The 57,671-nt window shown below is 63.0% G+C and carries 46 protein-coding genes and 1 pseudogene (1 of these 47 running past the window's edge); 32 read left to right on the top strand and 15 right to left on the bottom strand.

What is annotated here, in order from left to right; genetic code table 11:
- Positions 1-430 carry the 3' end of a sensor histidine kinase gene (locus tag G365_RS21820; protein WP_019646377.1) on the top strand. 1,076 nt of this gene lie to the left of the window's left edge, so 430 of the gene's 1,506 nt are visible here — the last part of the coding sequence; its start codon lies beyond the left edge, outside the window; the stop codon is at positions 428-430.
- Positions 427-858, top strand: coding sequence for a hypothetical protein (locus G365_RS23110; protein ID WP_019646376.1), 432 nt, complete (start codon positions 427-429; stop codon positions 856-858). The genes G365_RS21820 and G365_RS23110 overlap by 4 nt, the downstream gene beginning before the upstream one ends.
- 71 nt (positions 859-929) lie before the next feature.
- Here G365_RS23110 and G365_RS0115130 read toward each other — a convergent pair whose 3' ends face one another.
- Complete coding sequence (locus G365_RS0115130) at positions 930-2,468, bottom strand: class I SAM-dependent methyltransferase (RefSeq protein ID WP_019646375.1); 1,539 nt, start codon at positions 2,466-2,468, stop codon at positions 930-932.
- A 372-nt stretch (positions 2,469-2,840) separates the two neighbouring features.
- On the opposite strand from G365_RS0115130, the gene G365_RS0115125 reads away from it, so the two are divergent.
- Entirely contained in the window at positions 2,841-10,643 is a 7,803-nt protein-coding gene (locus G365_RS0115125) for a FecR domain-containing protein (RefSeq protein WP_019646374.1), read from the top strand.
- A gap of 140 nt (positions 10,644-10,783) precedes the next feature.
- Here G365_RS0115125 and G365_RS21810 read toward each other — a convergent pair whose 3' ends face one another.
- From G365_RS21810 to G365_RS0115110, 3 genes are all read right to left on the bottom strand, one after another.
- The gene (locus G365_RS21810) at positions 10,784-11,716 is read right to left on the bottom strand and encodes a ParB/RepB/Spo0J family partition protein (RefSeq protein WP_019646373.1); all 933 of its coding nucleotides are present in this window, start codon (positions 11,714-11,716) and stop codon (positions 10,784-10,786) included.
- A gap of 67 nt (positions 11,717-11,783) precedes the next feature.
- Positions 11,784-12,593 carry a ParA family protein gene (locus G365_RS21805; protein ID WP_019646372.1) on the bottom strand — a complete coding sequence of 270 codons (810 nt, stop codon included), beginning with the start codon at positions 12,591-12,593 and terminating at the stop codon, positions 11,784-11,786.
- 238 nt (positions 12,594-12,831) lie between these two features.
- Complete coding sequence (locus G365_RS0115110; RefSeq protein WP_019646371.1) at positions 12,832-13,578, bottom strand: SDR family oxidoreductase; 747 nt, start codon at positions 13,576-13,578, stop codon at positions 12,832-12,834.
- A gap of 150 nt (positions 13,579-13,728) precedes the next feature.
- Between G365_RS0115110 and tcuA the strand changes: the two genes are divergently transcribed.
- The 6 genes from tcuA to G365_RS0115080 all read left to right on the top strand — a co-directional run bounded on the left by tcuA (position 13,729) and on the right by G365_RS0115080 (position 19,278).
- Positions 13,729-15,024, top strand: a complete 1,296-nt coding sequence (tcuA, locus tag G365_RS0115105; RefSeq protein ID WP_245554765.1) for an FAD-dependent tricarballylate dehydrogenase TcuA — start codon at positions 13,729-13,731, stop codon at positions 15,022-15,024.
- Positions 15,014-16,147, top strand: coding sequence for a tricarballylate utilization 4Fe-4S protein TcuB (tcuB, locus tag G365_RS21800; protein WP_019646369.1), 1,134 nt, complete (start codon positions 15,014-15,016; stop codon positions 16,145-16,147). Before tcuA ends, tcuB begins: the two co-directional genes overlap by 11 nt.
- 241 nt (positions 16,148-16,388) lie before the next feature.
- Positions 16,389-16,943, top strand: a complete 555-nt coding sequence (locus G365_RS0115095) for a sigma-70 family RNA polymerase sigma factor (RefSeq protein ID WP_155976312.1) — start codon at positions 16,389-16,391, stop codon at positions 16,941-16,943.
- Complete coding sequence (locus G365_RS0115090; RefSeq protein WP_019646367.1) at positions 16,940-17,608, top strand: ChrR family anti-sigma-E factor; 669 nt, start codon at positions 16,940-16,942, stop codon at positions 17,606-17,608. The genes G365_RS0115095 and G365_RS0115090 overlap by 4 nt, the downstream gene beginning before the upstream one ends.
- 128 nt (positions 17,609-17,736) lie before the next feature.
- The gene (locus tag G365_RS0115085; RefSeq protein ID WP_019646366.1) at positions 17,737-18,489 is read left to right on the top strand and encodes an SDR family NAD(P)-dependent oxidoreductase; all 753 of its coding nucleotides are present in this window, start codon (positions 17,737-17,739) and stop codon (positions 18,487-18,489) included.
- A 3-nt stretch (positions 18,490-18,492) separates the two neighbouring features.
- A complete protein-coding gene (locus G365_RS0115080; protein ID WP_019646365.1) occupies positions 18,493-19,278 on the top strand; it encodes an SDR family NAD(P)-dependent oxidoreductase in 786 nt (261 codons plus the stop codon).
- Positions 19,279-19,302: 24 nt separating this feature from the next.
- Here G365_RS0115080 and G365_RS0115075 read toward each other — a convergent pair whose 3' ends face one another.
- Positions 19,303-20,652, bottom strand: a complete 1,350-nt coding sequence (locus G365_RS0115075; protein WP_019646364.1) for an NAD(P)/FAD-dependent oxidoreductase — start codon at positions 20,650-20,652, stop codon at positions 19,303-19,305.
- Positions 20,653-20,835: 183 nt separating this feature from the next.
- On the opposite strand from G365_RS0115075, the gene G365_RS0115070 reads away from it, so the two are divergent.
- Both G365_RS0115070 and G365_RS21795 read left to right on the top strand, forming a co-directional pair.
- A complete protein-coding gene (locus G365_RS0115070) occupies positions 20,836-22,545 on the top strand; it encodes a monovalent cation:proton antiporter-2 (CPA2) family protein (protein ID WP_019646363.1) in 1,710 nt (569 codons plus the stop codon).
- Complete coding sequence (locus tag G365_RS21795; protein ID WP_081628578.1) at positions 22,542-23,111, top strand: DUF3124 domain-containing protein; 570 nt, start codon at positions 22,542-22,544, stop codon at positions 23,109-23,111. Before G365_RS0115070 ends, G365_RS21795 begins: the two co-directional genes overlap by 4 nt.
- 5 nt (positions 23,112-23,116) lie before the next feature.
- Here the strand turns inward: G365_RS21795 and G365_RS0115060 are convergent, their stop codons facing one another.
- A complete protein-coding gene (locus G365_RS0115060; RefSeq protein WP_019646361.1) occupies positions 23,117-23,524 on the bottom strand; it encodes a hypothetical protein in 408 nt (135 codons plus the stop codon).
- A gap of 280 nt (positions 23,525-23,804) precedes the next feature.
- On the opposite strand from G365_RS0115060, the gene G365_RS0115055 reads away from it, so the two are divergent.
- Entirely contained in the window at positions 23,805-24,464 is a 660-nt protein-coding gene (locus G365_RS0115055) for a GntR family transcriptional regulator (protein ID WP_019646360.1), read from the top strand.
- Between the two features lie 10 nt (positions 24,465-24,474).
- Here the strand turns inward: G365_RS0115055 and soxR are convergent, their stop codons facing one another.
- Entirely contained in the window at positions 24,475-24,945 is a 471-nt protein-coding gene (gene soxR / locus G365_RS0115050; protein WP_019646359.1) for a redox-sensitive transcriptional activator SoxR, read from the bottom strand.
- Positions 24,946-25,114: 169 nt separating this feature from the next.
- Between soxR and G365_RS21790 the strand changes: the two genes are divergently transcribed.
- Positions 25,115-25,759 (top strand): SDR family oxidoreductase, encoded by a 645-nt coding sequence (locus G365_RS21790; RefSeq protein WP_019646358.1) that lies wholly within the window; start codon positions 25,115-25,117, stop codon positions 25,757-25,759.
- Between the two features lie 93 nt (positions 25,760-25,852).
- Here G365_RS21790 and G365_RS0115040 read toward each other — a convergent pair whose 3' ends face one another.
- Together G365_RS0115040 and G365_RS0115035 are read right to left on the bottom strand one after the other, a co-directional pair.
- The gene (locus G365_RS0115040; protein ID WP_019646357.1) at positions 25,853-26,236 is read right to left on the bottom strand and encodes a VOC family protein; all 384 of its coding nucleotides are present in this window, start codon (positions 26,234-26,236) and stop codon (positions 25,853-25,855) included.
- A 68-nt stretch (positions 26,237-26,304) separates the two neighbouring features.
- A complete protein-coding gene (locus G365_RS0115035; RefSeq protein WP_019646356.1) occupies positions 26,305-27,042 on the bottom strand; it encodes a helix-turn-helix transcriptional regulator in 738 nt (245 codons plus the stop codon).
- A 137-nt stretch (positions 27,043-27,179) separates the two neighbouring features.
- Between G365_RS0115035 and G365_RS0115030 the strand changes: the two genes are divergently transcribed.
- Positions 27,180-27,599, top strand: coding sequence for a hypothetical protein (locus tag G365_RS0115030; RefSeq protein WP_155976311.1), 420 nt, complete (start codon positions 27,180-27,182; stop codon positions 27,597-27,599).
- A 70-nt stretch (positions 27,600-27,669) separates the two neighbouring features.
- The gene (locus G365_RS21785) at positions 27,670-28,164 is read left to right on the top strand and encodes a copper chaperone PCu(A)C (protein WP_019646354.1); all 495 of its coding nucleotides are present in this window, start codon (positions 27,670-27,672) and stop codon (positions 28,162-28,164) included.
- Positions 28,165-28,295: 131 nt separating this feature from the next.
- On the opposite strand, the gene G365_RS0115020 is transcribed toward G365_RS21785, so the two are convergent.
- Positions 28,296-28,943: a 2-hydroxychromene-2-carboxylate isomerase gene (locus tag G365_RS0115020; protein ID WP_019646353.1), complete on the bottom strand. Its 648-nt coding sequence runs from the start codon at positions 28,941-28,943 to the stop codon at positions 28,296-28,298.
- A gap of 301 nt (positions 28,944-29,244) precedes the next feature.
- On the opposite strand from G365_RS0115020, the gene G365_RS21780 reads away from it, so the two are divergent.
- The 4 genes from G365_RS21780 to G365_RS0115000 all read left to right on the top strand — a co-directional run bounded on the left by G365_RS21780 (position 29,245) and on the right by G365_RS0115000 (position 33,278).
- Positions 29,245-30,291 carry an aspartate-semialdehyde dehydrogenase gene (locus G365_RS21780; protein WP_051089907.1) on the top strand — a complete coding sequence of 349 codons (1,047 nt, stop codon included), beginning with the start codon at positions 29,245-29,247 and terminating at the stop codon, positions 30,289-30,291.
- Positions 30,292-30,481: 190 nt separating this feature from the next.
- Positions 30,482-30,727 (top strand): FeoA family protein, encoded by a 246-nt coding sequence (locus G365_RS0115010; RefSeq protein WP_019646351.1) that lies wholly within the window; start codon positions 30,482-30,484, stop codon positions 30,725-30,727.
- Positions 30,724-33,045: a Fe(2+) transporter permease subunit FeoB gene (feoB, locus tag G365_RS0115005; protein WP_019646350.1), complete on the top strand. Its 2,322-nt coding sequence runs from the start codon at positions 30,724-30,726 to the stop codon at positions 33,043-33,045. The genes G365_RS0115010 and feoB overlap by 4 nt, the downstream gene beginning before the upstream one ends.
- Entirely contained in the window at positions 33,042-33,278 is a 237-nt protein-coding gene (locus G365_RS0115000) for a FeoC-like transcriptional regulator (protein WP_019646349.1), read from the top strand. Before feoB ends, G365_RS0115000 begins: the two co-directional genes overlap by 4 nt.
- A gap of 369 nt (positions 33,279-33,647) precedes the next feature.
- Here the strand turns inward: G365_RS0115000 and G365_RS0114995 are convergent, their stop codons facing one another.
- Positions 33,648-35,219, bottom strand: a complete 1,572-nt coding sequence (locus G365_RS0114995) for a sigma 54-interacting transcriptional regulator (protein ID WP_019646348.1) — start codon at positions 35,217-35,219, stop codon at positions 33,648-33,650.
- 232 nt (positions 35,220-35,451) lie between these two features.
- On the opposite strand from G365_RS0114995, the gene G365_RS0114990 reads away from it, so the two are divergent.
- Entirely contained in the window at positions 35,452-36,699 is a 1,248-nt protein-coding gene (locus G365_RS0114990) for a methionine gamma-lyase (protein ID WP_019646347.1), read from the top strand.
- A 63-nt stretch (positions 36,700-36,762) separates the two neighbouring features.
- Here G365_RS0114990 and G365_RS23105 read toward each other — a convergent pair whose 3' ends face one another.
- Positions 36,763-37,257: a hypothetical protein gene (locus G365_RS23105; RefSeq protein WP_019646346.1), complete on the bottom strand. Its 495-nt coding sequence runs from the start codon at positions 37,255-37,257 to the stop codon at positions 36,763-36,765.
- Positions 37,258-37,751: 494 nt separating this feature from the next.
- Between G365_RS23105 and G365_RS0114980 the strand changes: the two genes are divergently transcribed.
- The 9 genes from G365_RS0114980 to G365_RS23915 all read left to right on the top strand — a co-directional run bounded on the left by G365_RS0114980 (position 37,752) and on the right by G365_RS23915 (position 51,997).
- Entirely contained in the window at positions 37,752-39,005 is a 1,254-nt protein-coding gene (locus tag G365_RS0114980; RefSeq protein ID WP_019646345.1) for a D-amino acid dehydrogenase, read from the top strand.
- Positions 39,006-39,229: 224 nt separating this feature from the next.
- Complete coding sequence (gene kynU / locus G365_RS0114975) at positions 39,230-40,435, top strand: kynureninase (protein ID WP_019646344.1); 1,206 nt, start codon at positions 39,230-39,232, stop codon at positions 40,433-40,435.
- Positions 40,432-41,268: a tryptophan 2,3-dioxygenase gene (kynA, locus tag G365_RS0114970; RefSeq protein ID WP_019646343.1), complete on the top strand. Its 837-nt coding sequence runs from the start codon at positions 40,432-40,434 to the stop codon at positions 41,266-41,268. Before kynU ends, kynA begins: the two co-directional genes overlap by 4 nt.
- Positions 41,269-41,296: 28 nt before the next feature.
- Entirely contained in the window at positions 41,297-42,130 is an 834-nt protein-coding gene (locus G365_RS0114965) for an alpha/beta hydrolase (RefSeq protein ID WP_019646342.1), read from the top strand.
- Positions 42,131-42,441: 311 nt separating this feature from the next.
- On the top strand, positions 42,442-44,247 hold the full coding sequence (locus G365_RS21770; protein ID WP_019646341.1) for a ShlB/FhaC/HecB family hemolysin secretion/activation protein: 1,806 nt from the start codon (positions 42,442-42,444) through the stop codon (positions 44,245-44,247).
- Positions 44,248-44,297: 50 nt separating this feature from the next.
- Complete coding sequence (locus G365_RS0114955; protein ID WP_019646340.1) at positions 44,298-50,390, top strand: two-partner secretion domain-containing protein; 6,093 nt, start codon at positions 44,298-44,300, stop codon at positions 50,388-50,390.
- The gene (locus G365_RS23920) at positions 50,371-51,012 is read left to right on the top strand and encodes a hypothetical protein (protein WP_155976310.1); all 642 of its coding nucleotides are present in this window, start codon (positions 50,371-50,373) and stop codon (positions 51,010-51,012) included. Before G365_RS0114955 ends, G365_RS23920 begins: the two co-directional genes overlap by 20 nt.
- A gap of 428 nt (positions 51,013-51,440) precedes the next feature.
- On the top strand, positions 51,441-51,545 hold the full coding sequence (locus G365_RS24640; RefSeq protein ID WP_456091307.1) for a hypothetical protein: 105 nt from the start codon (positions 51,441-51,443) through the stop codon (positions 51,543-51,545).
- A complete protein-coding gene (locus G365_RS23915; RefSeq protein ID WP_155976309.1) occupies positions 51,515-51,997 on the top strand; it encodes a DUF6911 family protein in 483 nt (160 codons plus the stop codon). Before G365_RS24640 ends, G365_RS23915 begins: the two co-directional genes overlap by 31 nt.
- An 87-nt stretch (positions 51,998-52,084) precedes the next feature.
- Here the strand turns inward: G365_RS23915 and G365_RS23910 are convergent.
- Positions 52,085-52,228, bottom strand: a pseudogene (locus tag G365_RS23910) (IS630 family transposase); the annotation flags it as partial.
- Between the two features lie 722 nt (positions 52,229-52,950).
- On the opposite strand from G365_RS23910, the gene G365_RS24575 reads away from it, so the two are divergent.
- The 3 genes from G365_RS24575 to G365_RS23595 all read left to right on the top strand — a co-directional run bounded on the left by G365_RS24575 (position 52,951) and on the right by G365_RS23595 (position 55,236).
- Positions 52,951-53,067 (top strand): colicin E5-related ribonuclease, encoded by a 117-nt coding sequence (locus G365_RS24575; RefSeq protein WP_155976316.1) that lies wholly within the window; start codon positions 52,951-52,953, stop codon positions 53,065-53,067.
- Between the two features lie 1,092 nt (positions 53,068-54,159).
- Complete coding sequence (locus G365_RS23600; protein ID WP_081628576.1) at positions 54,160-54,711, top strand: hypothetical protein; 552 nt, start codon at positions 54,160-54,162, stop codon at positions 54,709-54,711.
- Between the two features lie 57 nt (positions 54,712-54,768).
- Positions 54,769-55,236, top strand: a complete 468-nt coding sequence (locus G365_RS23595) for an Imm42 family immunity protein (protein ID WP_081628575.1) — start codon at positions 54,769-54,771, stop codon at positions 55,234-55,236.
- A 389-nt stretch (positions 55,237-55,625) separates the two neighbouring features.
- On the opposite strand, the gene G365_RS0114950 is transcribed toward G365_RS23595, so the two are convergent.
- Positions 55,626-56,531, bottom strand: coding sequence for a flagellin (locus G365_RS0114950; protein ID WP_019646339.1), 906 nt, complete (start codon positions 56,529-56,531; stop codon positions 55,626-55,628).
- 61 nt (positions 56,532-56,592) lie between these two features.
- Positions 56,593-57,671, bottom strand: a 1,079-nt coding sequence (locus G365_RS0114945) for a FlgK family flagellar hook-associated protein (protein WP_026345388.1), incomplete at its 5' end; no start/stop codon positions are given.

Genomic DNA, 57,671 nt, shown 5'->3' with positions numbered 1-57,671 from the left:
GACCGAAGAAACCGGCGGCGACATCCACATCGACACCCCCCTGCCGGGGGTGATTGCCGCCCCCGGCCCGATCGAACGGCTGTTCCTCAATCTGCTGACCAACGCCCTGAAGTATCACCGCCCGGATACCAGACCTGACGTCCATATCGGCTTCGAGCCCGCCAGCGGCCAGTTTTATGTCCGCGATGACGGTATCGGCATCGCCCCGGAACACCATGCCCGGATCTTCCAGATTTTTCAGCGCCTCGATCACGACGCAGGCAGCACCGGCACCGGAATTGGGCTGGCCGTGTGTAAAAAGATTGTCGAACGTCTGGGCGGCATCCTGTGTCTGGACTCCAGCCCCGGTCAGGGCACCACCTTCCGCTTTACCCTGCCGCTGGCCCCGCCAGCCGCCCCTCAGCCCCCTTTGCCTCAGGAGTCTCCATGATCCGTCCGGTGTTTTCGTCCCTGCGGGCCGCCGCCCTGTGCCTTGTGACAGCCGGTTCCGTTGCCGTCGCCCTGCCGGCAGTGGCAGAAACGCCGCTGGTCGGCACCTATACGGTACAGGGGATTGCCGCCAACGGATCGGTCGCCTACACCGGCAAGACGACTGTGATCCCAACCGGCCAGACCTACCGGGTGGAGTGGTCTCTGTCGAACGGGCGGGAGCAGTACATCGGCACCGGGATCCGCACCGGGGATACCTTCGCCGTAGTCTATACACCCCCTAAAAATGCCCCCAATGCCGCTGCAAACGCCAATGCGATCGGGCTGGTGGTCTACACCATTCAGTCCAATGGGGCGCTGACCGGCTATTACACCAGCCACGGGGCCAAAACCGTCAGCGCCGAAGCGTGGAATCCGGCACGGTTCTAAAACAGCAAGGCCGTGCGCACAACCACCGGCTGGCGGTGCGCACGGTACGGGCCTACCCCCGGAAACCGGGCTCAGGCAATCCCCAGCTGGACCAGCAGCGGGCGGATTTTTGCCTGATACTGGCTCAGCCGGTTCCCCAGTTCGACCACGGTCTCTTCCTCTGACGTCAGGGTCTTTCCGGCGACAATCAGACGCTGGTTCAGTTCCTTCAGCCCGGCCATTGCCGCCAGCATCGGGTCTTTCCCGTCCCGCTCCGCCGCCAGAAACAGCTGATGCACCCGGTCGACCGTCACCCCGCCGCCGGTCACCGGCGACGCCAGCACCGTAATCGCGGCGGAATGGGTGACGCGATACAGCGCCTCGGCATTAAAGCGGGCGGTGGCCTCGGCCCGGGCGGCATCACCGTCAGGGCTCAGGCAGGGGGTGACCCAGTTCTGGGAACACAGAATGATCATCGCCTGCAACAGCGCCGCAAAAGGCATACCGGCGATCCCGGCCCGGTCCACCAGATCCCCGAACGTGGCGGGCCCCAGTGCCAGCTGGTCGAGGATCGGGCCATAAATTTCCGGCTTCATATCCACCTTCCCGACCGGGAACGTGATGCTGAGAGGGATGGTGTCGCGCGGAACCACCAGCGCAAAGCGGGTCTGCCGCACCTGCCGGATCTGCTCAATCCCTGACAGTTTCGCCGCCCCACGGACAAACAGGTCACGCCGGAACTGCTGGTTGACCAGATAGTCCTTCAGGGTTTCCTTCAGGGCCGGATCCGTCGTTTCTTTCAGAAGCTCCAGCCCCTTGGCGCTGAAGTTGACGATATCCACCTGCTCTGACAGGGTCGCGGTGGCGGCAAACGTCAGTTTGGCACCGGCGAACTCCCGCGCCACATCGGCGTGGTACATCGGCTGCCAGTCGCGGTTAAAGTATTCGTGGGCCAGATAGTTGCGCGACATACCGTGCAGGCGCTCCAGCCGGGGGGCAACCTGCGGATTGGTGCCAAAATACCCCGACCCGGCTTCCTGCACCTTTTTGGCAAACTCAAGCGACCGTCCGATCCGGCTGACCGTATCCCCGGCATCTGCCGAAGCGTGCAGGGTCATCAGTTCCCGTAGCGGCATCGCAGCCGCCCAACCCGGCAGGGCATTGTAACTGACGTAAACCACCCCGCCCGGCTTCAGGGTCCGGTGGGCGAACTCGACAATCGCCGTGCGGTTCTCCGGGCTGATCCACGACAGAATCCCGTGCAGAACGATGATATCAAACCGCGGCATCTCAGCCCCGGCAGCCCGTGCCAGCAGTTCCGCAAAGCTGTCATCATAAAGGCTGAGGTTGCCGACTCCGGCGCCGGACGCCAGATCCTGCGCCCCGACGGCGTGGACCGGGTTGAAGTCAGTACCGACAAAATGCCCGCCGGGGTTAGCGGCGGCGTGGACGGTCAGCGACACCCCTTGCCCGAACCCCAGCTCGCAGTACGCAAATCCTTCCGCCCCGGGATCGGGGCTGCGCAGCCCTTTTGCCAGCATCGCGAATCGCAGATGCGCCGGATTCAACTCGCGATAGTACCCATGGGTGTAATCCACATCGGATACGTAACCGCCGGTCCAGTCAACCATCGTCGTACAGCCCCCTTCAGTGTCCGCCGGGCGCCCCCCGGACCGGCACGTCAAAACCGGGGAAAGCATAGGCATCGTTACACTTTTCACGCAAAGGGTTTTCGGTCCGGCAGGTTTCTGTCGGTCAAAGGGGCCAAAAATCAACGGATATTGAGTAAAAAACTGTGACTTGCCGGGCAAAATCATCGCTCGGTGATTGAGCGCACAGGGGCGTAAAGGTAGAACTGTATTGTGTCGTAGTCTGACCGGCAGAAAACATCTGCACGGGTCCATACTGCGGCACGGGCCGGCATCACCGGCTCCCCCAGAGGATCAAACGCTATTTTCAGGGAAGTCTCCTGCGGGGCAAGACGCAGAGGGCGGAGGGACAGCATGCTGAACGGAACCACCACCGGACTCGGATCCACCGGACAGGCTTTTGGCGCAGGCGCGGCCCCGCACGGGGGTGCTCACCTGATTCAGGCTGACGGATCCGGCAGCGTGACCATCCCCGGCAACGGCACCCTGCTGAGCGAGGGCGACTACAGCCGCAGCGGCACGGATCTGGTGATCCATGGTCCGCAGGGGCAGGATGTTATCGTCCGCGATTACTTCGCCACCGACCACCCGCCCAAACTGATCACCGCCAGCGGCGCATCACTTGACGGCAGCGTCGTCACCCGTCTGGCCGGGCCGCAGGCCGCAGGCCAGACCGCACAGGCTGCCGGTGGCCAGACCGATGCCGGGAACGAACTGATCGGGATCGGCAAAGTCAAAAGCCTGAAGGGGGAAGTCACCGTCAAACATCCTGACGGCACCACTTCGGTGCTGAAGGAAGGCGATGTCATCTATCAGGATGACGTGATTGAAACCGGTGCGGATTCAGCCGTAGGTCTGGTTCTGGCGGACAAATCCACCTTCTCCCTCGGGGCCAAGGGCCGGATGGTCCTCGACGAAATGATTTATGATCCCAATGCCGGGGATGGCAAATCCGCCATCGCCGTGCTGTCGGGCACCTTCTCCTTCGTCTCCGGTCAGATTGCCAAGGCCAATCCCGACGGCATGCAGATCAAAACCCCGGTTGCCACCCTTGGCATCCGCGGCACCACCGGCCATGGCTCGGTGGAAGGGGAAAACACGGCCGTTGCCCTGGTCGCCGACCCCGACGGGCAGATCGGTGAAATCATTGTCACCAACGGGGCCGGGATCAGCGTGCTGAATCAGCCGCTGATGATGTCAACGATCGCCGGGGCGTTCCAGCCGCCGTCACCGCCGGTCTTCGTCCCCGCCTCCTCGCTCAGCTCGTTGTTCGGGGATGCTATCTCATCCCTGCCCAACCCGACCACCCTGACCCCGCAGGATCTCCCCCCGGCAGCCACACAGGGCACCGGCTCACAGCCGTCGCAACAGCAGCAGCAGCAGCAGGACAACGCCCCGAGTACTCCGGTGGACCCGACCCAGCAGGGTCAGAACAACACCTCCCCTACCCCTCAAGGCGGGCAGCAGCAGGCGCAGGGCCCCTCTGACGGTCAGGCCTCACCGCCCCCGCCGGTGACGGTGACCGGCAATTCATCCCTGTCCACCGCCCTTAATCCCAATCCCAGTCTCGACAAGCTTCTCGACACGGTGATCGGGTCCAAAGATCCGGTGGTCAATCCGGCGCAGTCAACCGGCAAATCCACCCAGACCGGCGGTTCCACGTCGACCCAGACAAGCCCCACCCCGACCCAGACGTCGTCGTCGTCCAGCAACAGCTATCAGCCGTCCACCCCCACGAAGGTCACAACGCCGAGTTCTGACAACTCCCAGACCGGCAATACCGGAAACAACGGAAATACCGGAAACAACGGGAATGGTGGCAGTTCCAACACCCCGGATACCCCCACCAGCACCGTCCGCTCCGGGACCATGGTCGATCCTTATGTCAGCGGGGCAACCGTCTGGCTGGATTCCAACAACAACGGAAAACTGGACTCCGGGGAATGGAACACCACCAGCGGCCCGGCCGGGTATTTTGAGCTGACGGACAGCAAGGGCGGATCCCTCAGCGGTGTCCTGCGGACGTCCGGCGGCGTTGACTCCGGGTCCGGTGCCACCATCAACTGGTCGATGGCCGCTCCCTCGGGGGCAAAGGTGATCACCCCGCTGACCACACTGGTGCAGATCCTGATCCAGTCCGGGCAATCCGCATCGCAGGCGCAGGCCAATGTACAGGCGGCCCTCGGGCTCAACAGTACGGCCAATCTCCTGACAACCGACCCCCTCAGCAAGCTTTATACTAACCCGACAGACGCGCAGGCCGATACCATGCTGCGGGCCGGTATCGCCGTTGCCAACCTGATCTCGGTCGGGGTTGCCGCCCTGATCGCTTCCGGCGCGACATCAGCCGCCGCACAGGCGGCAATGCTGGAAGCTGTCGGCACCCTGACCAGCGGCGGCGGCAGCGACGTCCTCACCGATGCGCTGATCACCAGCGGCACTCTCACCAGCCTGCTGAATTCCGCCGCCAGTTCGGCGGGCGTCCCGCTCAATCCCAGCTTCAGCTCCGATCTGGCATCAGCGCTGGAGTCGATCAACGCCTATGCGATGAATCCGGCCAACTCCGTGGTCGATGCCGCCAAAGCGGGCAGCGTTGCCCAGAGCGATCTGGTCTCCACTATCGGGGGGCTCGGCAGCAACCCCGGTGCGCTCGGTCCGGCACTCGATAACTACACCACCAACCTGTCGACGTCGCTGTCTAACGTTAGCATCGGTCAGATGACCCCGACGCTGGCTGGAACGGACGGCGATGACGTGTTTGTCGCCGCCGGTATCGGCGGGGCAGCATATTACGGGCGGGCGGGCAACGACACCATTACCGGCACCGCCTACAAAGACCGGCTGTACGGCGACGATGGTAACGACACCATCAACGGCGGAGGCGGTGACGACACCATCGACGGCGGGGACGGCGATGACATCCTCGACGGTGGGGACGGCAATGACATCATCAACGGCGGTAACGGCAACGACACCCTGACCGGCGGTGCCGGGAACGACACCTTCAACGGCGGGGCGGGGAACGACATCATCCATGCCGACGGCGGCAATGATACCGTCCTCTTCGATGGGTCCGCCTATGGCAACGACACCATCTATGTCAGCGGCGGCGGGTCTCTGTACCTTAACTACAGCAGTGGCGGCCCGGCTGTCACTGACATCACCACCTGGGAAGACGGCGACACCTATCTGCGGATCAGCTATGCCGATGGGCGCTATACCCAGATCAATAATCTCTCCGGGGTCGGCCAGATCAGCGGTATCTACGATGGCAGCACCGGCAACACCTACACCATTGGCGCCACTGACGCGTCAGGTATCGTGCTCGGCTCCATCTGGGAAGACACCATCAATCTGACAGAGCCCGGCCGCCTGACCTTTGCAGGCGACGGCAACGACACTGTCAACGGCAGCGGTGGCGCCGATCAGATCTACGGCGGCTTCGGCAATGACCTGCTCAATGGCAGCACCGGCAACGATATCCTGATCGGCGGCTACGGCGATGACACCCTCGACGGCGGCGGCGATGACGACACGCTGACCGGCGGGGTCGGAAATGACATTTTCGTTCTGTCCACCGGCCACGATGTGATCAAGGATTTCACCGCCGGACAGGATAAGGTTGATCTCCGCACCTATATGACCCGCTTTATCGGCGAAGGGACCGGGCAGGATATCACCAGCTTCACGACCCTGAAGGCGATGATGACCCAGTCGGGGTCTGATACCGTCATCACCCTGCCGGACAGCAGCGGCGGCACGCATACGCTGACGCTGAAAGGGGTGAATAAGGATACCCTGACGGCTGATGATTTCCTGATCACTCCGCCGACGATCCCTGTACAGACCGGGGTCATCGGCTCCAACATTGCGGTAAAGGGGCTGGCGATCAATTCCGGGACCGAAGTCCTCGTCACCCTCGACGGCGGTGTTGATGCCACGTCCCTCGACCTGAATGTCGGCAACTCCGGCGTCACGGTCGAATTTATTGATAACAAGTCCCTGAAGATCCACGGCACGACCGAGCAGATCAACGCCGCCCTGGCCCAGACGGAATCGACCGGGATCGTCATCCGTGGCGTCAGCGGCGGCAGCGGGACCATTTCACTGGCGGTCAACGGCGTGACGACCTCCGGCAATATCGCGCTGATGAACGGGGATCTCTCCTATTACACCGGCGCAGCCGACGGCGAGGCCAGCCTGTCCTCAAACTGGGACAAGGTCCCCGGCAGCGCCACCAGCGCCTACTTCAGCAACCGCACCGCCATTCTGGGGGCGGATAAAACCCTGACCGTCGATACCGCCAACGTCACCGAAAGCGGCGGGCTGACCATCAACGGCAAACTGATCACCTACGGCGACGGTTCGGTTGATTCGACATCCGCCCTGACCATCAATGGCGGCGGGGTCTTCTGGGGCTACGGCACCACCACCGTCTCCGGGTCCCTGCACCTGAACAGCACCATCGACCCCACCTCCGCGGCCAACACGAAACTCGGCAGCATCAGCGGCGTCAGCAACATCGTGCGGATGACCGGGGAAGACTTCAGCATCGCCAGCCAGTTCAACCTGCAGGGGCAGCTGGAACTGGGGGGGATGGTCGATGCCGACTTCAGCGGCACCGCCCTGACCGGGGGCGGGGTGATCCGCCTTGACAGCAGTATGGCCAATGCTGCCGTTGATACCGCCGACGCCTCATTCGACGGAACACTGGAGGTTTTGGCCGGTGACTTCAACATCTCCGGGGGACGGACGTATTCGGTTGGCAGCGCGGCGATCGGCAACAGCGGGTACTTCCCCGGCCGGGTTGAAGTCAGCGGCGGCGGCACCCTGACCCTGACCGAAGGGGAACTGCTCAATTCCGGCATTCTGCGCACCGCCGGGGCCGGTACGGCGGTTATCAATGCCAAGCAGGGGTATAACGACAGCTCGAACAGCCTGATTGACGCCGGGGCCACCTCCACCATCCTCGATTACGGGACCGGCAATGTAAGCCTTGAGGGGATTATCACCGTCAATTCCAACTCCACCCTGACCCTGAAGGGCAACAACTTTGCCCTGTCCCCCGGGGATTCGGAACTCAGCCCCGGCCGCGTGACCGGCAACGGCACACTGGATGGCAGCCAGCTGAGCTCCTTTGTGCTGTCGGGCATTCTCCGCCCCGGCGACTATGTGAATACGGAAGCCTTCCCGAGCATCGTCAATGGCATCGGCACCCTCCGCCTGAAGGGGGATGCATGGTTCACCGAAGATACCGTGGTGATCGCCCGTGCCGGATCGACCGGGGCAGATGGCCTGGCCTTTGACGGTGGCCTGCATCTGGCCGGTACCCTGCAGATGACCTTCACCTCTGCCCCGCTCAGCCCGATCAGCTTCATCTCCGCCACCCCCAACGGGCTGACCGACACCCTGTCGGGGACCTTCAACCGTCTCGACTTCCGGGGTATCGGCAGCGGCCTGCTGATTGACCCCGCTTACAACACCACCACCAAAACCCTGACCCTGACCGCCATCACCACCGGCATCACCACCACCACCATCGGTGGGGAGGTAGCCGATTATGTGTGGAATGATGAGGGCAACGGCGACTTCAGCATTTCCGGGGCCGATGTGGTCTATGGCAATGCCGGGGACGACATCTTCCGCATCTCCACCTCTGATACCTCCTTCCACCTGCTGGATGGCGGCGAAGGGGTGGACACCCTGAAAATCAACGCCGGGGGCACCACCATCGACCTGTCCAACCTGATCGGACGGGTACAGGCGATGGATGTGATCGACATCTCCGACACCAATACCGGAAAACTGACGATCCTTGATGCCGCCACCGTCCGGTCGTTCAATGCCGGGGTGGATATCACCGACGGCACCCCGGTCCATTCCAATTACAACCCGATCTCCGGACAGCATAATACCCTGTTCATCACCGGGAACGGGGATGACACCCTGCATCTTAAGGATCCGTCCTCGTGGGTCAGCAAAGGGTCCATCGCTTACGAGGTCAACGGCAGCGCGCAGACGTTCCGTCATTACACCGCAGACAACGGAGAGACCCACCTCTACGTTGCCGAAGGGGTGACTGTTGATAACCTGACAGCCACCAATCCCAGCTATTCCATCGCCCTGCCAGCAGCCCTGACCATGGTGACAGACGGTTCAACCCTGCTGCCGGTCACCGTCAACGGACTGGAAGCCCTTCCTGCAGGACAGACCCTTAGCCTGACATTCTCGGTGACAGCAGGCTCTCTGTCCCTTGATGATCTGCAACAGGCGCAGGAAGTCCTGCCCGGAACCTCTCTGACCCTGACCAACAAAACGGCGGCAGAGATCACGGCGATCCTGCAGACGCTGCAGTATCACGCCACTGATCCTGACCCGACCCGGTCAGTGATTATCACCCTGACGAACTCCAGCGGTGTTTCCACCTCCGCCTACAGCAATATCACCACCGGCATCTCGACCACCCATTCCTGGCTCGATATCTCCGTGGGCGACGCTTACAGTTACGACGACCCCGATAACTGGAGCGTCTCCGGCATCGGGCTGCTCGACCGGCTTGAGGTCAACAGCGGTGCAGCGGATGGCGGGCTGGGCAGTGGCAAAAACCTGACCATTGACAGCCTGCAGGTCAACGGCAGCGGCAGCGCCGGTGACCACAAACTGACACTGGAAGGGCATCTGACCGTCAATGGCACCGGCAACAGCTCAAGTTTCTCCGGGGAAATGCTGGAACTGAACGGCGGGGAACTGACCGTCAACGGGAACGGCCTTAACGGCTTTACGCTGATGAAGGGCCTTGTCAGCGGCACCACCTCAGCCCTCAGTGGGGTCGGTCACCTTACGGTCACCACCTCCCTGACGTTCCAGAATGCAACGGCGCAAAGCTCGCTACACCTGCTGGAAATCAGCGGCAGCACCGGGGCTGACCTGTATCTGCAGGACAGCACCCTCAGCCTGCTGGGATCCTCGCTGCTGGCGGTTGGCGCTGACAGCGGAAATGACCTGCTGGACGGCACCCTGCAGGTTACCGGCAGTTCTGTCCTAAACATCGGCGCAGAGGCTGCGGCGGTCATCGCTGGGCATCTGGTTCTGGCTGACTCCGCGACACTGTCCGTCACCGGGGCCGGGGCCCTCGCCTTTTCCGCAGGCAGCGCCCCTGCCGACGTGTTCCTCGGCAATGGCAGCACACTGGATGTCACCGGCTACAATACGGCGCATAACGGTGCGCCTCTGGTCATCACCGATGCCCTGATCCGGCTCGGCAGCTCCGCCGGGGATATGGTGACCCTGCGCGGCGACTATGTCTTCGGCCATAACAGCACCCTGCAGTTTACGGTGGAAGATAACAGCGGTACCGCCAGCAATATGCTGACTGTCGATGGCGACGCCACCTTTGCCGGGGCAAATCTGTCTCTGTCGCTGAACGCCGGCCTTCCCAACAGCGGTGCCCTGACTCTGATCGACGCCACCGGAACCCTCAGCCCCCTGTGGAACGACATCCATTACTCCGGCGTGGACGCCACCCAGATGTTCCGCCCCTATATTGACGGTAACGATCTGAAGGTGGAGATCATCACCTCCGGGATCACCACCGGCAGCCTTCTGTCAGATGACGGGAACGCCAATTACGTTTACGCCGAAGCGGGTGCAGACAACTTCCTGGTGCATGGTGCGGACGTCATTTTCGGTAATGACGGTGACGATGTCTTCCAGGTTCTGGATCATGACGCCGCCACCGGGCGGCCGGCGTTCTCGTTCCTTGATGGCGGCAGCGGCACCAACGAGCTGCTGATTGATGGCCACGCCACCAGCTACAATCTGGATCTGTATGCCCCGTGGATTCAGAATTTTGATGTTATCTCACTCCTGAATGACAACAACAGCGACAGCGCCTTCATCAGCGCCGATGCCGTGCGGTCGATCCTTGGCGACAAGACAACATCCGACCTCGCTGGCGTTGGAAACGCCCTGATCATCAAGGGGGAAACCGGCGACCACCTGAGTCTGGTCAGTGCCACCGGCACCGGCTGGGCTGCCGACAGCAATGTGCCGGAAATTGCTGGCTATACCGGCTACACCAGCACCAACACTGCCGGGGACGAAGTGCATCTGTATATTCAGAACAACATCAGCGTCCATCAGACCGTGGCAGCATAACGGTTTGCCCCCTGACCGGTCCGGACAGGGGGCAAGCACCCCGGTTGTTTAAAAAAGCGTCAGGTCACAAAAAAATCGGGGCTGGCTTCCCGCCAGCGCCCGATTTTTTATGGTCTTCAGGAGAAAGGTGCTGCGGAGGATCACGCCTCGTCGATCAGCACCCCAAGGGCCTGCCGTAGGATGCGGATGTGCTGCTTCTGCTGTTCGTTCAGCGGCCCCATCCGGCCCATCCGCATAATCTGCTTGGAAATCATGCGGATACTGGCCTGTACCACCTGATCGGTCGGCTTCTTCTTGCGCAGGGTCTTTACCGTGTCCTCAGCCGGGGACAGCGGCGCGCTGCCTGCCTCTTCAGCGCCCTCCCCATTATCGGTAGTAACAATCTCCGGTTGCTGGCGCAGGGCCCGCAGTTCGGCAATCGATGCCCCTTCCTTCGCCCGCAGCCACAACTGCTGCTGCCGGTCAGCCTCCTTGCACATTGTCACTTCGTACAGTGCGTTCAGGCTGATCTCACCGGGGGCGGTAAAGTAATCGGCGCGGATGCTGTCGGGCAGGTCACGCAGCTTCAGCAGACGGCTGACCTGCTCCTCGCGGTAGCCCAGCAGCGCCCCGGCCTCGCGGTTGGTCATCTTGCTGTGGCCCATCAGGGCCGCCAGAGAATCCGCCAGTTCCAGCGGCAGCAGGTTGGTACGCTGACAGTTTTCCAGCAGGGCATCCAGCGCCGTATCATTGCTGGAAGACCACACGGCGCGGATGGTCGGTAACCCCAGCGACTGGGTCGCCCGGAACCGCCGCTCCCCCGCCACGATCATGAAATGCGTGCCATCGGGCATCGGCTTGACCACGATCGGTTGCAAAAGACCGCGTTCGCGGATCGAACGGGCGAGCGATTCAATCTCCGCATCGTCGAACACCTGGCGCGGCTGGTCCGGGTTGGGCACCAGCTGGGTCAGGGCGATATCATGGATACGCATTTCGGGGCGGGCCGACGGCAGCAGACTGGTCCCCTGCTCCCGCTCACCGCGCACCACCGAACTGGCACCCCCCGCGCCTTTCCACCCTTTCAAAGCCATGGTCCGTCAAACTCCGATCTTCCGTAACGTCTTAACTTAAAAGTCTGCTTTACCGTCAACAGCCTGTTCAGGCCGCAACCGCCGCAGTCAGGCTGTCGGCAATGGCATTGATCACCGACATCCCCGGCGCTTTGGGGTCCAGCACAATCAGCGGACGGCGGGCATAAGCGGCCTGCGTATACACCGTTGCCTTGGCAATGGGTTCAAAAATCTGCGTATGCTCGCCATACAGGTCATAAATATCCTGCAGGCTCTGGCGGTCCTGACTGTGCTGGGCATTGTACTTGGTCGGCACAATCCCGTGGATGGACAGGCGGGCGTTGATCTCTTCCTGAAATCCGGCAATCCGGCGGAACAGCAGATTGATGCCGTAAACGGCATAGGGTTCAGCCTCGGTCGGAATCAGCACCGTGTCCGCCGCCGTCAGGGCGTTGGCGGTCATCACCCCCAGATTGGGCGGACAGTCGATCACGATATGATCATAGCGGTCCGCCACCTTGCGCAGGTGGCGTTCCAGCAGGCGGCTCCAGTCCGGGCGGACCACCAGCGTCAACGACAGGTCTTCGATATCCAGCGACGACGCCAGCAGATCCAGCGGGATCTCCAGATCCGGCATCGGATTGATGATCGCCTCTTCCACCGGGGTGGCGCCGGTCAGCACGTGATAAAGGGTCTGCCCCCGCGCCGCCAGATCCTGCGGGCGCTGGTCCACCGTCATGGTGGCGTTGGACTGGGCATCGGTATCAACCAGAAGGGTACGCCGCCCCATCGCGGCCAGCCGGGCGGCCAGATTGACGGCCACGGTGGTCTTGGCGACGCCGCCTTTCTGGTTGGCGATGGCGATAATTTTCGGCGGAACAGTCTGCGGGAATGCCATCGGGCGATCCTTACCTCAGCACAAAGGCCAGATCCCACGGGGCGCACCCCTGCACAGGCAGGGTGCGGCCATCGGCGGGACGGCGGATAAAAACGGACAGAAACCGGGGCGGGAGAGAAAAGCCGACTCTCCGGTGCGGCTTACTGTATCAACTCCCTGACGGGGCGACAACTGCGACGCAAAACCGTCAAGACCGGGCCGGAGTTTGCGACATCGCAAACCACCCCGGCCCCGGCGGTTACAGGCTGCGGATGTCGGGGGTCGGGTCAGCCCCGAAGCCATCGCCCAGCAGATAATCCACCAGCCGGGCCGCCGCCGCCTGCGGGGCTGTCAGGGCCCCACTCTCCTTAAGGGCGGTGAACCGGTCGAGCATGGGGAACAGGCTGCGGTCAGTCCCCCGGATGGCGGCCTGCATGTCGGTATCCACCACCCCCGGGGCAATACTGGCAATCCGCAACCCGGCCTGCGCATCAGCCTGTACGGTGCGGGCATGGTGATCCAGTGCCGCCTTGGTGGCGCAGTAGACCGCCCAGCCGGGGTAAGGATTGCGGGCTGCCCCGCTGGAAACATGCAGAATCCGCACCGGATGCTCTGGCGGAAGGGCGGCGATCAAGGCATTGGCCAGCAACAGAGGCGCGGTGACATTCAGGGTCACGGCCTGCACCAGTTGCAACGGATCCTGCGTGCCCAGCGGGCCGATCGGGGCCACAGTCCCGGCATTGTTGATCAACAGTGGCACTGTTTCACCAACAAACGCTTCCAGATCAGGGGTTTCCAGCCAGTGACCCAGCGCGACCGCATCCCCCAGATCAACCGCGACTTCAGTCAAAAGGGGATGATTCATCAACTCTGGGTTGCCAGAGCGGGACAGGGCCAGCACCGGAATTCCCCGTTCCAGCAGGGTTGCGGCAATTGCCGCCCCTAAACCACGGGAATGGCCGGTCAGGATCGCCGTACAGGGAAAGGTCGGGGCATGAGTCGGCATCAGGGGGGGAGCCTCCGGGTCACAGAAAAAAGAAAGTATCCCAACAGTCTAAGGGGTCAGGGCCGGAAAAGAAAGGCCGGGCGGCTTGATCTTTGGAGCCGTTCCGGCTTATCCCGGATGGGACTGCTTTCTGCCTGCCGGAGTCCCTGCGTGCCCCCAGCATCCGACATGCCCCATTCCGGCACTCCTGCCCTGCCCCCCCGGGCCGATGTCGTGGTGATCGGCGGCGGGCTGGCGGCCCTGTGCGCGGCACTGGCGGCCCGGCAGGCCGGGGCAACGGTGCTGCTGCTGGAACAGGCCGGTCCGGCCTTACGGGGCGGCAACACCCGCCATTCCCGCAATCTGCGCCTGACGCATGACAGCCCCGGCCCGCTGATGCCGGACAGCTATACCGCCGCAGAATTCACCGCCGACCTCCGCCGCGCCAGCCGGGGCGACGGAGACCCCGCCCTGCATGATCTGCTGGCTGCCGCATCGGTGCGCCTGCCCGACTGGCTGGCCCGCTGCGGCGTGCGCTTTCAGACCGACCATCTGCCCTATTCCCGCAAAACCGCGTTCTTCCTCGGCGGGGGCAAAGCGGCCATCAACAGCCTGTATGCCACCGCAGAACGCAGCGGCATTGGCGTTTACCTGCAATGCGGGGTGGCTGGGGTGGACCCAGCCACCCTGTCTGTCAGCCTTGAAGACGGCCGGACGATACAGGCCGGGGCGGTGGTGGTCGCCTGCGGCGGCTATCAGGGTAATCTCAACTGGCTGGCGCAGGAATGGGGGCCGCTGGCCACCACCCTGCACAACCGGGGTACCCCCCACGCTGACGGGCAGGTGCTGCGGGCCCTGCTGGACGCCGGGGCGCAGCCTTCCGGCACCCCGGGCCGGGGGCATCTGGTGGCGGTCGATGCCCGCTCCCCCCGGCATGACGGCGGCATCGTCACCCGGGTTGACGGCTTTGCCGCCGGGCGGGTGATTGACGCAGCCGGAACCGTGCTGACCCCACCGGGGGAAACCGGGCCGCCCCGCTACTCGGCCTGGGGGCGGCGGGTCGCCGCCGGGGCAGGCGGGCGGGCGGTGATGGTGGTCGAGGCCCGGCGGGCCGCAGATCTGCCGATGCGGATCTATCCGCCCCTGCCCTGCGCCACAGTGGAAGACGCGGCGGCCCTGTCCGGCATCGCGGCGCAGGCGATGGCCACAGCCCTGACCGGGATGGAGCCCCCGTTTCTGCTGGTGCCGGTCCATCCCGGACTGACCTTTACCGGACTGGGTCTGACCGTCGATACGGCCATGCGGGTCCAGCGGGCTGATGGCGGCCACTGGCCCGGCCTGTATGCCGCCGGTATGATTGTCGCGCCGCAGATCCTCGGCAGCGGCTATATCGCCGGGGCGGCGCTGACCGTCTCCGCCGTCACCGGACGGCGCGCCGGAGAGGAGGCCGCCCGCCATGCCCGCTGACCACAGCCCCCCGGCGGACCGCCCCGCCCTGTATGCCATCGCCCGCGAGACCCTGACCCTGTGCGCCGTCTGCAAATACTGCGACGGCTTCTGTCCGGTGTTCCGGCAGCGCGACGCGGTGGGCGGAGACGACGGAAACACCCCCCCGGCCTTCCGCGATGCCGATGTCGACTGGCTGGCCAGCCTGTGCCACGGCTGCCGCGCCTGCTGGGATGCCTGCCAGTATGCCCCGCCCCACGCCTATGCCATCGCCGTGCCGCAGACACTGGCCGCCATCCGTCAGCACCAGCAGACACCGTTGCCCGCCCTGCGGCGGGCCCTGCTGCCGGTGTCGCTGCTGCTCAGCCTGCTGCTGCCGCTGCTGGTGCTGGGACTGATCCCCGCAGACGTGGTGTTCAGCCCCCATACCGGGCCCGGTGCGTTTTATGCGGTCCTGCCGTGGGCATGGCTGACCGGGCTGGCCGGGGCAACCCTGTCTGCCGCCGCCCTGCTGACCCTGTGGCGGATCCGGATCTTCTGGCGGCATATCGGCGGGGGCCGCCTGACCACGGCAGACTGGAAAACCGGACTGCGGCAGGGCCTGACCCTGACCCATCTTGATCATCCACGCCGCCGCCGCGCCCATCACGCCCTGACCGGCGGCTTCGGTCTGTGTTTTGCCGCGACGGCGGTGGCCACGGTCTGGCATCACGGCTTCGGCTGGATTGCCCCTTACCCGCTGCTCAGCCTGCCGGTCGCGCTGGGGACCTCCGGGGGTGTTCTGATGCTGCTGGGCTGCGCCGGACTGCTGCGGGAAAACCGCCGCAGCGCCGCTGCCGTGCAGACCCCGGCCCGCGACCAGACCCTGCTGATCCTGCTGGCGCTGGTGGCTGCCAGCGGGCTGGCCCTGCTGGCCCTGCGCGACACCGCAGCGATGGGGCTGCTGCTGGCCTGGCATCTCGGGCTGGTGCTGGTGCTGTTTCTGGCCCTGCCTCTGGGGGGGCTGGCCCATGCACCGCTGCGGCTGGCTGCCATCCTGAAAGCAACCCGCCTTGACCGCCAGCGGGCCGAGCGGTCCCGGAAAGAACCAGAGCGGGCCGAGCAGGCCCGAAAAAAGCCCGAAAAAGACGACGACGGCGGGTGATCCAGCCAGACCCGGATACCGTAAGGAGGAAACACAGGCAGCGTTCCCGCCCGTTTCCTTCCCAAAGGTCCGACAGGTCATGCTGGATTTTTCCTTCATCTCCCCCGATGATCGGGGCAGGATAGCAGCCCCCGGGCATATCCGGCCCCGGGTCGTCCTGACCGCGGTCGGCGGATCAGACCTTGCGGGCAGGAGACAGCGTGTGAACAGCGGAACGTCAGCGGACCCGGTTCCGGCGCAAATGACCCGCCTGCTGGCCGCTCTGGCCGAAACCCATGATCAGGCTGATTTCATCCGCCTGTTTGAATACTATGCCCCCCGTATCAAGACCTATCTGCGCCGTCTGGGTGCCGATGATGCCACAGCGGAAGAACTGGCGCAGGAAGCCATGCTGACCGTCTGGCGGAAGGCAGGTTTTTTTGACCCCGCCAAAGCCAGCGCCGGAACATGGATCTTCGCCATCGCCCGCAATCTGCGCATCGACCGCCTGCGCCGCGAACGCCGCCCGGAGCTGGACCCCGACGACCCGGCACTGGTCCCTGACCCCGAAACCCCGCCCGATGACGCCCTTGCTGCCGGACAGCGGGAACGCACCATCCGCGCCGCCGTCGCCACCCTCCCCCCGGAACAGGCCGAAGTGATCGCTTTGTCCTTTTATGAAGACACCCCGCACTCCGAGATTTCAACCCGTCTGGGTATCCCCCTCGGCACCGTCAAGTCGCGGCTGCGACTGGCAATGAACCGCATCCGCGCTGCCCTTGGGGATGGCCCGACCCCGATGGAGGATCTGCGATGAGCGCCACCTTCCATCCGCCTGAAGAGCTGCTGCTGGCCTATGCCGCCGGTTCTCTGGAAGAGGCGTCCGCCCTGCTGGTGGCCTGCCACCTGACCCTGTGCCCGGCGTGCCGCCGTCTGGCCGGACAGGCCGAAGCGGTCGGCGGCAGCCTGCTGGAGGAACTGGCCCCGGCCTCCCTCTCCGACGGGGCGCTGGCGGCGGTTCTTGGCCGTCTGGGGCCGGTGTCGGCAACGGCGCGGCCTGCTGTGCGGCAGGCGCCCGCCCGTCCGCAGCCCCCGCGCCCCGGTCTGCTGCCCAGACCGTTGCGTGACTATGTCGGTGCCGACAGCGCCGCGCTGCCGTGGAAACGCCTGCCCGGCGGGCTGGAACAGGTGCCGGTCGTGACCCGCACCGATGCCCGCGCCCGTCTGTACCGTATCGCCCCCGGCATGGGGGTGCCGGAACACAGCCACGGCGGTCTGGAAATGACACTGGTGCTCGCCGGTGGCTTCAGCGACGGCCACGGCCACTATGGCCCCGGCGACGTGGCGGTGATGGCCGATGGCGGCATCCACCGCCCGGTGGCCGATGCCGGTGATCCGTGCCTGTGTCTGGCTGTCACCACAGCCCCGCTGCGCCTGACCGGCCTGATCGGGCGGCTGTTCAATCCGTTCCTTGATCTGTAAGTCCTGCCAGAGTCCTTGCCGGAGTCCCTGCCAGAATCCCGGGCGGTGATCCGGTCTGTGATCTGGGCGGCCCCCTGACACGTAAACAGTCAGGAATCCGTTCAACCCTTCCTGATCAGGGGCCTGCCATGACCACTGTCCTACCTTCAACCGCGCCGGTTCTGGTCTTCGGGGCCACCGGCGGGATCGGGGCCGCTCTGGCCCGCCAGCTGACACAGGCGGGCCACCCGGTGTTCCTGTCCGCCCGCCGGGAAGAACCGCTGCGGGATCTGTGCGCTGAAACGGCTTCGCCCGGTCTGGCTGCCGATGTCCTCGACGGCGCGGCCGTCCGGCAGGTCATTGACGCCGCTGTTGAGGCCGGGCACGGCCAGCTTGCCGGACTGGTGTATGCGGTCGGCACCCTGTCGCTGAAGTCCGTGGCCGCCGCCGGGGAAGACGATCTGCTGGAGGCCTACCGCCGCGATGTGGTCGGGGCCTTCACCGCCGTTAAAGCCGCCCGGACTGCCCTGAAATCAGCGGGCGGGTCGGTGGTGCTGTTTTCTTCGGTTGCCGCCCGCCGGGGGTTTCCATCCCATGTGGTGGTCGGGGCCGCCAAAGGGGCGGTTGAAGGGCTTGGGCTGTCTCTGGCCGCCGATCTGGCCCCCGAGGTCCGGGTCAATGTGATTGCCCCCAGCCTGACCCGTACCCCGCTGACCGCTGGCCTGATGGGGAACGAGGCGATGGTCAAGGCGATGGCTGCCCGCCACCCGCTGAAGCGCACCGGCGAGGCCGCCGATGTGGCGGCACTGGCCGCTTTTCTGCTCTCGCCCGCCGCAGGCTGGATCACCGGGCAGATGATCGGGGCCGATGGCGGACGCAGCACCGCTGAAGCACGGGGGTAAGGGATGATCCGCCCGACTGCCGCACCACAGGCCCCGTTGCGTTTGCCCCAGCCGCCGGGCGGAGTCTGGCTCACCGGGGCCGGAACCGGCATCGGGGCCGCGCTGGCACACACGTTCGCTGCCGCAGGCTGGCCGGTGACGGCCAGCGGCAGACGCCAGGAGCCCTTGCAGGCCCTTGCCGCGCGGGTGCCCGGCTGCGTGCCGGTGCCACTGGATGTCACGGACCGCGCCGCCGTACAGGCTGCGGTGTCAGCCATGGCACCGTCTCTGCCGACACTGGCGGTACTGTGCGCCGGCACCCATCACCCCACCCCGGCGACCGCTTTTTCTGCCGCCGGGGTCCGCGATCTGATCGACACCAACCTGATGGGGATTGTCCACTGCGTTGAAGCCCTGCTGCCGCTGTATCTGGCACGGGGGCAGGGGCATCTGGTGCTGGTCGCCTCCGTCGCCGGATACCGGGGCCTGCCGACCGCAGCCGGATACTGCGCCAGCAAAGCCGCCGTGATTGCTCTGGCAGAATCGCTGCGGCTGGATCTGGCCGATACCGGGGTACAGGTGACGGTAGTCAATCCGGGCTTTGTCGATACCCCGCTGACGCAGCAAAATCCGTTCCCGATGCCTGATCTGATCACCGCCGAAGCCGCTGCCGCCCAGATTGTGCGCGGGCTGGAACAGGGGGGCTTTGAAATCGCCTTCCCCCGCCGCTTTGCCACGGCGATGAAACTGCTGCGGATTCTGCCGGACCGCTGGTACTTCAGCGCGGTCCGGCGCTTCACCGGCCTTTAGGAGAAGGAGAGGAGGGGAGGCCGGTCAGACCGCCGCCGTCTGGTGGCTGCTGTCGGTCTCCCACAGCGGCGGGCAGCCGATGGACCGCGCCGCCGCCAGCCCCGAGGCAAAGGCGTCTTCGTGGAAGCCATAGCCGAAGTAAGACCCACAGAACCACAGGCGGTCTGCCCCCTGCAGCTGGTCCAGCGCTTTCTGTGCCGCCATCGCATCGGCGTCAAACACCGGGTGCGCATAGGTGATCTGGCGATAAATCTTCGACGGATCAATGGTATCGTGAGGGTTCAGGGTGACAAACAGCGGCGTATGGTCCGGCAGGTGCTGCAGGCGGTTCATCCAATAGGTGACGCACAGATCGGTGGTGCCGGTTTCGCCGCGCCGGGCGCGGTAGTTCCACGCCGCCCACACCTGTCGCCGCACCGGCATCTGGGCGGCGTCGCCATGCAGCACCGCCAGATTGTCCTGATAATGGAACGCCCCCAGCAGATGCTGTTCCTGCCGGGTGGGGCGGTCAATCATCGCCAGTGCCTGATCGGCATGGGCACCGATCACCACCGCATCAAACATCTCGTCCGTGCCGGAGGCGGTCTGTACCCGGACGCCACCGGCTTCCAGCCGGATGACCCGCGTCACAGCATCGCCCAGCCGCAGGGTCGCGGGGGTATCCGCCAGCAGACGGCGGACATATTCACGGCTGCCGCCGACCACCGTGCGCCAGCGCGGACGGTCCGTGATCTGTAACAGCCCATGGTTGGTACAGAAGCGGACGAAACTGGCCATCGGAAAAGCCATCATCGTTTCCGGCGGGGCCGACCAGATGGCGGCGGCCATCGGCAGAAGATGATCATCAATAAAGGCCCGGCCATAGCCGTTCTGGCGCAGATACTCGCCCAGCGACAGGCCGGACGGGGCCGTCTGCGCATCCTGCGGGGCCTGCCGGTAAAACCGCAGGATATCCCGCAGCATGCCGTAAAAGCGCGGGCTGATCAGGTTGCTGCGCTGGCCGAACAGGCCCGGCAGATCGCTGCCGGAATATTCCAGCACGCCGCGCCGGTCCCCCTGATCCAGCGTCACGGCAAACGACATGCCGGTGTCCTGCGTCGGCACCCGCAGATGCTCAAACAGGCGGATCAGATTGGGGTAGGTGCGGACGTTGTAGACGATAAAACCGGTATCCACCGCCACCGGCTGCCCGTCTGCCCCCGGAACCTCGACCGTGTTGGCATGGCCGCCGGGCCGGGGCTCGCCATCAAACACTGTCACCACATGCCGCCGCGACAGCGCCCACGCTGCCCCCAGCGCAGCCGCCCCGCTGCCGATCACGGCAATCCGGCGGGCATCAGGAAGGGGGCGGTGCGGCGGATGGATATGCGACATGGCCAATAGTCCGGGACAGAGGAAGCTGAGACTGATGAGCAGGCGTTATATCAGTGAGTACGCAGCTTTCCCCCCAGCAGATCACTGCCTTTACGGGGATTATGGCAGTATCGTCGCTTGATGCCGGGCAGCAGGGCCGATATACCCCGAAGCACGCGGTAACCAGCAACCTTGAGGCAGGCAATGGCGGAGTTCCACTCCACACTTTACGACATTCTGTGGCTGCTGCTGGCGGCAGTTGTTGCCGTACCGGTCCTTCAGCGCTTCGGGGTGCCGTCGGTGCTGGGCTATCTGGCTGCCGGGGTCGCTCTGGGCCCCTATACGCCGGGGGTGGTGATTGATGTGGAATCAACCCTGCCGCTGGCCGAATTCGGGGTGGTGTTCCTGCTGTTTGCCATCGGGCTGGAACTGCCGCTGTCACGCCTGCGAACGATGCGCCGTTATATCTTCGGGCTGGGGGCCCTGCAGGTTCTGGGGACGGCGGCGGTGCTGGGCGGGCTGGGGCTGGCCTTTGGCCTGTCCCCCAAGGCCGCGGTCCTGATCGGGGTGACGCTGGCCTTTTCCTCCACCGCCACCGTGCTGGCGATTCTGGTGGAACGCAACGAGGCGGTGACCCAGACCGGGCGGGTCAGTATCGCCGTGCTGATTTTTCAGGATCTGGCGGTGGTGCCGGTGCTGGCCCTGCTGCCGCTGCTGGCCGGGTCCGGGCATGACATCGGCACCGCGCTGGGGCTGGCACTGGCCAAGGCCTGCGTCGCCATGGCGCTGATCTTTATCCTCGGCCGCTATGTGGTGCGGCCGCTGTACGGCTTTATTGCCGCCCGGCGGACCTCTGAAGTGTTCACGGCGGCCAATCTGCTGCTGGTGCTGACCGTCGCCTGGGTAACCGAAATGGCTGGCATGTCGATGGCGCTGGGGGCGTTTCTGGCCGGTCTGCTGCTGGCGGACAGCCCGTACCGTCATCAGGTGGAAGCCGATATCGACCCCTTCCGCGGCCTGCTGCTCGGCCTGTTTTTCATGACGGTCGGCATGACCATCGACCTGCCGTTCGTCGCCCATAACCTGCTGCTGGTGCTGGCGGTGACGCTGGGCCTGCTGGCGCTGAAAGCCGGGGTCCTGATCGGCCTGTCGCGGCTGCTGGGGCTCGACTGGGCCACCGTGCTGCGGGTCGGCCTGCTGCTGGCGCAGGGCGGGGAATTTGCCTTTGTGGTGTTCGGTAAGGCAGGAACGCTGGGGGTGCTGGACCACACCACCACCCAGACCCTGACCGCCACCGTCGCCCTGTCGATGATCCTGACCCCGGTCCTGTCCTCCGCCGGGCGGCGGTGGTCGAAAAAGCTGAAACGGCGGCTGGGGCTCGATCTGGTGCCGACCGGCACAGAAGAAGCCCGCCAGCATGTCATCATCGCCGGATATGGCCGCGTCGGGCGGACCATCGCCACACTGCTGAAAGAACATGGCGTGCCGTACGTGGCGCTGGATCTTGATGCCGAGCGGGTGGCCGAGGCACGGGCCGAAGGGCTGCCGGTGTTTTATGGTGATGTCAGTCAGGCCGGGGTCCTGCGCTCCATCGGCGTGGAGCGGGCGCGGGCGGCAATCATCACCGTCAACAATGCACGGGGGGCCGAGCGGGCGGTGGCGGCGGTGCACGACCATATGCCCGGCCTGCCGATCATTGCCCGGGCCCATGACCTGCGTCAGCAGGGGGTGCTGCGCTCTGCCGGGGCAGTACTGGTGGTGCCGGAAGCGATTGAGGTCAGCTTCCAGATGGCCGGTCTGGCCCTGCGCTCGATGGGGGTCAGTGATGACATCATCGAACGCTGTCTGGCAGGACACCGCAGCAGCGGATATGGCACACTGGCCGGACCAGAGGACGGAGCCGAACACCGATGACCGGATTGCGACAGCCTTTCCAGCCCCTTCGTGGCATGGCTTTCCAGCGCCTTCGCGGCGCGGCTCTTCAGGGCCTTCGCGGCATGGCAACAGCCACCCTGCTGCTGGCGGCAGCCATCCCCTTCAGCGGGCAGGCCGCAGCGGCGGACCCGGCCCGCAGCCGGGGCCAGACCGTGTATGTGCCGGTGTATTCCAGCGTGCAGCATGGCAATCAGGACCGCAGCGGCAACCCCGGGGAATGGCTGCTGTCGGTGATGGTCTCCGTCCGCAACACCGATCCACGCCAGCCGGTGCGGATTACCGCCGCCCGCTATTATGACGGGGCAGGGGTGCTGCTGCGTGACTTTGTGACCGACCCGAAGACACTGCCCGCGCTGGCCTCGATGAGCACATTCATCGAAAACCGCGACACTAGCGGCGGCAGCGGCGGCAGCCTTCTGGTGACGTGGGAAGCTGATGGCCCGGTCAGCCCGCTGCTGGTCGAGGCCCTGCACACCGACCTGTTCGGCACACGGTCCATTTCCTTTGTCAGCCGGGGCGAGGTGATTCCCGACGCGGGGCGCTGAGCCGGTCAGTAGACCGGGTCCGTCACCCCTTCAACCGGGATTGCCCCCTGTTCGATTTCCCGCGTCAGGGCGGTGAAACCGGCTTCCAGTTCCTCGCAATAGGCCCGCAGGGCCTGCAGTTCCCGGAACTGTTCCGGCTGGGGCAGCCCCCGGTTCTTTCCCACCTCCAGCAGGGCGGAATAATAGCGGGTCTTCAGGTTGGCCAGACGCGCCGCCAGTGCCTCGATCTCCGGCTGCAGCAGCGGGCCGCAGGTCCGTGACATCTGCTGCTTCAGCGCCTCATCCGCGAAGCTTTCGAGATGTCGGGCATACATGGTGCGGGTCATGATGCGGTCGCGGCGCTGCGACGACACCCCGCCGCCGGTCGCGGTGCCAACCGCTGCTTTCAGGTCGATGGTGTCGTTAAAGCTCATCGGACGGTTCCCCGGTGACAGGCAGGGCCAGACAGTCCCCAGACAGGACGGTGACAAGCATGGTAGCATGAAAACCCTTAACGCTTTCTGTGCAGGCCCTGCGGGGCAGCGGCCACCACAGAAAGGCCAACACAGAAAGGCCCCCGCAGAAAGGAAGGCAGACAGAACCGCTCTGTCTGGTATAAGGCCCTGCACTTCTGTACGATATCAGGCCGGTGTTCTGTGCACCGGCTGTCCGGGATTGCGACGGTATGACTGTAAAGGTGGTATCCTGACCTCGATGCTCAAGCGCCAGACGATGACCGAAGGGCTGACCGACCTGCTGCGGAAAGCCATTCTCAGCGGTGAAATCCCCGAAGGCACCCAGCTTCGGCAGGATGCCATCGCCAAACAGTACGATGTCAGCCGCATTCCGGTGCGCGAAGCCCTGCGCCAGCTGGAGGCGGAAGGGCTGATCGTCAGCCATGCCCACCGCAGCTCTATCGTCGCGTCGCTGTCCCTCAGCGATATCGAGGAAATTTTTGAGATCCGCTCAATCCTTGAGCCGCACCTGCTGGCCCTGTCGCTGCCCAACCTGACCGCCGCAGACTACGCCGCCGCAGATGCCGTGCTGACCGAGTACGACGGCGCGTTGACCGCCGGGGATGTCGGCAGCTGGGGCGAGCTGAACTGGCGCTTTCACGGGATTCTCTGCGGGGCCGCCGGGCGGCCCCAGACCTGGGCCGTGGTCAACGGCCTGCAACGGAAAATCGACCGTTACACCCGCATGCAGCTGCATTTCACCGACGGCGTGGTCAAGGCCCAGACCGAACACCGCACCCTGCTGGAGCTGTGCCGCAGCGGTCAGACAGCGGACGCCGCCGCCTATCTTGCCGTGCATATCCGCGAAGCCGGACAGGCACTGACCGACTTCCTGCGTCAGCACGCCGGGAAAGAATAGGGCCGTCGCCTCAGCTTCCCTGCGCCGGGGCACGGTCCAGCAGGACCGGCCCTGACGCCGTCTGCCCCAGCTGATCCGCCGGGTTGCGCAGGGGGCATTCTTCCATCGACAGACAGCCGCAGCCGATGCAGCCATCCAGATGATCCCGCAGCCGGGTCAGGCCATCAATCCGCTCCTGCAGGGCCGCCCGCCAGCGGGCTGCCATTGCCCGGACCTCGGCCTGCGTCGGCACACTGCCGGGCGGTATCGGTGCCAGCAGAGCGGCAATCTCTGATAAAGGCAGGCCAAGGCGCTGCGCCACCCGGATGATTGCCACCCGGCGCAACACATCCCGGGTATAGCGCCGCTGGTTCCCCCGGCTGCGGTCGGCGGCAATCAACCCTTTCGACTCGTAAAAGTGCAGTGTCGAGACCGGAAGACCGCTGCGGCGGGCCACATCACCGACAGACAGCAGCGGCGACAGCCGGGGGGACGATGCCATGACAGAAAAACCTTCTTGATCTCAACTATACTTGAGGTTTTATACCGGCTGTCGGCTTGCCGGTGCAAGTCCCCGACCGTTCCGGTCAGGGTTTCCGCCGGGGCTGACGGCGGCGGCGTCTCTCCTGCCGCTGTCAGCTCTGCGCTGTCAGTGCGGACAGTCTTTTCTGATGCTCCCCCGACCCAAACGTGTCCCGCCCCTTATTCTGGTCAGCAGCCTGTCAGGCCCCGGCAGCCGCATTACGCGCGGACTGGCCGAGCGCGGGGCGACGATCCTGCTCGGCAGCACAGATCCGGCAGCAGATGCCGCCGCCATCGCCCCGCTGCGGGCGGCAGGGCTGGCCGTCTCGCTCGAACCGCTGGATCTGAGTGATCCCGACAGCATTACCAGCCTCGCCACACGCCTGAATCACACCCACGGCAGTCTTGACGGTCTGGTTCATGCGGCACCGATGCCCGGTATTCTGATTGACAGCCTGATCACCTCGGTCGTCGGGGCAGCCCATCTGACGGAAGCCCTGAGCCCGTTGCTCGCTGCGTCCGGGCGGGGGAGGGTGGTGTTTCTTTCCTCGGCGGCGGCATCGGTCACCGCCCCGCCTGCCGGACAGGACGCCGCGCCGCCATCGGTGCAGGTGGCCGCAACCGCCCTGAATGCACTGACCCGCAGCTATGCGGCGTCTCTGGCGCCGCAGGGCATCAAGGTCAACGCCGTCTGTCCGGCAGGCCGGGCGCAGGCGGCAATCCACATGGCGCTGCTGGATGACGACGGCCCGACCGGCAGCTTCACCGATGATGTGGGTGAGCTGCCCTGGTAAGGGAAACAAGGGGGAAGAGGGCGGGGAGTTTGCGACATCGCAAAGTCCCCGCCCCTGATCCCGTCGTAGGGGGAGGGGGGGGGAGACAGAGCCTCAGCCCATCTCAGGGACAAACATCCGCAGACGGTGCCCGTCAGGATCAAGCCCGACAAAGGTATAGCCAAAGTCCAGAGCCACCGGGGCCTGTGCAATCTCCACCCCGGCAGCCATCCAGTCCGCATGACGGGCATCTACCGCAGCCCGGGACGGCAGCGTCAGCGCCAGTTCAGCCCCACCGCTCAGGACAGCCGGGGCCGGGGCCGCAGCCGGTTCCACGGTATGGCGCGACCACAGGCCAAGCTTGCACCCGTCGGGCAGAATAAACAGCGCAAAGGTCCGGCTGACCTCCACCGGCTGCACCGACAGCGCAAGAGCATAAAACGCCGCGCTGGCAGTCGGGTTTTCAACATACAGCAGAATGTAGGTCTGGGCGGACATTGATCTGATCCCTCTGGTCTGGGGCGGGTCGTTCCCCGCCGATGACCGGATCATCACCGACCTCTGTGTCAGTTTCTGTCAGGAGGATCGAGCATATCGAGAGAAATCCCCTCCGCCTCGCTCCATTCTTTCAGCAGAACCGCCCGGCGGCGTGGCATCCGCTCCGGGGTCTCCGCCACCGCCAGAATCCGGTCGGTCCGGAAATGCCGGAATGCCTGACGGTCTTCGCACCACGCCCCGACCACTTCCGCCGCATCAAAATAGCCCAGCACGAAGGGCCAGATCCGGCGTCGGGTCTCGGCCCCTGAGGCATCCCGGTAGGTCAGATCAAGAATCCGTTCCTGCCGCAGCCCACGCCGCAGGCAGATCATGATGGCCGGGTCAGCGGAGGGAGGCGCCTGTGGGCCGGGGGCCCGAGCGCCCCGGCCACCGACAAACAGGGTCCGGCTTTCCCGCAGGTCCCCCCATCCGGCAGGCAGCACCGCCGCAATTTTGCTTAAAGCCGCAATCGATGCCCCGCGCAGATGCGGATCAGTCCGCGCCGCCACCCAGCGCATACCCAGCACCAGCGCATCCAGTTCGTCATCACTGAACATCAGGGGCGGCAGAAGATATCCATCCCGCAGCTGATAGCCAATCCCGGCTTCCCCCTCAATCACCGCCCCCTGTTCCTGCAGGGTGGCAATGTCGCGGTAAATGGTCCGGACGCTGACCTCCAGCACCTCGGCCAGCCGCGCCGCCGTCACCGGATGGCGGTGCGCCCGCAGTTCCTGCACCAAAGCCAGCAGCCGCCCAGACCGTGCCATTGTGTCTATCCCCTCCGTCACCGGGTTTGCGATATCGCAAACCCCCGCGACCATGCCACAGGATTCCCGGAGAAGGGAGAGTCCAGAGAGGGGAGGCTGTTGACAGGCAGGCCGTCGGGGGGCAGCATACCGCCACTATGATCAGGGATTTTCCATCACCGGCAGCAACCGCTTCCTCACCGCGCCACCGGGCGGCGGTGTGGATGGTGTTGGCCCTGTCCCTGCATCTGATCCTGTCCGCTTTTGCCGGAGTGGTGCAGGCTGACCCCACCGGCCCGCTGCGCACCGTCGCCGATGCCGACGCGGTGCTGTGTACCGGCACCGGGATGCGATACATCCCCGGTACCCCCGAAGGCGGGGCAGGGGGGGCGCTGGCTTCTGCCAATGCCCTGTGCGCCCTGTGCGTCCCGGCCTTACCCGATGCCCTGCCTGAGCTGCCCGACCTGTCGCCAGCCGTACTGGCCTTTGCCCGTCAGGCACTGTCTCAGGCCCACCCGGCCCCCGATCTGTCCCCCCATCACCGGCCTCAGCCCCGGGGGCCGCCGGTCCTGTCCTGACCTTTTCCCGCTCCGACACTTCTATTTCATTCTGTCGAACGATCCGGCCCGTGACCGGATCAGAAGGATCATGGACATGTTCGCATTCCGCACCCGCTTTGCCGCCCCGCTGCTGGCCGCTGCCGTCATTGCCACCCTGTCAGCCGGGGCTCTGGCCCACGGGTATACCGTCGGCAAACTGAGCATCGGCCATCCGTGGGCCAAGGCCTCTGCCGGGATGGCCGCCAACGGGGCCGCTTTCCTGAAGATCACCAACAGCGGCGACGCCGACCGGCTGGTCGGGGCCAAGACCACCGCCGCAGACCGCGCCGAACTGCATACCCACAGCATGGACGGCGGCGTGATGAAGATGCGTCAGGTTGAAGCCATTGAGATCCCCGCCGGGGCCACCGTGGCGCTGGAGCCCGGCGGGCTGCACGTCATGCTGTTCGGCCTGAAGGCCCCGCTGAAGGAAAATGACAAATTCCCGCTGACACTGACCTTTGAAAAGGCGGGCAGCATCGATGTGGATGTGAAGGTTGAAGCCCTGACCACCACCCCGGCAGAAGCCCACAAGGCCCACTAACAGCCTGTCTCCGGCGGTTTTCCCGCCACAGGGTCAGCCAGAGTACCGCCGGGGGACAGCCCCCGGCGGTTTTTTTATGGGCCTGTCATATCGTGACGGATATCCCCGACTCCGGGAATAATGATTCCTGATCAGGAATCTTTAATGGCCGCGTCCAGATACTCCAGACGGTCCTGCCCCCAGAACAGTTCCCCTTTCCAGACGTAGGTCGGCGCACCGAAAACCCCGGCAGCGATGGCCTGCGCGGTGGTTTCCGTCCGCCGGGCCTCCGCCTGTGGGGCTGCAGCCACCAGCGCCGCGCCATCCAGCCCCAGCGCGGTCAGAATGTCTGCCACACTGGCCGGGTCCGCGATATTCCGCTGCTCCGCCCACAGGCCCCGGCCCAGAGCAAATGCAACCGCCATGGCATCAGCACCGGCATCCTCTGCTGCCAGAATGACCCCGGCTGCCAGCGTGTCATCGCAGGGGAAAAACGCCGGGTGCAGGGTCAGCGGCATAGCATAGCGGCGGCTGATCCGCGTCAGTTCCATCAGCCGGTAGGTTTTCCGTGCCTCAGACCGCTGGGGCAGCGGCACCCCGCCGGTCGCGGCGAACACCTCGGCCATCCGCACCGGACGGCACCGCACCGTACAGCCATGGGCCTGTGCCAGCGCCGCCAGACGCGGGGCCCCAAGATAGGCAAACGGAGAAACCGGAGAAAAATAATAATCGATAAACCGACCAGTCTCGGAGGAAAGGCCAGTCTCAGAGGAAATATCAGAAACAGGGGTCCGGGTCATGGGGGAGTCCTTCCGGGCCAGAGAACGGGGGAGAGGCACAGCGCCAGCTCCGCCGCCACAGTGGAACAGCAGCAGCAGGGCCGCAACCCCTGTTGACTCTTTCCAGCCCCGGCCTCACCGATCTGTGATCTTGCGATATCGCAAACCGGCCCGCCCTGTCACGGCCTGTACCGGGATGGCCCGCCTAAAGACAGGGTCTGTCAAAAAACTTTTGCATTGGCGAAGAATCAACGTTCAAATGGGTCTGCATCGCTGCTATAAGCGATAGCTTTTTTCTAACCCCCAGCTAATGGGAATCACCATGTCTCACTTCGTGGCTTCTGGTCCCCGCGTCGCTGTTGTTGGCGTCACGGGTGCCGTCGGGAAAGAGATGGTGAACGTGCTGCATGACCGCGCGTTTCCCCTCTCCGAATTGCGTCTGTTTGCCTCCGAACGGTCGGCCGGTAAAACTACTGCGACTCCCTACGGCACTAAAACCATCGAAGCCTTCACCGTTGACGCGGTGGCGGAGTGCGATATTGCCCTGCTGGCCGTTTCCGGTGACTTCGCCAAGGAATTCGCCCCGCAGCTGGCCGCCCGTGGCGTGACTGTCATCGATAATTCGTCGGCCTTCCGGTATGACGACGACAAGCCGCTGGTGATCCCGGAAATCAATCCGGAAGCCGTCGGCGATGCCCGCATCATCGCCAACCCCAACTGCACCACCGCCATTCTGGCTGTGGCACTGTGGCCGCTGCATCAGGCTTTTGGCCTGAAGAAGGTCATCGTTTCCACCTATCAGGCGGCTTCGGGCGCCGGGGCGGAAGGGATGAGCGAGCTGGAAGATCAGGCCCGCGCCTATCTGGATACCGGCAAGGCTGCCAATAAGGTGTTCGCCCATCCGCTGCCGTTTAACCTGATCCCGCACATCGATGCGTTCCAGGACAACGGCTACACCAAGGAAGAGATGAAGGTCACCTGGGAAAGCCGCAAGATCATGGGCATCCCCGATCTCGCGCTGTCCTGCACCGCCGTGCGCATCCCGACCTCCCGCGCCCATGCCGAAAGCGCGGTGATCGAGTTCGCCAAGCCGGTGACCCCGGATGCCGCCCGCGCCCTGCTGGCCGCCGCGCCGGGGGTGAAGGTGGTCGATGATCCGGCGGCCAAGGTCTACCCGATGCCGCTCAACGCCTCGGGCAAGTATGACGTCGAAGTCGGCCGCATCCGCCAGAACCTTGTGTTCGGCGACCACGGTCTGGAACTGTTCGTCTGCGGGGATCAGCTGCTGAAGGGTGCCGCCCTGAATGCGGTGCAGATCGCCGAAGTGGTGCTGGAACGCCGGGGAGCCGCTGTACGCCGCTCGGCGTAAAGGCAGCCCGGTTATGTAACAGGGCAGGGGGGCCGCAAGGCTCCCCTGTCTTTTTTTGGCTCCGGCGCATCCATCCGGGCACGGATTTTTACCGGCAGCGGGGAAAATATTCCCATACGACAATTCCGGGATTGCGCTGTCCCGCCAAACTGCAAATGATACTGCGTTGTCTTTGCGGAATACCCCCCGGATGTCTTCAGCCCCCCTGACCCTGTCTCAGCTCCGGCCCGGCCAGTCGGCCCGGGTCATTGGCCTTGATGGCGGCGCCCCGGCCTATCGCCAGCGCCTGCTGGCCTTCGGGCTGACCCCCGGCACATCCTTTACCCTGACCCGGGTTGCCCCGCTGGGCGACCCGCTGGAGGTCCGCCTGCGCGGTTATACGCTGACCCTGCGCCGCGATGAGGCGGCAATTCTGCGGATCGAGGCACTGGCATGACCCTTCCCCCGTCTTCTCTGCCCCCGTCGGCCCTGCCCCGCGTGGCACTGGCCGGAAACCCCAACTGCGGCAAAACCACCCTGTTTAACGCCCTGACCGGATCACGGCAGCAGGTCGGCAACTGGCCCGGCGTCACGGTGGAACAGAAGCGCGGAACCTATCCGTGGCACGGCGCACCGGTGGAAGTCGTTGATCTGCCCGGCCTGTATATGATCAGCGGCGATCATGGCCCGCAGGATGAACGGGTCAGCCGCGATTACCTGACCTCCGGCGACACCGGGGTGGTGATCAATGTGATTGATGCCTCCACGCTGGAACGGTCGCTGTATCTGACGGTGCAGATGATGGAACGGCGGGTGCCGCTGGTGGTGGCCGTCAATATGATGGATCTGGCCGAACAGGCCGGGGTGGAGCTGGACCTGACAGCCCTGTCGCAGCAGTTGGGCTGCCCGGTGGTGCCTCTGGTGGCCAGTCGCCGCCGGGGGCTTGAGGCCCTGAAGAAAGCCTGTGCCGGGGTAGGGGAATCGCCCCCCGCCACGGTGGATTACCCCCCGGCGGTGGAACGGGCAATCGCCGCCCTGACTCCGTTCCTGACCGGCGGCACGGCCCATGACCCGCGCTGGCTGGCGGTGCGGCTGCTGGAGGCAACCCCGGAGTCGGCGTTTGCCGCCGCGGTCTACGCCGCCATCCCCGGCCTGTCTGAAACAGTCGGCGACGTGCGGCGGACGCTGGAGGCTGAGGGCGGGGAAGAGGCCGACATCCTGATCGCCGATGCCCGCTATCAGCTGATCGGGCGGGTGACCGCCGCCGCCTGCCGCCGCCTGCACGATGTCTCGCCGGTGCTGACCCGGCGGCTGGATGCCATTGCCCTGCACCGGGTGCTGGGGGTGCCGCTGTTTCTCGGCATGATGTACCTGATGTTCGTGCTGACCATCAGTGTCGGCGGGGCCTTCATTGATCTGTTTGATCTGGGGGTCGGGGCGCTGCTGGTTGACTGGCCGGAACAGATGCTGACCGCCGCCGGGGCCCCCGGCTGGCTGATGGTGGCGGTGCTGGGAATCGGGCGCGGGATCCAGACGGTGGCCACCTTTGCCCCGGTGATCGGCAGCCTGTTTCTGGTACTGTCTGCCCTTGAGGATTCCGGCTACATGGCCCGCGCCGCCTTTGTGATGGACCGGGCACTGCGGGGAATCGGCCTGCCGGGCAAAGCCTTTGTGCCGCTGATCGTCGGTTTTGGCTGCAATGTCCCGGCGGTGATGGCCGCCCGTACCCTCGACAGCCACCGCGACCGGGTGATGACCGCCATGATGGCGCCCTTCATGGCCTGCGGGGCGCGGCTGCCGGTGTTTGCGCTGTTTGCCGCCGCATTCTTCCCCAGCGGCGGGCAGAATGTGGTGTTCGCGCTGTATCTGCTGGGGATCGCCGTGGCGGTCGGCACCGGCCTGACCCTGAAGCATACTCTGCTGCGGGGCGAAGCCGCCCCGTTTGTGATGGAACTGCCGCCCTATCACATCCCGACCCTGCGCGGCATTGTCTGGCATGCCTGGCAGCGGTTGCGGGAATTTCTGGGCCGGGCCGGGCAGGTGATTGTGCCGATGGTGCTGGCCTTAAGCATTCTGTCGTCGTTCACCACCAGCGGCGACTTCCGTAAGGATGCCGGGCAGGAATCCATTCTGGCGGCGGTCAGCTCAGCCGTCAGCCCGGTTCTGGCCCCGATGGGCCTGCGGGAAGACAACTGGCCCGCCACGGTCGGTCTGGTGACCGGCATCTTTGCCAAAGAGGCGGTGATCGGCACCTTAAACAGCCTGTACGGCGGGACAGATCCCGCCGGAGAGGAAGACAGCGGCCCCTTCGTGCTGGGGGATGCCCTGCTGAAGGCGGCGGCGACCGTCCCGGCCAATCTGGCGGCACTGGGGCAGGCGGTGCTGGATCCGCTCAAGCTCGGCACCCTGTCGGCGGAGACCGCCCAAGACACCGCCGCCCTTGGCATCAACGCCAGCGCCTTCGGGGCGATGACCGCATACTTTGACGGCAGCGCCGGGGCACTGGCCTATATGGTGCTGATTCTGCTCTATACCCCCTGTGTTGCCACCCTTGGGGCAATCCGGCAGGAAGCGGGGGGCCGGTGGGCTGCCTTTGCCGCAGGCTGGACCACCTCTGTGGCCTATGTGATGGCGGTGGTGGTCTATCAGACCGCGACCTGGCTGCGCCATCCCGGCCCGTCCAGCCTGTGGATCGCCGGGGGCTGTGCCGTCCTGCTGCTGGGGGTGACCGCCCTGCGGCATCTGTCAGGGCGGACGGCGGAGACAACAGCATGAGCCTGATCGCCCTGAAAGCCTGCCTGCAAACCCGCCGTCAGGCGACACTGGCCGAACTGGCCCTGCATGTCGGCAGCAGCACCGATGCGGTGCGGGCAGCCCTGCAGATCTGGGTCGATAAAGGCAGGGTCCGGCGCAGCGGCGGCGGATCAGAGGCTGCGGGCAAAGCCTGCGGCGGGGGATGCGGCGGCTGTCACGGGCCGCAGGAAACCTATGAGTGGATTGACCCGTAAGCCGCCGCCCTTCGCCCGTCAGGCCAGCAGGTTGACCCACCGGACGAAGATACGATCTGCATGGGAGCCTCCTGTCCGGTGAAGTCATACCGATCTGCCCGATCTGACAGCCTACCCTGACAGACCGGCACAGAACTTTGCGATATCGCAAACTCTAACGCTCGGACAGCCTGATCACAGCCGCCGTAGGATCCCGCCGCCGGAACGGTCACCGACCGTATAGTTATAAGCGGCAACAATCGCATCCAGCGGTATCAGACTGAGTCGCAGGCAGATGCATCACCCAGAACGGTGAACCCCGGCCTGTCAGACAGCCCACCGGGTGTTATCCCGGGTGTTACAGAAAGTGTTACATCCCGCGTTATCTTCTCAGGGGCTGCGCAGCCCATAGGCCCGCAGCTTCTGGGCAATGGTGGTGTGCGAGACCTTCAGCCGCTCTGCCAGCCGCCGGGTTGACGGATACCGTGGCCACAGCCGGGTCAGAAGCTCGCGCTCAAAGGCGGCCTGCGCTGTCCCCCAGTCTTCAGGCCCCCAGTCTTCAGGTATCCAGTCTTCAGACATCCAGCCCTGAGAGTCGCGGGCGGGCTCCGGCAGAACCGGCAGGGCAGGGGCGGGCGGCCCCTCCGTCCCCGTCGCGGCCAGATCAAAAGCGGCCCGGTCCAGCACCGGGGCATCATTAAGGGTCAGGGCGCGGAACAGCACGTTCTGAAGCTGGCGGACATTGCCGGGCCAGCCGTAACCGCACAGCGCCTGCCGGGCCGCATCGGTCAGGCGCGGCAGCGAGCGGCCCAGACGGGCGGCAGTGTTTTCCAGAAAACTGTCGATCAGCACCGGGATATCCGCCCCACGGCTGCGCAGGGGCGGCACATCGACCTGCAACACCGACAGCCGATACAGCAGGTCATCGCGGAAGGCTTTTTCCGCACAGGCCGCCGCCAGATCCCGGTGCGTCGCACTGACGATCCGCACGCTGACCCGGCGTTCCTGCTTGCCGCCGACCCGGCGGAAGGTGCCATCGGCCAGAAAGCGCAGCAGTTTGCTTTGCACATACGGCGACATTTCCCCGATTTCGTCGAGGAAGACCGTGCCGCCGTCAGCCAGCTCCAGCAGGCCCAGCTTACCATCCCGCGCCGCACCGCTGAAGGCGCCGGGGGCATAGCCGAACAGCTCGCTCTCGACCAGCGTTTCCGGCAGGGCCGCACAGTTCAGGGCCAGAAACGGTGCCTCATGGCGGCGGCCCGCCCCGTGGATGGCCCGGGCCACCAGCTCCTTCCCGACGCCGGTTTCCCCGGTGATCAGCACCGGGGCATCGACATCGGCAAAGCGGCGCACCCGCTCCTTGACCGCCTGAATCGCCGGGCAGGTGCCCAGAATCGCATCCAGCGATCCCTGTTCCCCCGGGCCGACCCGCGACAGCGCCTGCCCCAGCCGCTGCGGATGCCGGAACACCACAATCCCGCCGCCTGCCTGCCCCCCGGCGGGGACAAGGGGGGAGGGGATCACCTCCACCATCCACGCCTGCCCGTGCAGGGTCACCGGCTGGGCCAGCGGCTGCCCGCGCCCCAGCATCGCCCGCACCGGATCAGGCAGCACCGCCGCCGCCCCCAGAATGGCCTGTGCCGCCCGGTTTGCCGCCGCCAGCGTGCCATCAGGATCAACCACCGCCAGCGCATCGGGATAGCTGTCCGCCAGCAGCTCCAGCGCCTGCTGGCGGCGGTCGCCGGGCAGGGCTTCCACCACCGTCACCGCCCACAGGCCGGGGACCGCCAGCAGCGCCGCCCGCAGCGAAGCCAGATCGGGCGGACGCAGGCCCGGCAGCTCGGCATAGACATGGTGGGTCACCACCTCCAGCCGCCGCACATCCTGCCCGGCGCGGGCAATCACCGTCAGGATTTCGCCGGTGATGCCGACGCGGTTGTCAGCGTGGATATCCAGCAGCATCGGGTTCTCCCGGTGGAACGTTTTTCTTACAGCGTAAAGATATTCTTACAGATCGGTCCCCTCAAGAGGGAAGGAGTGGAAGATTTTTCTTACACCCTCTCTCTGACCGCCCGATTTTCGGGGCTGGCCCGGAGATGGCACGGAGATGGCACGGTTCCTGCGATGCTGCGGTCAGAAAACAGAAACCCCGGCGGAGACAGAACCGGCGGGGTGACAGAACGGGAGCATCCTCATGTCCAAGACCAGCGATACCGCCAAGACGACCGCCACTGTCTCCACCCCCGGTTTCGCCACCCGCGCCATCCACCATGCCTATGATCCGCAGGATCACAACGGCGCGCTGGTGCCGCCGGTCTACATGACCTCGACCTTTGCCTTCCCCGATGCCGCCACCGGTGGCCGCCGCTTCGCGGGGGAAGATCCGGGCTATATCTACACCCGTCTCGGCAACCCGACCCTGCGTCTGCTGGAAGCCCGTCTGGCCGAGCTGGAAGGCGGCGAGGCGGCGATGGTCACCGGCTCCGGCATGGGGGCGATCACCTCGGCCCTGTGGACGCTGGTCAAGCCGGGCGATGAAATCATTGTCGATAAGACCCTGTACGGCTGCACCTTCGCCTTCATGCGTCATGGTCTGGCCCGCTTCGGTGTCACCGTCAGCCATGTGGATCTGACCGATGCCGGCGCCCTGCGCGCCGCCATGACGGACAACACCGCCGTCGTCTATTTCGAGACCCCGGCCAACCCCAACATGCGGGTGGTCGATATCCGCGCCATTGCCGCCATCGCCCATGAAAAGCAGGCGGTGGTGGTGGTCGACAACACCTATTGCTCGCCGTATCTGCAGCAGCCGATCAGCCTTGGCGCGGATCTGGTGGTGCATTCCGCCACCAAATATCTGGGCGGCCATGGCGACCTGACCGCCGGGGCCGTGATCGGCCGGGCGGAGATGATCACCGCCATCCGCTTCTTCGGGCTGAAGGACATGACCGGCGCGGTGCTGTCGGCGATGGATGCCAGCCTGATCATGCGCGGCCTGAAGACGCTGGAACTGCGGATGGACCGCCATTGCTCCTCGGCCCAGACCGTCGCGGAAATGCTGGAAAGCCATCCGGCGGTGGCACGGGTGTATTACCCGGGCCTGTCCAGCCACCCCCAGCATGATCTGGCCAAAACCCAGATGAAGCTGCCGGGCGGGATGATCGCTTTTGAACTGACCGGCGGCTATGACGCCGGAATCCGCCTGATGGACAGCCTGTCGATGATCGTCTGCGCCGTCAGCCTCGGCGATGCCGAAACCCTGATCCAGCACCCGGCCAGCATGACCCATTCCAGCTACACCCCGGAAGAACGGGCGGCCTATGGCATCTCGGAAGGGCTGATCCGCCTGTCCGTGGGTCTGGAAACCCCGGCGGACATTCTGGCCGACCTGACCACGGCGCTGGACTCCCTGTCCACCGCCCTGAAGGCAGCAGCGGAGTAAACGGCTGCCAGAGCGATCTCCCCCCTCCGGCGCAGAACCCTTTCCACGCCGGAGGGGGCAGAATCAGTTCTGGCTGATGATCTTCCAGCTGCCATCGGCCTGACGGCAGGCGGTGCCATAGGCCGGGGACGGCTGGCCGCCGACCATCACGGTCTGCTGGTATTCGCGGCAGTCCTGACCGCCGTTGCCAGCGATTCCCGGTGCCGGATACGAGCCAGATACTGGGGAAGCGGGCGCGGGCGCGGGCGCGGGGTAAACTGGCATCGGATAAACGGGGGCCGGATACCAGTACCAGCGGTTTCCGGCAATCCACCACCAGCCGTCCCGGCCCTCGTGGCGGCCCTGCCACCATGCCCCACGGTGCCACAGATCCCGATCGGCCTGCCGGTACGGGGCTGGACTGGCCGAGGCCGGGGCAGCCCCCGGGCCATGGCCGGACCCATCCCCATAGGCTCCGTCGGGCCGCCCGTGCATCTGCGCCACAGCGGACGGACTGATCAGCATCAGGGTGGTCAGGGCCAGTGCTGCCGCCCCCGGAAAAGTCAACGTAACCATCATCCGTTTCTCCGCAGCATCGGGGCAGGATGCCGCTGTTCTGCATCAATACTCTGATAAAACTCAGGCTCTCAGGCCCCTCAGGGGGCATGTCCGCCCCCGGCTTTCCCCGTGCGCCCTCAGGGATTGCAGCGGGCCTTTTCTGTTAAACGCCGGATCCGGAATACTCCGTCGCGCCGCGAGTCAGGGCCTGTCTGCCGCAGACCGGCCCCCGGACCGGGGACAGCCGGAAAACAAAATACGACTTTCCGCGCCTGCAACGGTCCGAAACTGAACTTTCTGCATCTCCAGCCCCTTATATTCGCAGAAACATGCTTATTTTTTGCAGTTAATGAAAGATATTTTACCTCCCTCAAAGACACGGTAAACAGATACAGAGGATACGCCGCCGGTTTCACTGACCTCTCCATGTCGTGAGAGACAGAACAGATGTCCGGCGCGGCTGTTTTCTCTCCGCCTTTTCTGTGGTCCGTCTTTACTCTGCAGGTTGCATCGCTATGAAAGTCGTCGTTCTGGGCAGTGGCGTTATCGGAACTACTTCCGCCTGGTATCTGGCGCGGGCCGGTCATGAGGTGACCGTGATTGACCGCCAGAGCGGACCGGCGCTGGAAACATCCTTTGCCAATGCCGGGGAAGTGTCGTTCGGGTATTGCAGCCCGTGGGCTGCCCCCGGCATTCCGATGAAGGCCGTAAAGTGGCTGATGATGGAACATGCCCCGCTGATCCTGCGCCCGAAGGTTGACGGCGCAATGATCCGCTGGCTGGTGCAGATGCTGAGCAACTGCACGTCCTCGCGCTATGCCATCAACAAAAGCCGCATGCTGCGTCTGGCCGATTACGCCCGCCAGTCGCTGGCCGACCTGCGGGCCGAAACCGGCCTAACCTATGACGAGCGGATGAAGGGCACCCTGCAGCTGTTCCGCACGCAGGCCCAGCTTGATGCCTCCGCCAAGGACGTGAAGGCCCTGAAGGCTGACGGCATCCCCTGCGAACTGCTGGACCCCGACGCCTGCATCCGGGTGGAACCGGCTCTGGCCCGGGTGCGCCACAAGATTGTCGGTGGCCTGCAGACCCCGCTGGATGAAACCGGCGACTGCTTCAAGTTCACCAACAACCTTGCCCGGCTGGCCGAAGGCAAGGGTGTCACCTTCCGCTGGAATGAAGAAATCCGCCGCATCGAGACTCTGGGCGACCGTGTCACCGGTGTGGTCACCGACAAGGGCACCCTGAAGGCCGACGCTGTGGTGGTGGCTCTGGGCAGCTGGTCGCCGATGATGCTGGCGGAACACGCCATCCGCCTGCCGGTGTACCCGGTGAAGGGGTACTCGCTGACCATTCCGATCAACAACCCGGATCTCGCCCCGGAATCGACGGTGATGGACGAAAGCTATAAAATCGCCATCACCCGTCTGGGGGACCGCATCCGCGTCGGCGGCATGGCGGAAATCTCGGGATATAACAACATTCTTGAACCGGCCCGCCGCCGCACGCTGGAACATTCGGTCACCGACCTGTTCCCCGGCGGCGACATGTCGCAGGCCGATTTCTGGAGCGGCCTGCGCCCGATGACCCCCGACGGAACCCCGGTGATCGGCGCCACCCACCTGAAGGGCCTGTTCCTCAACACCGGGCATGGCACCCTCGGCTGGACCATGAGCTGCGGCTCCGGCCGTCTGATCGCCGATATCGTCTCCGGCAAGACCCCGGACATTGATGCCCGCGATCTGGCGATCAGCCGCTACCGCGCATAACCCTGCCATCAGAAAAACCGCTCAGAGACTGATGATGCCCGCCGGAGGATCCCTCCGGCGGGTATTTTCTTGCCTATATCCCCGAAAAGTCGCGCCGGAGGTGCAGGAAGAGTCGACGCGCCCTGTCGTCTGGAGTATTTATAAAAAATAATTGCCAGACAATTTTAGCAGACATTTTTATATCTGCCCGTCCGGCCAACCAGACACAACAACAGGAAGCGCCCATGTCAGAGACCCTGCCCGACATCCCCGCAACCCGCAGCCGCTTTGCCCTGCCGGACGGGGTGATCTATCTTGACGGTAACTCGCTCGGCCCGCTGCCGGTCGGCGTGACCGAACGGGTGGCGGCCATGCTGACTCAGGAATGGGGCCACCAGCTGATCCGGGGCTGGAACAGCGCCGGGTGGATGGTCCAGCCGCGCCGGGTCGGCGACCGGATCGCCCGCCTGATCGGGGCGGAGCCCGGCAGCGTGGTGATGGGCGACACCCTGTCGGTCAAGGTCTATCAGGCGGTGGCTGCCGCATTGGCGATGCGCCCGGACCGGCGGGTCATCGTGTCAGATTCCGGCAATTTCCCCACCGACCTGTATATGGTCGAAGGCCTGATCGAGACACTGGGGCAGGGCCATGCCCTGCGGGTGGTGGCACCGGAAGCGGTGGAAGACGCCATCACCGACGAGGTCGCCGTACTGATGCTGACGCAGGTCGATTACCGCACCGGACGGCTGCATGACATGGCGGCCCTGACCGCAAAGGCCCATGCCCATGGTGTGGTGACGGTGTGGGATCTGGCCCATTCCGCCGGGGCCCTGCCGGTTAATCTGGCCGGGGCCGGGGCCGACTTCGCGGTCGGCTGCACCTATAAATACCTGAACGGCGGCCCCGGTGCCCCGGCCTTCATCTACGTGGCCCCGCGCCACGCCGACAGCGCCCGCCCGGCCCTGTCCGGCTGGATGGGCCACGCCGCCCCCTTCGCCTTTGATCCGTCTTACCGCCCCGGGGCGGGGGTGGAACGGATGCGGGTCGGCACCCCGCCGGTGATCGCGCTGGCGGCACTGGATGCGGCGCTGGATGCGTGGGACGGGGTTGATATGGCCCGGATCCGCCGGGACTCCATCGCCCTGTGCGACCTGTTCATCACGCTGGTCGAAGCCCGCTGCCCGGCGCTGGAGCTGGCATCGCCCCGCGATGGCAGCCAGCGGGGCAGTCAGGTGTCGTTCCGGCATCCGCAGGGCTATGCGGTGATGCAGGCGCTGATTGACCGGGGGGTGATCGGCGACTTCCGCGCCCCTGACGTGCTGCGCTTTGGCTTTACCCCGCTGTACATCGGTGCCGATGACGTGCGCCGGGCGGTGGATGTGCTGCAACAGGTGATCGACGGGGCCCTGTGGGACCGTCCGGCCTATCACAAGAAGGCGATCGTGACATGAGCAAGCCCTATGATCCGGCCACCGAAGGGGCGCAGATGGCCTTCGACGGGCGTATGTCCTATGGTGACTACCTTCAGCTTGACCGCATCCTCGGGGCGCAGGTGCCGCTGTCGTCCGCCCACGATGAGATGCTGTTCATCATCCAGCACCAGACGTCAGAACTGTGGATGCGGCTGGCGCTGTACGAGATCCACGCCGCCCGGACCGCCCTGCGCGGCGATCAGCTGTCCCCCGCCTTCAAGATGCTGGCCCGGGTTGCCCGGATTTTTGAACAGCTGAACGCGGCGTGGGATGTGCTGCGCACCATGACCCCCAGCGAATACACCCGGTTCCGCGATGATCTGGGGCAGTCGTCGGGGTTCCAGTCCTATCAGTACCGCGAGATCGAGTTCCTGCTGGGCAACCGCAATCCGGCGATGCTGCGCCCCCATGCCCACCGGCCGGAAATTCTGGCCCGGCTGGAGGAGGAACTGACCCGCCCCAGCCTGTATGACGAGGCGCTGCACCTGCTGGCCCGCAACGGCATCGCGGTCCCCGCCGAGGTGCTGGAGCGTGATGTCAGCCAGACCCATCAGGCCCATGACGGGGTGACAGAGGCGTGGCGGCAGGTCTATCAGGCCCCGGAACAACACTGGCCGCTGTACGAGCTGGCGGAAAAGCTGGTGGACTTTGAAGACTACTTCCGCCGCTGGCGCTTTAACCACGTCACCACGGTGGAACGGGTGATCGGCTTTAAGCGTGGCACCGGCGGCACCGGCGGCGTACCGTATCTGCGCAACATGCTGGCGGTGGAGCTGTTCCCCGAGCTGTGGCGGGTCCGGACCGTTCTGTAACCGCATCCCCACGGAAGGAGGGCCGCGCATGATCACCCCCACCCGCATCACCGACTGGGATGATGCTTACAGCAACGGGGCCTACATCCCCGGAGGAGACGCCTATCCGGCCCGGTGGGCGGAGCAGGCCGCCGCCTTCCGCGCCGGGCTGGCCGAAACCGGGCAGGCGGCGCTTGACCTGCCCTATGGCGACCACCCGCGGGAACGCTACGACCTGTTCACCCCGGCCGGCCCGGCGCGGGGGACGGTGGTGTTTGTCCATGGCGGATACTGGATGGCCTTTGATAAAAGCAGCTGGTCCCATCTGGCCGCCGGGGCGCTGGCCCATGGCTGGGCGGTGGCGATGCCCGGTTACACCCTGTGCCCGGAAACACGGATCAGCGGCATCACCCGGCAGATCGGGCAGGCGGTGGACGCCATCGCCCGCCGCTGCCCCGGCCCGCTGCGGCTGACCGGCCATTCCGCCGGGGGGCATCTGGTCAGCCGTCTGGCCTGCACCGATGCCCCGCTGGGGGAAGAAAGCCGGGGCCGGATCGCACGGGTGGTCTCCATCAGCGGGCTGCACGACCTGCGGCCCCTGCTGGCGACCAGAATGAATGCCACCCTGCGGCTGGACCCGGCAGAAGCGGCGGCGGAAAGCCCGGCCCTGCTGGTACCCCGCCCCGGTCTGCCGGTACTCTGCTGGGCCGGGGCCGGAGAACGGCCGGAGTTCCGGCGGCAGAACAGCCTGCTGGCATCGGTCTGGCAGGGACTGGGGGCCGCCACTGCAGCCGCCGAAGCCGCCGGACGCCACCATTTTGATGTGATTGACGCTCTGGCGGACCCGGACTCAGAGCTGTGTCAGGCCCTTGTGGCGGACTGACATAGCTCTGACCCTGCAGACAGACATCACCCCCGGTCCGCAGCCCGCGCCGGGGGTGTTTTTTATGCTGAGCCCTGAAAAAAATTTCATCTGCGTACTTCGCGGAAAGAAAATCCCTCCGGCCTGCTTTTTCGCCAAAAAATAGAAAGACTGCGTATTTTCTCATTGAATTAATAAAAATTAATCTACCCTGAGGTGTGATCTTCATCACAGAGCGCCCGCGCCAACCCCACTAGGACCCACCCGCAAACACAACCTTGGATGTTATCTGCGGGGGCGGGGGAGAGGTGGGGATGCGGAACAGGGACAGGATGGGACCGGCGCGCGCTGGCCTGTCTGCGGGAAATCTTTCAGCACGCCTGTTGTCAGCACAGCGGTCGGTTCTGGCCGCTGTGGTCGCAGGCATACTGTGTGCGGCCGTCCCGGCGCTGGCTCAGGCCATCCCGCAGGCCGACCTTGACGCGATCACCCGCCAGCAGCAGCAGATCCAGCGGATGGAGGAAGACCGCCTGCGCCAGCAGGAGCAGGATCTGCGCAGCCGGTCCCGCACCCTGCCGCCGCCGGGCCTGACACCGGCACCCCCCGCCGCCGCAGCGGAAGAGGATGCGGTGTGCATTCCGGTGAGCCGGGTGGATCTGGACGGTATGGACCGCCTGTCCCGCTGGCAGGTCGATGATCTGCTTGATCAACCGGCAGGAACCTGCATGGACGTGGCCGCCATAGAGGCATTGGTCCGCGCCCTGACCAACCGCTATGTCGGGGCCGGGTACAGCACCGCCCGCCTGTATATCCCGCAACAGGATCTGTCGTCAGGCGTGCTGCGCCTGATCGTGCAGGAAGGCCGGGTGGAAAGCCTGCGGATTGACGATGGCGGGCAGGGGCCGGAAATACATGCCCGGACCGCCACCGCCTTCCCCGGCGTGGAGGGGGGCGTGCTGAACCTGCGGGAGATTGAGCAGGGGCTGGACCAGATGAACCGCCTGCGCGCCAATGCCGCCCGCATCGACATCGCCCCCGGCAGCACCGCCGGCACATCGGCCCTGACCATCACCAACCAGCGGCGTCTTCCGCTGTTTCTCGATATCGGCACCGACAACAGCGGCAGCCCGTCAACCGGCGAGCGGCAGGGGTTTACCCGGATTGAGGCCGACGACCTGCTGCGGATCAACGATCTGTGGACTGTTGACTACCGGCGGTCTCTGGTTGATCAGCGCACCACCCGTAAAAGCGACAGCCTCAGCGGCTCGGTCTCGGTCCCCTATGGGTTCTGGACCGCCTCACTCAGCGGCAGCTGGTTCGGCTACCGCAGCCCGGTGACCGGCCTTAACCAGACGTTCCTGACCAGTGGCCAGAGCCGGTCCTGGCGGGGCCGGATCGACCGGGTGATCCACCGCGATGACGTCAGCAAAACCACGGTCTCCGCCGGGTTCGGCGGCAAGACCACCCGCAACTATGTTGAAGGGACGGTGCTGGATTCCGGCAGCCGCAAACTGTCGTCGCTGACGGTGGAAGGCAGCCATACCCGGCGGCTGGCTGACGGCACCGTATCACTGACGCTGGGCCACGAAGCCGGGCTGGGGGCCCTTGGCGCCAAGGCCGATGCCGGGCGCCGTGAAGACGCCCCCGAAGCCCAGTTTGAGAAATGGACCGCCGATGCGGTGTTCAGCCACCCGCTGCCCGGCTTTGACGCCGACTGGCCGTTGCAGTGGACCACCTCTGCCCGGGTGCAGTGGAGCCCCGACACCCTGTTCTCGACCGAGCGGGTGTCCGTCGGCGGGCTGTACAGCGTGCGCGGCTTTAAGGACCAGAGCATCAGCGGTGATGTCGGCGGGTATGTCCGCAATGACCTGCGCCTGACCCTGCCAAATACCGGGGAAGGCTGGCTCGATCAGGGGCTGGGCCGGGTGGCGCTGTCGGTTGGCTATGACATCGGGGCAATCCGCCATGACTGGCGCGACAGTCTGGAGCAGGGCCGCCTGAGCGGGGTGTCTGCCGGGGTCTCCACCAGCGGCGGCATGGTGCCGGTGTCGTTCATCTGGGCCCGGCCCCTGACCGCCCCGGCGGTGATCGGCACCCGGGAAGACGTTTTTTACCTGTCGGTCGGCTTCAGTCTGTAACGGCCACGGCCACCGCATCGGGCACGGATAAAGAGTAAGGGGGATTCGGGGTGAGCAAGGTGATGCGCGTGCTGCGGCAGGCCGTGGGGATGACGGTTTCCGCCCTGTTGGTGATTCAGCCGATGCTGGCCCACGCCCAGTCGGTGCCACCGATCATTGCGGCGGGCAGCACCCCCCAGACATCGGTCGATCAGACCCAGAACGGCCTGCCGCTGGTGAATATCGCCAGCCCGAACGGCAGCGGGGTTTCGCTCAACCAGTTCAGCCAGTTCTCGGTCGGGCCGGGCGGGGCGGTGATCAACAACAGCCCCGTCACCGGCACATCGGCGCTGGGGGGCATGGTTTACGGCAACCCCAGCCTGCAGGGCGGGACAGCCCGGCTGATCATCAACGAAGTTACCGGCGGCAGCCGGTCCAGCCTGCAGGGCACCACCGAAATCTTCGGGCGGCAGGCTGAATACATCCTCGCCAACCCCAACGGCATCACCTGCGACGGCTGCGGCTTCATCAACACCCCGCAGGCCACCCTGACCACCGGCGTACCGGTGCTGGGGGCGGGCGGGGCGCTGGACCATCTGGCGGTCAGCCGGGGGGATATCACGGTTGGCCCCGGTGGGCTGGATGCCCGGGCGGTCGATGCCTTTGATCTGGTCGGGCGCAGTGTTTCGGTCAACGGGCCGGTGCATGGCACTGATCTGGGGGTCACCGCCGGGGCCAACACCTTTGACCCCAAGACCCGCACCGCCACCGCCACGGCGGCGGACCCTGCGACCACCCCGCTGTACGGCATTGATTCTTCAGCCATCGGCGGCATGTACGCCGGGCGGATCACCCTGATCGGCACCGAAGCCGGGGTTGGGGTGCGCATGGATGGCACGCTGGCAACATCAGCGCGGGATCTGGTGCTGTCGGCCAATGGCAAACTGGAGATTGCCCGCGCCACCTCTGCCGCCGATCTGTCGCTGACCTCTTCCGGCGCGCTGACCGTTGGCGAAACCGCCACCGCCAGCGGCACCGCAACCGTCACGGCGCAGGACACCACCATCGCCGCCGGGGCAACACTGGGGGCCGGGGGCAACGTCAGCCTGACCACGCGGGACCTGACCGTGGATGGCAGGCTGGCCGCTGGCCTTGCCAGCACACCTGAAGTTTCTACACCTCAGGGGTCTGGCACCCTGACAGCCACCGCCAGCGGGGCGATCCGGGCCAATGGCACCGTCACCGCCGCCGACAGGGCGACACTGTCCGGGCAGACGGTTGCCGTCGCCGGGCAGATCACCGCCGCCGGGCCGGTCAGCCTGAACGCCACCGCCGACAGCGGAACGGCCCTGTCGGTCAGCGGCGGGGTGCAGGGGCAAAGCGTAACCCTGACCACCACCGGCAGCGGCGGCGCGCTGGATCTTTCCGGCACCGTCACCGCCACCGACAGCCTGACACTGACTGCCGCCGGATCTGCCACCGCTGCCGCCGGGTCAACCTTACAGGCCCCGGATCTGGCCCTGACCAGCGGTGGACCGCTGACACTGGCGGGCACCGTATCGGGCACCACCGTCACCGCCACGGCAGGCACGGCGCTGGACAGCCGGGGCAGCATCACCGCCACCGGCAACGCCACCCTGCGCGCCGGGACCACCCTGACCCAGCAGGCCGGGGCCAGCCTGAAGGCCAACGGCACCGCCACCCTGATTTCCCCCGCCACCACCCTGAGCGGCAGCGTTGATGCCGACAGCGTGACCCTTAACGACGGCACCGGCACAGCCACGGTGACGGCAGACGCCGCCGTCACCGGGCGCAACACCGTCACGGTGGCGGCTGCCAGCGTCAGCAATGCCGGAAAAATCTCGGCCGGTGAGACCGCCCGTATCACCGGCACCACCGCCGTCAGCAACGCGGTCACCGCCACCCTGCTGGCGCGGGATCTGGGGGTTGTCGCCGCCGGACTGACCAATGCCGGACGGATCACCGCCGGGCAGGCCCTGACCCTGCAGGTCAACGGCAGCCTGACCAACACATCAGCACTGATCAGCAGCGGGTCTCTGGTGCTGACCGGGCTGACCGACCTGACCAACCGCGACCTGATCTTCGCCCGCACCGCCCTGACGGTTGAAGGCAGCGGCGCACTGGTCAACGACGGCGGCACCCTTCTGGCGGGCGGCGATCTGCGGATCAGCGGTCTGTCGGGGGGCAAGGCGGCCCAGATCGCCAACACCGCCGGGACCATCGAAAGCACGGACGGCGACATCACCCTGTCCGCGCAGGACATCCGCAACACCGGCAACCAGACCGCCAACGGGCTGACGTGGCAGACGGTGTTCCAGCGGACCTATCAGATGGTGTCCGATCAGTCGGTGCCACCCTGCACGGTGGGGGAAGGCTGTGCCTACTTCGGGGCCATCGCGATCGTGCCGGACCCCCGCCCCGGCTTTAACGGCACCGGGTACTGGGGCACATCGTCCTCCGGGCATATCACCTCGACCGTGATTCAGCAGGTGGCGACCTCCGTCACCGGGCCGACGGCGGTGATTTCCGCCGGGCGGGATCTGCGGATCAGCGGCGACAGTGTCGAAAACCGTCAGGCAACCCTCAGCGCTGCCCGCGACATGACCTTAAGCGGCGGGACCCTGCGCAACATCGGCATCAGCGGCAGCGCCCAATGGATCATCTCTGCCGTCAACGAGACGATGACCCGCTGCTATTCCTACGGCAACACCGTCTGCAGCGGCTTTGACAACGGCGGCGGCTCTGCCGGGCTGGCCAGCTGGACCACCGACATCGCCCCGGCGACCATTCAGGCCGGGCGGGCCCTGACCGCCACCTTCACCGGCGATATCTCCAACGTGGTGATGCGGGAGAACACACCGCCCCCGGCAGGCCCGCAGAAGGTGATGTACGACCAGCTGGCGGCCACCGCGCCGGACCTGCCGACCGGATCGGTCGGGCTGGACGGCGGGACCACGCTGGACAGCGCCACCCTGCAGGCGCGGCTGTCGGCGCAGATGCCGGGCTTCAGCAGCCTGTACAGCCGGGCGAGCGCTAGCAGCAACACCCTGTATGAAACGCGTTTTCCCTATGTGGATCTCGGCACGTTTTATGGCTCGGATTATTTCCTCAGCCGGGTCGGCGGGCCAACCCTGCGGCTGGAAGACCTGCCCAAGCGGCTGGGCGATGCCTTTTTCGACACCCGGCTGATCCGCGATGCGGTGGTGCAGGCCACCGGCCAGCGCTGGCTGGATGCCGGGGTCACCGATGACCGCCTGCAGTACAAGGCGCTGATTGACAACGCGGCGACGGTCTCGGGCACCCTGCGGCTGGCGGTCGGCGTTGCCCTGACGGCGGAGCAGATTGCCCATCTGGACCGTGACATCGTCTGGTACGAAACGGTGCTGGTCGATGGCCAGCCGGTGCTGACCCCGCGCCTGTATCTGGCGCAGGCCGGGCGGGTGCGTCTGGCCGGGGGCGGGGCGCTGATCGCGGCGGGCGGGGATATGACCCTGACCTCCGGCGGGTCGGTTGCGGTGCTGGAAGGGCGGATCGCCGCCGGGCAGGCGCTGGCGGTGACCGCCGGGCAGGATCTTCAGGTTCTGTCCGGCACGGTGCAGGCCGGGACCGGCCTGACCCTGACCGCCGGGCGCGATGTGGTGGCGGAAACGCTGCTGACCCAGCACGGTGACGGCAGCCAGAACCGCCGGGACGTGCGGATCGGCCAGACAGATCTGGCCGCCGGGGGCGGGGTGAAGATCACCGCCGGGCGGGATGTCGGGATAACCGGGGCCGGTGTGCAGGCCGGGCAGGGGGGCACCGGCGGTCTGGCGATCACCGCCGGGCGCGACCTGACGGTACAGGCGCTGGCGCAAAGCCGCCATGAGTCAGAAAGTGGCGGCAAAGGCGGTTACACGCTGGATGCGGTGACGCACAGCCGCTCAACCCTGACGGCGGCGGGTGACATCAGCCTGTCAGCGGGGCAGGACATTGCCCTGACCGGGGCACGGGCGCAGGCGGGCGGCGCGGTTGAGGCCCTGGCCGGACGCGACCTGACGGTGGCGTCGGTGGTCGACAGCCTGCGGGCGGAAGGCTGGACCCGCAAATCGTCTTCCTCCACCGACAGCACGGAGGAGCGCAGCACCCATCAGGCGGCGGAGATCCGGGCCGGAGGCTCGGTTCTGCTGGGAAGTCTGGGCGGCGATCTGACGCTGCGGCGGGCCGATGTCAGCGCCGGGGGCGACCTGACGCTGCTGGCCCCGACCGGAACGGTCTCGCTGTTAGGGGGCACCGACAGCAGCTTTGAACAGCACAAGCGCTCCGGCGGGTCACTGCTGTGGCAGTCCAGCCGCGACCGGGGCGAGGTGCGGGAAACCTTCACCGCCACCCGTCTGGAAACCGGCGGCGCGCTGACCGTCACCGCCGGGCAGGGGGTGATTGCCGAGCTGCCGGTGCGGGGCGACCTGAAGGCCTCGCTGGCGGAGGCGGCAGCGCAGCCGGGCATGGCGTGGGTGGCGCAACTGGCCACCCGGCCGGACGTCAACTGGCGGCTGGTGCAGGAACATTACGACAGCTGGGACCATAAGAGTCAGGGCCTGACCGGCCCGGCGGCGGCCCTGATCGCCATTGCGGTCGGCATCGCCACCTATGGCGCCGGGTCCGGGCTGGGGGTTGGGCTGGGGGCGGTGAAAGAGGGAGCCCTCGCCGCCGGGATCGACGCCGCCGCCAGCGCCGCCGTCTCCACGCTGGCCAGTCAGGCCACCGTGTCGCTGATCAACAACCGCGGCAACATCGGCGCGGTGCTCAAAGAGATGGGCTCTTCCGCCACCGTCCGCTCCCTCCTCATCGCCATGGGGACCGCAGGGCTGACCGCTGGGCTGGCCAGCGAGCTGAACATCGACATCAGCAAGACCGCCGACTTCCAGAACAAGCTGGCCCATGCCGCCTTGCGGGCGGGCACCGGCACGGTGCTGAACAGCACCATCGGCGGACAGCGGTTTGAGGACGCCCTGAAATCCGGGGCGCTGTCGATGGCGACAACGCTGGCATCTCAGGTGCTGTTTGAGAAGATCGGCGATCTGGCCGCCGATCACGGTCTGGCCGAAGGTGACCTGCGCAAAGTGGTGATGCATGCCGTGGCCGGGTGCGCGGTGGGGCAGATCACCCAGCAATGCGTCGCCGGGGCCATCGGGGCCGGGCTACAGGAAGCCGCAGGCGGGCTGGTTGACCGCCTGAGCAGCAGCCCCGAAAGGCGGGTGCAGCTTTCCGGGCTGATTGCCGCAACCGCAACCCTGCTGACCGGCGGCGATGCCGGGGCCGTCAATGCCGCCAATTCCGTCGCCCAGGACGCACGGACCTATAACCGGGAGCTTCATCCGGAAGAGAAAACTCTCAATAAGCTTTTGGCGGAAGAACTGAGCAGGGAGTCCGGGCGAACACAGATCGAAGAGCGCGAAATCCTCGATAGAATCGCCTGCGTTATCGCGCAGTGTCAGGCTGGAGCAAACCCCTTACCACCGAATGACCCTGCCTATCAGGCTACGGTAAGGGAGATGCTGATCCTCTATCCCACCGAAATGGCCGCTATGATGACGGTCATGGGACAGTATGTAACCCCGGATGGGCGTACACTATTCGGCTACACCGATCGAGATCAGCTGTTTGATCACGACGTCCCCATAGAGCCCTTCGCGCTAGAAGGGTGGATCCTTGGGCTCACAGGCCTTGGTGGAGTTGCTAAAGCAGCTCTTACGAAAGGTGTAAAGGCGGCAGCCTCTCTCACTAAAGTCATTCTTGCTGCAGGCCTCGAAAAGCGCGAAGGCTCTGCGCTGGCAAAGGCTGGACAACAGACGGGATCTGGAGTTTGGAAAACAACAAGATCCGATGCTGAAAAAAGGAAACATATATTTTCAGAAAATCATAAAAACAAAGGCATTATGGATCTTGGGCCATCAGAAAATTATATTGTAGAGAGAGCGTATGACGCAATTAGACTTTCTGATAGACAAGGAAAGCTTAGAGAAGGTATGAACAATATTATTGTAAAAATGAATGGGCATGACGCAACTATCAGAACACGCATACAAAATGGCGAAATGCAATCCATTAATATATTTAAAGGCACATCTAACCGGGAGGGACAATATGTCATCGACCTTCGCTGAAGACCTTCAAAACGCCATTAAAGAAGATGATACTTCTAAAATAGTAAATATTCTTGAGCCAAAAGTACATGCCGGGACGGCAACCGAGAGTGAAAGATTACTCTGCGGAATACTCCTTATGATGCCCCCTTTTGCTGATTATCATGCTGCCCCACTGATTTTTAACAGTTTACATAACGGAACACGACGATTTGAAGCTGCAGTCTGGAGTGCATATCACTATACAGTTATACTTCCTGATGGTGATACTAAATTTAAAAATACACTTCTATCTTTTCCATATTCTTCTATCGCTGCATACTTTTTGAGTGAATTCTTCGGTTTAATAAAAAATCGGCACAAAGAGCTTATCGAAATCAGGAGATCTGTTTCTCTAAGGATGTTTCCATTCAACATAATAAAACTCATGGAATTAGATGAAGAATTATCAATTGATGATAAAATAAATCTTTTCAAAATCGCCTCCGATTTAATATTAGATAAAGACGCTTGTGGTTCAGGAAACCTCTCGACAATTGAAGGAATGATACAAAGCTATTGGGAAAACCTGATAACAGGAACAAGAATAACGAAAGAATTATGGAATTATTATAAAAAAGAATTTAAAGAATACACAGATTAGAGTGAAATATGTACTGTGCAGAAATGGTAATCACCTGACCGTTCCGCCTCAGGAGCAGGGTCCGGCCCCCCTCGCCCCGGTCACTCAGCGACCGTAGGGGAGGGGGCAACAGCTCAGCCGAGCAAAGCGTGGGGGCCCGGCGGGCCTCCAATTGGCGGCTGGTGCAGAAACATTACGACAGCTGGGACCATAAGAGTCAGGACGTGACCGGCCCGTCAGCTTGCTGATGCCAATGGCGACGGCGTCCTCAGCCCGGCGGAGCAGGCCGTCGCAGATGACTGGGCCGGACGTCTGGGGCGGGCTGCCCTGCGGGTGGTGGACTCGTACTGGGAACGGAAACTCGCCGCCGATGCTGACGCAGAGCGGATTATTCAGGAGCTTGCCGCATTGTACGTGGTCAGGCCATTTGTTCTTTCTGTAGGAGTATCTTGCATTCTGCTGCCGACCGGTCGGGGCTAAATCGCCTTCAAGTTGTTGATACAGTAGATAGAAAAACTTCCGAATGGATACGCGGATCAGGATGGAAGAAATGATAAAAAATAAAAAAGACGGACCAACAATATTTGAGCTTTCCTATTTAATTAAAATAAATGATCATTCATCAAAAAACATAATAAATCCAAAAATAAATGAAACAAGAGCAGCATTAGAATGCGCGTTTGAAAATGGAGGGTACGTTCATTTAGATATATATTCTGAAGACGGATTCTTTCTAGAAAGACTAGATATGACATCTATAGGCAAAAAATATAGATTGGTTTATTTAAGATTCTATTGCGATTATAAAGAGCAATTATACGAATGGTGGGAGCCTGGAGACTCCCCATTTAGAGATTTTGTCCGTTTTGGTGACGATAATTGGGATGCAAGAACAGTTTGCTCAGATATTTCTGTTGCTCAGGATATTTTCGAAGAACTGTTAACCTCTGGGGACTTAATTTCTGGATTGCTGCAAATGCGATCTGATTGGAATCCGAAGCCATAACCGACTTGGGACGCCCTGAAATGATCGCCTAGAGCATTTTCAGATTGAGTGTCCATAACCCGCTGCTTTGAAGAAATTTGCACACTGCTATGGAGAGAAACGCTCGATAAGTCTGCCACCCAGATCCCACAGCGCATCAATGGTGCGCTGTGGTTCCTGCCGCCGCAGGGCTTTGAGTTTGGAAAAGGCCATCTCAATGGGGTTCATGCCGGGGGAGTATGGCGGCAGATAAAAACACTGCGTGTACAGAGATGGCAATCACCTGACCGTTCCGTCTCAGGAGTAGGGTCCGGAGCCCCTCGCCCCGGTCGCTCAGCAACCGTAGGGGAGGGGGCAACAGCACAGCCGGGCAAAGCGTGGGGGTCCGGCGGGCCTCCAACTGGCGGCTGGCGCAGGAACATTACGACAGCTGGAACCATAAGCGTCAGGACCTGACCGGCCCGATAGAGATGAAAAAGGTAACACGACCAGAGGAATTGGTAAAAAGTAGATACGTATCACAAAAATTGAGGATAAAAAGATGAAAGCGGCAGTTTTAATGTCAGGTTCAAATGTCAAAAACAATATAGAAAAATACAAAGAATTATGGATAAATAGTAAAAATTTAAATACTTGGGGGAAAAATAACAACATTTAATATGGAAATTATTGATAATATTGAATATATTTTTGATTTAATATTTGAACACTATCAATATATAAATATTGTAGATTTGATAGATTATGAAAATAAAATTGTAATGTCGATCAAGAGAAACATATAAATATAAAATCTAGAGTGCTTGCGATCTGCACAAGGCGGTGATTAATGCCATTGCCGGGTGCGCGCTAAAGCAGATCACACAACAATGTGTCGCCGGGACCAGAGACACCGAACTCCGCACATAGTCTGGCTGACTGCATGATCAACAGCCTCGAAAGACGAGCACCTATTTAATTTTGCAGTCCGTGATATTCGTAATAACCCTTTAACGGGAAATCGCAATGACGATCCCGCCACAGCATACATTAATTCCGATGGTCGTCATGTCGTCAGAAACGATACAACTGGTAACATTGTTCAATTATGAGATAGAAATGATAAAAATTGGAAAATTCAATTCTAAAGGATTAGAATATAATGGAGACAAATTATCTAACAAAAAAAGAAGCGTTAAAGTTTATAAACCATTGCTATGAAAATTCTATTTTCATATATGGGGCTGAAAGATTTAAAATAGATCAAGATAAAATAATTCCGTATTTAAGTGGTATAATTGATTGTTCTTCATTAATTAATAATGACTACAAAGCATCAGCCATAGCATTGATAAAATTTATAGAATCATACGATGACGATGAATATCAATTATTTACAATAGTATATTAGATCATTCCTAATATTTATAGAGATAGTAATCACCTGACAGTTCCGCCTCAGGAGTAGGGGCCCGGAGCCCTTCGCCCCGGTCGCTCAGCAACCGTGTAGGGGAGGGGGCAACAGCTCAGCCCGGCACAGCACAGCACAGCACGGCGTGGGGGCACAGCAAGCTAAACCTCAACTACCGCTGGTGCCGCTATAGAGATGGAGTTAGATTAATGGGCAGGATGCCTTCGACAGTTCAACCAAGTTAAGGCAACGCCCCCTCGTTGAGCCGGGAGCGCTCACAACCATCCTGGATAACAAGGCGTCGACCTAAGGATTGTATACGTGATAGTAAAAAGATGTGAATGGATTCCAAAAGATGCGAAAGAGGCAATTTTAACAATTTGTGATCGAGAATTTGAGTGTATTGCATTTTCTCACCCCAGCAATATGCAGATTGGTGATCGTTTACGCGATTCCTTGATCGCACCATCCACTAAGTTCATATATAAATTTTAATTATATAAACGTTTCTTAATAAGAATAATAAATAAAAATTTCTCATTTTTCATCAACAGTGATAAATAAAAACAATATACTCGTTTCAACTTTGTCATTCATAATTGATATTAGCAACTCAATCCCCGGAAATATATTTGATAGAGATTTTATATAATTTTACTGATGTAAAATTTATGCTATCTGCTTATTTATGGCAAATTAATATAATCAAATACACTAGCGCAACAAATACAATAATCATGAAAGGGGATATCTATAAAATGAAAAAATATACGGAAAATACTCAAAGGATATAATGCGTTTATTTTATTCAGATATCGGTTCTACAGAATTTTTTTCATACGTTGGAAATCTAGTTTCATTAGAAAAAGCAATTTCAGTAATAGCAATGCTAAGCCCAGACTTCATATTACGCGATAACTGTATATTTTGGCGCGACAATGCCGATGAATATGAAGAAATTAAATATCCAATGATCGGATTAAAATTAAATAAAGATAAAGATAAAGATAAAGATAAAAAGCATGAAATAACAGAAGAAAAAAAATACATAGAAATGTACAGAAACAACTTTTCAATATCTCAGTTCTTTTCTTCATGGGAAGAATTACCTGATATAAAATGCAATTACTTTGATATAAATGGAGAGGATCGAGAATTATGCTTCATATTTGCTGAACAGATTAAATATCACTGGACCATTGCACTGAAGGAGGCATTCCCAAACCGTTCTTTTGAATTCGAAATCGGGGATAATATCCTTGACGAATATGGTGTCTGCCTCACTTTTTGGCAAACCGAAGAAAGCAGAGCAATCGGAGCGCTTGAGGGCGATTCAATCAAATAAAAAAATCGCATCACAAATTTATTTTAAATCGTTGCTGATAGTTTTTATAGGTTCAAAATGATATTTGGAGATCCTTTTTTATTTTCCATCCAGATCGACATTGTAAAAGAGTGGAATGCAGAAAATAACTACTGGAGAAATGGTTTAATATCATTATATTTAAATGGAAGTAGGGAATTTTCACTAGTTGATGCCTGTGAAATAAGGACAAATTTTTATTTTTATAAAAAAATAAATATCGACGGATATTTTTCTGGCGTCATTGATGACAGTTATTATTTAATTTTTAATTCAATTAATTCATATTACAGTGGATACTCAGAAAATATAATTCCAGGATCATTCTATTTAAGCTGCACAGCGATGGAAGATGCCGGATATTATTTCTATCTAATAAGAAAAAAAGAAAAAGACTTTATCTTATGGTCAAATAATCACGGGAAAGACGTATTTCGAGCAGATTTACCTCCAGATTATATTAAGAGCGTCATATTAGATATGAGTAAATATGAAATTGACGCATGATTTTATCTCTCACAAATAAATGTCACCTGGAAGTTTCCAAAAACCGTCGCTCCTCTGACTTCGGAGCATCATAAAGCGAGTGGCGCACTGACCGTCACCGCCGGGCAGGGGGTGATTGCCGAGCTGCCGGTGCGGGGCGACCTGAAGGCCTCGCTGACGGAGGCGGCGGCCCAGCCGGGCGGGTAACAGACCGCAGGCGCAGGCAAACGGGGCGACAGCCGGGGCCAAGAAAGCCAAAACTACAGCCAAAGCCGGTTGCAAAGCCGCATGCGGGGGCCATTCTTTGCTACAGGTCCATTTGTCGCATAATTTATCTTATGAATAAAAATGGCGCTTCAGACCGGGTTTCCAACAGGACCAGCCATCGATGCCATCTTTGAATACCATCCTTACAGATAATCCGTCAGCGACAGTTTAAACATGGTGCCAATGGCACTGTACGATGCCTGCAGCGTGCTTTCGTACTGCGACAGCTCGACCGTCACCTCGGCGGTATCCACCGCCGTCAGGCCGGTGATCCGGTCCTTCAGCAAAGCCATCATATCATCCTGAGCGGTCTGTGCATTTTCCAGCCGTTTCGACTGTACCGACATCTGGCCCTGATATGCCAGCAACGCCTCCAGCGCTTCGGTCGCCAGATCATAGGCCTCGGTCAGGGCATCATCATCCATCGGGCTGGTGGTCAGGTTGGCCACCAGATTGGCCGACCGCAGCGCCTTCTCAAAGCCGCCGTCACCGGCGCTGACGCCGTACTGTATGCTCTGGTCAGCCGACACCCGCACCGAAGCCAGCATGTTATCCCCCTGAAAATACGCGGTATCCGCCGTTGACGGCACCGTCGGCACAGAGAGTTTAGACGTCTCAACCGGCGCGGTATCCGTGCGGCTGCCGGAAAACAGATAGCGCCCGTCCATTTGCAGGTTCATCATCTGGGCAAGGTCATCCAGCACCCCTGCCCCCAGACTGTTATAATCAATAGACCCAGAAACATCGCTGCGCGCCGCGCTGATGGTCGCCCGCAAGGAGCTGAGCTGATCGACCATCGACCCCAGCGCGCTGTACATCGACTGTGCCCGGTCCACAGCCACCTGCGTGTTGTCAGACCATGCCTGAGTCCGGGATACCACGCTTTCCAGCGACAGGACCGTGCCCGCCTTGGCCCCCAGCCCGCCATAGGTGGTCGATACCAGCCCCGATGCCGATGCCACCTGCTTTTCCGCCATCCGCGATTGCAGGGATAGCGCCGACCGCAGCATGATATCGCTCAGACCGGCTGTAGAGACGCGCTGGATCATCGGTTTACGCCCTTTTTCCGGGGTGTCATAACGGTCTTTCTGCCCTTCGGAAGCCGGGGGCTTACTTCACCGCCTGCAACAGGGATTCAAACATCTGGTTCACCGCCGAGATAATCTGCGCTGACGCTGAATAGGCGTTCTCCAGATCGGTGATCCGTGCGCTTTCCTCATCCACGTTGACCCCGTATTTCGAAGAAAAGCGGTCCGTCAGCGTGGTCAGGGTGGTTTCCGCCGCCGTCTGGCTGGCTTTGGCCTGCGTCAGCAGGGTACCGACAGAGGCCACCAGATCCGCCGCCGCCGTCGAAATATCCGCTTTGGCCAACGCGTCAGCCATCGCCTGTGCCGGATCGCCGGAGCCCCCGGTGACGGCCACATCCCCCGCCGCCAGCGAGGAGGCGGTGCTGACGCTGCCGGTCGCAAGCAGAGACGGTGAACTGAGAATGTTGGCCCGCACCGCAATATCCGTTGCGCCGGTGCCGGTCAGCAGATCGTTCAGGCCAAAGCGGGCCGAGGCCCCTTCCCCATCCAGCGTGCCGCCGGACAGCGAAACGCCGGTACCGCTGCCGGTGGCCTGCACCACCAGACGGCCGGCACTGTCCAGCGATGCCGACAGACCGCTGATGCTGTTAAGCTGCGTCAGCAGATCATCCACCGTCGCCACCGCTGACAGATCAATATCCAGCGCCGACACCGTGGCCGCGCTGCTGTCAGACACCACCACCCGCAGGGTCCCGGAACCACTGAGGTTATCGGTCCCGCTCAGCCCTGTCACCGTGCCGGTCAGGCCGGAGGGAGCCGGAACCGCCGTTGATCCGTTGTGCAGGCTGTTCAGCGTGTCCATCAGGCTTGCCGCCTGACTGTCCAGTTCAGCCTGAAACGCGGGCAGCGTGGTATCGCGCATCGTCACCAGCGCCGCAACCGAGCCTGACTTCAGCGTGGTGGTGATATCCTTGCCATTCAGCATGATCCCGGAAAAACCGCCGGGATAGGTCGTCCCGGCATCAACACCGGATGCGCTTTCATACGACAGCGGATGGATCACCGACGTCAGCAGCGGCTCCCCGGTGCCGGTATAGACCTTGGTCGCGCCGGTGCTGTCACTGAAGTACGTGATATCCATATAGCCACTCAACGACTGCA

Origin of the sequence: Novispirillum itersonii subsp. itersonii ATCC 12639 (genome assembly GCF_000381985.1) — a bacterium.
GTDB classification, from domain to species: Bacteria; Pseudomonadota; Alphaproteobacteria; order Rhodospirillales; family Rhodospirillaceae; genus Novispirillum; species Novispirillum itersonii.
Note: the sequence above shows the minus strand (reverse complement) of the source record. Positions and strands in the feature narration are given on the sequence as shown.

Coding starts and splice junctions, on each gene's coding strand:
- G365_RS23110 (WP_019646376.1), top strand. CDS start 427: ATGATCCGTCCGGTGTTTTCGTCCCTGCGGGCCGCCGCCCTGTGCCTT.
- G365_RS0115130 (WP_019646375.1), bottom strand. CDS start 2,468: ATGGTTGACTGGACCGGCGGTTACGTATCCGATGTGGATTACACCCAT.
- G365_RS0115125 (WP_019646374.1), top strand. CDS start 2,841: ATGCTGAACGGAACCACCACCGGACTCGGATCCACCGGACAGGCTTTT.
- G365_RS21810 (WP_019646373.1), bottom strand. CDS start 11,716: ATGGCTTTGAAAGGGTGGAAAGGCGCGGGGGGTGCCAGTTCGGTGGTG.
- G365_RS21805 (WP_019646372.1), bottom strand. CDS start 12,593: ATGGCATTCCCGCAGACTGTTCCGCCGAAAATTATCGCCATCGCCAAC.
- G365_RS0115110 (WP_019646371.1), bottom strand. CDS start 13,578: ATGCCGACTCATGCCCCGACCTTTCCCTGTACGGCGATCCTGACCGGC.
- tcuB (WP_019646369.1), top strand. CDS start 15,014: ATGCCCGCTGACCACAGCCCCCCGGCGGACCGCCCCGCCCTGTATGCC.
- G365_RS0115095 (WP_155976312.1), top strand. CDS start 16,389: ATGACCCGCCTGCTGGCCGCTCTGGCCGAAACCCATGATCAGGCTGAT.
- G365_RS0115090 (WP_019646367.1), top strand. CDS start 16,940: ATGAGCGCCACCTTCCATCCGCCTGAAGAGCTGCTGCTGGCCTATGCC.
- G365_RS0115085 (WP_019646366.1), top strand. CDS start 17,737: ATGACCACTGTCCTACCTTCAACCGCGCCGGTTCTGGTCTTCGGGGCC.
- G365_RS0115080 (WP_019646365.1), top strand. CDS start 18,493: ATGATCCGCCCGACTGCCGCACCACAGGCCCCGTTGCGTTTGCCCCAG.
- G365_RS0115075 (WP_019646364.1), bottom strand. CDS start 20,652: ATGTCGCATATCCATCCGCCGCACCGCCCCCTTCCTGATGCCCGCCGG.
- G365_RS0115070 (WP_019646363.1), top strand. CDS start 20,836: ATGGCGGAGTTCCACTCCACACTTTACGACATTCTGTGGCTGCTGCTG.
- G365_RS21795 (WP_081628578.1), top strand. CDS start 22,542: ATGACCGGATTGCGACAGCCTTTCCAGCCCCTTCGTGGCATGGCTTTC.
- G365_RS0115060 (WP_019646361.1), bottom strand. CDS start 23,524: ATGAGCTTTAACGACACCATCGACCTGAAAGCAGCGGTTGGCACCGCG.
- G365_RS0115055 (WP_019646360.1), top strand. CDS start 23,805: ATGCTCAAGCGCCAGACGATGACCGAAGGGCTGACCGACCTGCTGCGG.
- soxR (WP_019646359.1), bottom strand. CDS start 24,945: ATGGCATCGTCCCCCCGGCTGTCGCCGCTGCTGTCTGTCGGTGATGTG.
- G365_RS21790 (WP_019646358.1), top strand. CDS start 25,115: ATGCTCCCCCGACCCAAACGTGTCCCGCCCCTTATTCTGGTCAGCAGC.
- G365_RS0115040 (WP_019646357.1), bottom strand. CDS start 26,236: ATGTCCGCCCAGACCTACATTCTGCTGTATGTTGAAAACCCGACTGCC.
- G365_RS0115035 (WP_019646356.1), bottom strand. CDS start 27,042: ATGGCACGGTCTGGGCGGCTGCTGGCTTTGGTGCAGGAACTGCGGGCG.
- G365_RS0115030 (WP_155976311.1), top strand. CDS start 27,180: ATGATCAGGGATTTTCCATCACCGGCAGCAACCGCTTCCTCACCGCGC.
- G365_RS21785 (WP_019646354.1), top strand. CDS start 27,670: ATGGACATGTTCGCATTCCGCACCCGCTTTGCCGCCCCGCTGCTGGCC.
- G365_RS0115020 (WP_019646353.1), bottom strand. CDS start 28,943: ATGACCCGGACCCCTGTTTCTGATATTTCCTCTGAGACTGGCCTTTCC.
- G365_RS21780 (WP_051089907.1), top strand. CDS start 29,245: ATGTCTCACTTCGTGGCTTCTGGTCCCCGCGTCGCTGTTGTTGGCGTC.
- G365_RS0115010 (WP_019646351.1), top strand. CDS start 30,482: ATGTCTTCAGCCCCCCTGACCCTGTCTCAGCTCCGGCCCGGCCAGTCG.
- feoB (WP_019646350.1), top strand. CDS start 30,724: ATGACCCTTCCCCCGTCTTCTCTGCCCCCGTCGGCCCTGCCCCGCGTG.
- G365_RS0115000 (WP_019646349.1), top strand. CDS start 33,042: ATGAGCCTGATCGCCCTGAAAGCCTGCCTGCAAACCCGCCGTCAGGCG.
- G365_RS0114995 (WP_019646348.1), bottom strand. CDS start 35,219: ATGCTGCTGGATATCCACGCTGACAACCGCGTCGGCATCACCGGCGAA.
- G365_RS0114990 (WP_019646347.1), top strand. CDS start 35,452: ATGTCCAAGACCAGCGATACCGCCAAGACGACCGCCACTGTCTCCACC.
- G365_RS23105 (WP_019646346.1), bottom strand. CDS start 37,257: ATGATGGTTACGTTGACTTTTCCGGGGGCGGCAGCACTGGCCCTGACC.
- G365_RS0114980 (WP_019646345.1), top strand. CDS start 37,752: ATGAAAGTCGTCGTTCTGGGCAGTGGCGTTATCGGAACTACTTCCGCC.
- kynU (WP_019646344.1), top strand. CDS start 39,230: ATGTCAGAGACCCTGCCCGACATCCCCGCAACCCGCAGCCGCTTTGCC.
- kynA (WP_019646343.1), top strand. CDS start 40,432: ATGAGCAAGCCCTATGATCCGGCCACCGAAGGGGCGCAGATGGCCTTC.
- G365_RS0114965 (WP_019646342.1), top strand. CDS start 41,297: ATGATCACCCCCACCCGCATCACCGACTGGGATGATGCTTACAGCAAC.
- G365_RS21770 (WP_019646341.1), top strand. CDS start 42,442: ATGGGACCGGCGCGCGCTGGCCTGTCTGCGGGAAATCTTTCAGCACGC.
- G365_RS23920 (WP_155976310.1), top strand. CDS start 50,371: ATGTCATCGACCTTCGCTGAAGACCTTCAAAACGCCATTAAAGAAGAT.
- G365_RS23915 (WP_155976309.1), top strand. CDS start 51,515: ATGGATACGCGGATCAGGATGGAAGAAATGATAAAAAATAAAAAAGAC.
- G365_RS23600 (WP_081628576.1), top strand. CDS start 54,160: ATGCGTTTATTTTATTCAGATATCGGTTCTACAGAATTTTTTTCATAC.
- G365_RS23595 (WP_081628575.1), top strand. CDS start 54,769: ATGATATTTGGAGATCCTTTTTTATTTTCCATCCAGATCGACATTGTA.
- G365_RS0114950 (WP_019646339.1), bottom strand. CDS start 56,531: ATGATCCAGCGCGTCTCTACAGCCGGTCTGAGCGATATCATGCTGCGG.